General features: G+C 45.1%; 50 protein-coding genes, 1 tRNA gene and 1 pseudogene (1 of these 52 running past the window's edge). 26 read left to right on the plus strand and 26 right to left on the minus strand.

The genetic code is table 11. The features are described from left to right. Positions 1-43: 43 nt before the first annotated feature. A complete protein-coding gene (locus PMG25_RS01725) occupies positions 44-1,255 on the minus strand; it encodes an MFS transporter (RefSeq protein WP_283765188.1) in 1,212 nt (403 codons plus the stop codon). Positions 1,256-1,266: 11 nt separating this feature from the next. Further along, a complete protein-coding gene (locus PMG25_RS01730) occupies positions 1,267-1,614 on the minus strand; it encodes a DUF6464 family protein (RefSeq protein WP_283765189.1) in 348 nt (115 codons plus the stop codon). 99 nt (positions 1,615-1,713) lie between these two features. Here PMG25_RS01730 and PMG25_RS01735 point away from each other — a divergent pair, with 99 nt between their 5' ends. Continuing rightward, entirely contained in the window at positions 1,714-2,268 is a 555-nt protein-coding gene (locus PMG25_RS01735) for an NUDIX hydrolase (RefSeq protein WP_283765190.1), read from the plus strand. A gap of 53 nt (positions 2,269-2,321) precedes the next feature. On the opposite strand, the gene PMG25_RS01740 is transcribed toward PMG25_RS01735, so the two are convergent. From PMG25_RS01740 to psbV, 7 genes are all read right to left on the minus strand, one after another. Then, the gene (locus tag PMG25_RS01740) at positions 2,322-2,984 is read right to left on the minus strand and encodes a class I SAM-dependent methyltransferase (protein ID WP_283765191.1); all 663 of its coding nucleotides are present in this window, start codon (positions 2,982-2,984) and stop codon (positions 2,322-2,324) included. Between the two features lie 39 nt (positions 2,985-3,023). Then, entirely contained in the window at positions 3,024-5,720 is a 2,697-nt protein-coding gene (locus PMG25_RS01745; protein WP_283765192.1) for a hybrid sensor histidine kinase/response regulator, read from the minus strand. Between the two features lie 202 nt (positions 5,721-5,922). After that, positions 5,923-6,612, minus strand: a complete 690-nt coding sequence (locus PMG25_RS01750; RefSeq protein WP_347178716.1) for a zinc metallopeptidase — start codon at positions 6,610-6,612, stop codon at positions 5,923-5,925. Positions 6,613-6,787: 175 nt separating this feature from the next. Beyond that, positions 6,788-7,180, minus strand: a complete 393-nt coding sequence (locus tag PMG25_RS01755) for a response regulator (protein ID WP_283765194.1) — start codon at positions 7,178-7,180, stop codon at positions 6,788-6,790. 283 nt (positions 7,181-7,463) lie between these two features. After that, entirely contained in the window at positions 7,464-8,351 is an 888-nt protein-coding gene (rsmH, locus tag PMG25_RS01760) for a 16S rRNA (cytosine(1402)-N(4))-methyltransferase RsmH (protein ID WP_283765195.1), read from the minus strand. 109 nt (positions 8,352-8,460) lie between these two features. Further along, a complete protein-coding gene (gene psbV2 / locus PMG25_RS01765; protein ID WP_283765196.1) occupies positions 8,461-9,009 on the minus strand; it encodes a photosystem II cytochrome PsbV2 in 549 nt (182 codons plus the stop codon). A 105-nt stretch (positions 9,010-9,114) separates the two neighbouring features. Then, positions 9,115-9,606 carry a photosystem II cytochrome c-550 gene (gene psbV / locus PMG25_RS01770; RefSeq protein ID WP_283765197.1) on the minus strand — a complete coding sequence of 164 codons (492 nt, stop codon included), beginning with the start codon at positions 9,604-9,606 and terminating at the stop codon, positions 9,115-9,117. A 238-nt stretch (positions 9,607-9,844) separates the two neighbouring features. On the opposite strand from psbV, the gene PMG25_RS01775 reads away from it, so the two are divergent. Together PMG25_RS01775 and asnS are read left to right on the plus strand one after the other, a co-directional pair. After that, positions 9,845-10,408, plus strand: coding sequence for a 5-formyltetrahydrofolate cyclo-ligase (locus PMG25_RS01775; protein WP_283765198.1), 564 nt, complete (start codon positions 9,845-9,847; stop codon positions 10,406-10,408). Positions 10,409-10,421: 13 nt separating this feature from the next. Beyond that, positions 10,422-11,810: an asparagine--tRNA ligase gene (gene asnS, locus PMG25_RS01780; RefSeq protein ID WP_283765199.1), complete on the plus strand. Its 1,389-nt coding sequence runs from the start codon at positions 10,422-10,424 to the stop codon at positions 11,808-11,810. 23 nt (positions 11,811-11,833) lie between these two features. Here the strand turns inward: asnS and mutS are convergent, their stop codons facing one another. The 5 genes from mutS to psbD all read right to left on the minus strand — a co-directional run bounded on the left by mutS (position 11,834) and on the right by psbD (position 20,408). After that, positions 11,834-14,320, minus strand: coding sequence for a DNA mismatch repair protein MutS (mutS, locus tag PMG25_RS01785; RefSeq protein WP_430540945.1), 2,487 nt, complete (start codon positions 14,318-14,320; stop codon positions 11,834-11,836). Positions 14,321-14,739: 419 nt separating this feature from the next. After that, a complete protein-coding gene (locus PMG25_RS01790; RefSeq protein ID WP_283765201.1) occupies positions 14,740-16,431 on the minus strand; it encodes an iron uptake porin in 1,692 nt (563 codons plus the stop codon). 266 nt (positions 16,432-16,697) lie between these two features. Then, on the minus strand, positions 16,698-18,551 hold the full coding sequence (locus tag PMG25_RS01795) for an iron uptake porin (RefSeq protein WP_283765202.1): 1,854 nt from the start codon (positions 18,549-18,551) through the stop codon (positions 16,698-16,700). Positions 18,552-18,608: 57 nt separating this feature from the next. After that, positions 18,609-18,887 (minus strand): 4a-hydroxytetrahydrobiopterin dehydratase, encoded by a 279-nt coding sequence (locus tag PMG25_RS01800; RefSeq protein WP_283765203.1) that lies wholly within the window; start codon positions 18,885-18,887, stop codon positions 18,609-18,611. A gap of 462 nt (positions 18,888-19,349) precedes the next feature. Next, the gene (gene psbD, locus PMG25_RS01805; protein WP_283765204.1) at positions 19,350-20,408 is read right to left on the minus strand and encodes a photosystem II D2 protein (photosystem q(a) protein); all 1,059 of its coding nucleotides are present in this window, start codon (positions 20,406-20,408) and stop codon (positions 19,350-19,352) included. Between the two features lie 249 nt (positions 20,409-20,657). Between psbD and PMG25_RS01810 the strand changes: the two genes are divergently transcribed. From PMG25_RS01810 to PMG25_RS01825, 4 genes are all read left to right on the plus strand, one after another. Then, on the plus strand, positions 20,658-20,927 hold the full coding sequence (locus PMG25_RS01810; RefSeq protein ID WP_283765205.1) for a UPF0367 protein family: 270 nt from the start codon (positions 20,658-20,660) through the stop codon (positions 20,925-20,927). A gap of 109 nt (positions 20,928-21,036) precedes the next feature. Next, positions 21,037-21,726: an energy-coupling factor ABC transporter ATP-binding protein gene (locus tag PMG25_RS01815; protein ID WP_283765206.1), complete on the plus strand. Its 690-nt coding sequence runs from the start codon at positions 21,037-21,039 to the stop codon at positions 21,724-21,726. A gap of 100 nt (positions 21,727-21,826) precedes the next feature. Beyond that, positions 21,827-22,423 (plus strand): L,D-transpeptidase, encoded by a 597-nt coding sequence (locus PMG25_RS01820; RefSeq protein WP_283765207.1) that lies wholly within the window; start codon positions 21,827-21,829, stop codon positions 22,421-22,423. A 312-nt stretch (positions 22,424-22,735) separates the two neighbouring features. After that, positions 22,736-23,368: a Uma2 family endonuclease gene (locus PMG25_RS01825; RefSeq protein ID WP_283765208.1), complete on the plus strand. Its 633-nt coding sequence runs from the start codon at positions 22,736-22,738 to the stop codon at positions 23,366-23,368. Between the two features lie 62 nt (positions 23,369-23,430). On the opposite strand, the gene PMG25_RS01830 is transcribed toward PMG25_RS01825, so the two are convergent. After that, positions 23,431-23,886: a hypothetical protein gene (locus tag PMG25_RS01830; RefSeq protein ID WP_283765209.1), complete on the minus strand. Its 456-nt coding sequence runs from the start codon at positions 23,884-23,886 to the stop codon at positions 23,431-23,433. A 260-nt stretch (positions 23,887-24,146) separates the two neighbouring features. On the opposite strand from PMG25_RS01830, the gene PMG25_RS01835 reads away from it, so the two are divergent. The 10 genes from PMG25_RS01835 to PMG25_RS01880 all read left to right on the plus strand — a co-directional run bounded on the left by PMG25_RS01835 (position 24,147) and on the right by PMG25_RS01880 (position 35,562). After that, the gene (locus PMG25_RS01835) at positions 24,147-24,698 is read left to right on the plus strand and encodes an NYN domain-containing protein (protein WP_283765210.1); all 552 of its coding nucleotides are present in this window, start codon (positions 24,147-24,149) and stop codon (positions 24,696-24,698) included. Between the two features lie 102 nt (positions 24,699-24,800). Then, a tRNA-Asn gene (locus PMG25_RS01840) sits at positions 24,801-24,872 on the plus strand. 28 nt (positions 24,873-24,900) lie between these two features. Next, positions 24,901-26,115, plus strand: coding sequence for an aminotransferase class V-fold PLP-dependent enzyme (locus tag PMG25_RS01845; protein ID WP_283765211.1), 1,215 nt, complete (start codon positions 24,901-24,903; stop codon positions 26,113-26,115). 505 nt (positions 26,116-26,620) lie between these two features. Further along, positions 26,621-27,097: a universal stress protein gene (locus PMG25_RS01850; RefSeq protein ID WP_283765212.1), complete on the plus strand. Its 477-nt coding sequence runs from the start codon at positions 26,621-26,623 to the stop codon at positions 27,095-27,097. A gap of 104 nt (positions 27,098-27,201) precedes the next feature. After that, positions 27,202-27,885, plus strand: a complete 684-nt coding sequence (gene psb32 / locus PMG25_RS01855) for a photosystem II repair protein Psb32 (protein WP_283765213.1) — start codon at positions 27,202-27,204, stop codon at positions 27,883-27,885. Between the two features lie 279 nt (positions 27,886-28,164). Next, positions 28,165-29,265, plus strand: coding sequence for a glycosyltransferase family protein (locus PMG25_RS01860; protein WP_283765214.1), 1,101 nt, complete (start codon positions 28,165-28,167; stop codon positions 29,263-29,265). A 21-nt stretch (positions 29,266-29,286) separates the two neighbouring features. Further along, entirely contained in the window at positions 29,287-30,198 is a 912-nt protein-coding gene (locus tag PMG25_RS01865; protein ID WP_283765215.1) for a sulfotransferase family protein, read from the plus strand. 4 nt (positions 30,199-30,202) lie between these two features. Next, positions 30,203-31,690: an MBOAT family O-acyltransferase gene (locus tag PMG25_RS01870; protein WP_283765216.1), complete on the plus strand. Its 1,488-nt coding sequence runs from the start codon at positions 30,203-30,205 to the stop codon at positions 31,688-31,690. A 7-nt stretch (positions 31,691-31,697) separates the two neighbouring features. Next, positions 31,698-32,807, plus strand: coding sequence for a hypothetical protein (locus tag PMG25_RS01875; RefSeq protein WP_283765217.1), 1,110 nt, complete (start codon positions 31,698-31,700; stop codon positions 32,805-32,807). 82 nt (positions 32,808-32,889) lie between these two features. Continuing rightward, positions 32,890-35,562: a non-ribosomal peptide synthetase gene (locus PMG25_RS01880; protein WP_283765218.1), complete on the plus strand. Its 2,673-nt coding sequence runs from the start codon at positions 32,890-32,892 to the stop codon at positions 35,560-35,562. 14 nt (positions 35,563-35,576) lie between these two features. On the opposite strand, the gene PMG25_RS01885 is transcribed toward PMG25_RS01880, so the two are convergent. Further along, positions 35,577-36,506 carry a sulfotransferase family protein gene (locus PMG25_RS01885; RefSeq protein WP_283765219.1) on the minus strand — a complete coding sequence of 310 codons (930 nt, stop codon included), beginning with the start codon at positions 36,504-36,506 and terminating at the stop codon, positions 35,577-35,579. Between the two features lie 316 nt (positions 36,507-36,822). Then, positions 36,823-37,740: a sulfotransferase family protein gene (locus PMG25_RS01890; RefSeq protein ID WP_283765220.1), complete on the minus strand. Its 918-nt coding sequence runs from the start codon at positions 37,738-37,740 to the stop codon at positions 36,823-36,825. Positions 37,741-37,939: 199 nt separating this feature from the next. Between PMG25_RS01890 and PMG25_RS01895 the strand changes: the two genes are divergently transcribed. The 4 genes from PMG25_RS01895 (at position 37,940) to PMG25_RS01910 (ending at position 42,053) form a co-directional block, all read left to right on the plus strand. Then, positions 37,940-38,968, plus strand: a complete 1,029-nt coding sequence (locus PMG25_RS01895) for a hypothetical protein (protein WP_283765221.1) — start codon at positions 37,940-37,942, stop codon at positions 38,966-38,968. A 154-nt stretch (positions 38,969-39,122) separates the two neighbouring features. Then, the gene (locus PMG25_RS01900) at positions 39,123-40,136 is read left to right on the plus strand and encodes an Npun_R2821/Npun_R2822 family protein (protein WP_283765222.1); all 1,014 of its coding nucleotides are present in this window, start codon (positions 39,123-39,125) and stop codon (positions 40,134-40,136) included. A gap of 2 nt (positions 40,137-40,138) precedes the next feature. After that, positions 40,139-41,053, plus strand: coding sequence for an Npun_R2821/Npun_R2822 family protein (locus tag PMG25_RS01905; protein ID WP_283765223.1), 915 nt, complete (start codon positions 40,139-40,141; stop codon positions 41,051-41,053). Between the two features lie 49 nt (positions 41,054-41,102). Then, positions 41,103-42,053 carry an NAD-dependent epimerase/dehydratase family protein gene (locus PMG25_RS01910; protein WP_283765224.1) on the plus strand — a complete coding sequence of 317 codons (951 nt, stop codon included), beginning with the start codon at positions 41,103-41,105 and terminating at the stop codon, positions 42,051-42,053. Between the two features lie 78 nt (positions 42,054-42,131). Here the strand turns inward: PMG25_RS01910 and PMG25_RS01915 are convergent, their stop codons facing one another. Beyond that, positions 42,132-43,346 carry a glycosyltransferase family 4 protein gene (locus PMG25_RS01915; RefSeq protein WP_347178715.1) on the minus strand — a complete coding sequence of 405 codons (1,215 nt, stop codon included), beginning with the start codon at positions 43,344-43,346 and terminating at the stop codon, positions 42,132-42,134. Between the two features lie 58 nt (positions 43,347-43,404). Between PMG25_RS01915 and PMG25_RS01920 the strand changes: the two genes are divergently transcribed. Beyond that, complete coding sequence (locus PMG25_RS01920; RefSeq protein ID WP_283765226.1) at positions 43,405-44,226, plus strand: class I SAM-dependent methyltransferase; 822 nt, start codon at positions 43,405-43,407, stop codon at positions 44,224-44,226. A gap of 696 nt (positions 44,227-44,922) precedes the next feature. Here the strand turns inward: PMG25_RS01920 and lptC are convergent. From lptC to metG, 3 genes are all read right to left on the minus strand, one after another. Beyond that, positions 44,923-46,128, minus strand: coding sequence for an LPS export ABC transporter periplasmic protein LptC (gene lptC / locus PMG25_RS01925; protein WP_283765227.1), 1,206 nt, complete (start codon positions 46,126-46,128; stop codon positions 44,923-44,925). Next, positions 46,128-46,730: a LabA-like NYN domain-containing protein gene (locus PMG25_RS01930; RefSeq protein WP_390890051.1), complete on the minus strand. Its 603-nt coding sequence runs from the start codon at positions 46,728-46,730 to the stop codon at positions 46,128-46,130. The genes lptC and PMG25_RS01930 overlap by 1 nt, the downstream gene beginning before the upstream one ends. Positions 46,731-46,824: 94 nt before the next feature. After that, the gene (metG, locus tag PMG25_RS01935; protein ID WP_283765229.1) at positions 46,825-48,423 is read right to left on the minus strand and encodes a methionine--tRNA ligase; all 1,599 of its coding nucleotides are present in this window, start codon (positions 48,421-48,423) and stop codon (positions 46,825-46,827) included. A 271-nt stretch (positions 48,424-48,694) separates the two neighbouring features. Here metG and PMG25_RS01940 point away from each other — a divergent pair, with 271 nt between their 5' ends. After that, positions 48,695-49,492: an alpha/beta fold hydrolase gene (locus PMG25_RS01940; RefSeq protein WP_283765230.1), complete on the plus strand. Its 798-nt coding sequence runs from the start codon at positions 48,695-48,697 to the stop codon at positions 49,490-49,492. A gap of 59 nt (positions 49,493-49,551) precedes the next feature. Here PMG25_RS01940 and PMG25_RS01945 read toward each other — a convergent pair whose 3' ends face one another. Further along, the gene (locus PMG25_RS01945) at positions 49,552-51,294 is read right to left on the minus strand and encodes a GAF domain-containing hybrid sensor histidine kinase/response regulator (RefSeq protein WP_283765231.1); all 1,743 of its coding nucleotides are present in this window, start codon (positions 51,292-51,294) and stop codon (positions 49,552-49,554) included. 288 nt (positions 51,295-51,582) lie between these two features. Beyond that, entirely contained in the window at positions 51,583-51,813 is a 231-nt protein-coding gene (locus tag PMG25_RS01950; protein WP_283764595.1) for a type II toxin-antitoxin system CcdA family antitoxin, read from the minus strand. 413 nt (positions 51,814-52,226) lie between these two features. Between PMG25_RS01950 and lepA the strand changes: the two genes are divergently transcribed. Both lepA and PMG25_RS01960 read left to right on the plus strand, forming a co-directional pair. Next, complete coding sequence (gene lepA, locus PMG25_RS01955) at positions 52,227-54,038, plus strand: translation elongation factor 4 (RefSeq protein WP_283765232.1); 1,812 nt, start codon at positions 52,227-52,229, stop codon at positions 54,036-54,038. A gap of 258 nt (positions 54,039-54,296) precedes the next feature. Next, a complete protein-coding gene (locus tag PMG25_RS01960) occupies positions 54,297-55,025 on the plus strand; it encodes a Uma2 family endonuclease (protein WP_283765233.1) in 729 nt (242 codons plus the stop codon). Between the two features lie 281 nt (positions 55,026-55,306). Here PMG25_RS01960 and PMG25_RS01965 read toward each other — a convergent pair whose 3' ends face one another. Next, positions 55,307-55,465 carry a hypothetical protein gene (locus tag PMG25_RS01965; protein WP_283765234.1) on the minus strand — a complete coding sequence of 53 codons (159 nt, stop codon included), beginning with the start codon at positions 55,463-55,465 and terminating at the stop codon, positions 55,307-55,309. Positions 55,466-55,687: 222 nt separating this feature from the next. Between PMG25_RS01965 and PMG25_RS24370 the strand changes: the two are divergent. Then, a pseudogene (locus tag PMG25_RS24370) lies at positions 55,688-56,230 on the plus strand (REP-associated tyrosine transposase). A 169-nt stretch (positions 56,231-56,399) separates the two neighbouring features. Here PMG25_RS24370 and PMG25_RS01980 read toward each other — a convergent pair. Together PMG25_RS01980 and PMG25_RS01985 are read right to left on the minus strand one after the other, a co-directional pair. After that, the gene (locus PMG25_RS01980) at positions 56,400-56,849 is read right to left on the minus strand and encodes a hypothetical protein (RefSeq protein ID WP_283765237.1); all 450 of its coding nucleotides are present in this window, start codon (positions 56,847-56,849) and stop codon (positions 56,400-56,402) included. Positions 56,850-57,565: 716 nt separating this feature from the next. Beyond that, positions 57,566-57,671: the 3' portion of a hypothetical protein gene (locus tag PMG25_RS01985; protein WP_283765238.1), read on the minus strand. The gene runs 2,054 nt beyond the window's last position; only the last 106 of its 2,160 coding nucleotides appear in the window; the start codon falls outside the window, past its right edge — the gene reads right to left on this strand; its stop codon occupies positions 57,566-57,568.

Genomic DNA, 57,671 nt, shown 5'->3' on the forward strand with positions numbered 1-57,671 from the left:
CCCATTCCCCATTCCCCATTCCCCATTCCCCATTCCCCATTCCCTATTCCCCATTTTCAACCGATCGCAAAATCCAGATGCCAACGAGGGTGCTGAAGGCGATCGCTAACCAAAACCCATCGATGATGATTCTAGACTGGTCTAACACCCATCCTCCCAAGGGAGGGCCGATTAGATAGCCAATGGCCCAACATTGGGCATTAATGGCTAAATAGGTTCCCCGTAGGTCTTCTGGAGCTAGATCGACCACTAGAGCGGATGCGGAAGGGGTATAGAGAGCTGTGGCAATGGCAACCCCGGCTAAGGCACTCATGGCCCAAAATAATGCCCCTTGAGAGACTCCACCGGTGATCCAGATGAGGAGAAAACTGGGACTCCAAACGGATAAGGAGATCATTAACCCTTGGGGACGACTCCAACGGTTGAGTTGGCGAGCGATGGGTAACTGACAGAGGGCTAAAAAGGCAATTTGCCCGGTAAATAGGCCGCTAATAATGGCGGGTGAAAAGCCACCAGAGGCTAAAAAGTTGCTGAAATAGAGGGGTAGGGTGCTTTGCAGTTGGGAAATATAGATCGTAAAGAGAAGATTAACGACTACAAACTTTTGTAACTGGCGATCGCCTAACGCCACTCCCCAATTAGAACCCTTTTGCGATCGTGGCTTGCTGTTTTGGGGGCGGGTTTCCTCAATGGCAGCATAAATCAGGGCAAAAAACCCCAAAAATGATAACCCATCCATCACAAACAGCCAGCGAAAATTTAAGCCCATTTGCAGTAACAAACCGCCCAACAAAACCCCGCATCCCAAACCTAAACTATCGGCTAGTCGAGTCAGGGCAAAGGCTTCATTGCGCTGTTCTAACGTCGTGACATCGGCCACAACGGTCTCCGTTGCTGGCCAATAGAGTCCACTACCCAAACCCATCAACAGATTGCCCAAAACCAGGGTAGGAAAATCGACAATCAGGGCCAAAACAACATCCGCAAAGGCCGAAATTAGAGCTGAGAGTAACAGGGTGCGGCGGCGACCCCATTGGGGAGAATCAGTAAAATTTCCCCCTAGAAACCGTCCCAGGATGCCAGAAAAGGCACTACTACCCAATCCTAAACCCACCTGAGTGGCGGAGAGTCCCACTTGATTGACAAAGAAAATCGGGGCATAAAACAGGGTAAACCCGATGCCAATTTGGGATAAGAGGCGACCGGCGGCTAAAATCCAAACCGGTTGGGGGAGTTGGGGAAGTGCAGATCGCAATCTACCCCGCTTCAAGATTTAGAGCCTCGAAACCCGGTATCCTCTTGGGTGGGTTGATAGTGGGGACACTCTTGGCAAGGGCCGTTAGGATTAATGGCACATCGGAGATAGGGCGATCGGGCGTTATATTGGCAAGTGATATCACCAATAATGGTATCTATCCCGGTTCCCGGAGCTAAGGATGACGGCCTATGCTGCAATAAGCGCTCCCTAGGAGAGTTCAAAGGGCGATCGCGATAGGCTTGTAAAATGCGCTCATGTCGCTGTTGACACTGGAGTTCAACTTTACGCATCATCCACAAGGATAAGGTTGGTGGAATCATGCCCACAAAGAAGACTAAAATTAGATCTAGGTTCACGGTCAGAGAGCTGCTCGGTGGTGTGAACAATAATAACTTACAGCCTAGATCAAAGTCGCTAAGTAGGAAACATCCCCTCATCCCCCACTCCCCCATCCCATGACCTCCCCCAAACCCTGGAAACTCTTAGAATCTCGCCTAGCTTTCGATCATTATTGGTGTCAGGTGCGCCAAGATACCGTCCAATTGCCCAACCAAACCATTATTGATGATTATTTTGTCAGTATCCGTCCAGAAGTGGCCATGATTGTTCCCATTACCCCAGAAGGAAGTATTTTATTTGTCCGTCAATATCGCCATGGGGTACAAAAAATATTACTCGAATTACCGGCTGGCCATTTCCATCCCCCAGAAGAATCAGCAGAAATGGCTGCTAGGCGCGAGTTAGAAGAAGAAACGGGTTATCAGAGTCAAGAATGGACATTTTTAAGCGTTTTTTATGATAATCCCCCTAAAGACACCAATGGTATTCATGTGTTTTTAGCCCAAAATATTGATCGAGTTTGCGAGCAAAACTTGGATGTAACAGAAGAAATAGAATTAGTCTTCATTCCCATTTCTCAAGTCATGGATGCTATTTTTCGCGGCGATCTCTGTGTTTCTGGCACGGTTGCCGCTTTGGTTTTGGCACTTAAAGTATTGGAGATGGGTTAATACAGTTAATACAGTATAGCAGAGGATAGCAGAGGACATTACTGTAAGCTGGATTAGCGTTTCCAGGCTAAGGTTAAGCCGTCGCCAATAGGGACTAAAGTTAACTCAATACGCTCATCTGTTTTGAGCGTTTGATTAAAGTCTCGAATGGCTTGGGTGCGGGGATCGTTCACTTGCGGATCGGCGACTTGTCCGAACCATAAGACGTTATCAATGGCAATGATTCCTCCGGGACGCACTAAGGTTAAGGCTTTTTCGTAGTAATTCAAATAATTGCGTTTATCGGCATCAATAAAGGTAAAATCAAAGGTATTTTCTTCTCCGTTAGCAATGAGTTGATCGAGGGTGTCTAAAGCGGGAGCAAGGCGTAAGTCGATGCGATCGCCTACCTCCGCCTTTTGCCAATAGCGACGGGCTATATCCGTCACCTGGGCATCCAGATCACAAGCGACGATTCGACCGTCTGGAGGCAGGGCTAAAGCTACCACGAGGCTACTATAGCCCGTAAATACGCCAATCTCTAGGGTTTTTTTCGCCCCCATTAACCGCACCAGAAAGGCCATAAACTGACCTTGTTCCGGGGAAATTTGCATCCCTCCCCTAGGATTTTGAGCGGTTTCTGCTCGCAGTTGGGTGAGAATTTCCGGCTCTCTCAGGGATACCTGTTGTAGATAATTGTAGAGTTCAGGGGTTAGATTTAGGGTTTGTAGGGACATCAGAATCAATTAAAAAGGGGGATGGGTCGTTGTTTAGCCTCATACCTGATGATGACTATTGAGCAATTTTAGAATACCACGCTCATCAAACTCAGCCGCTAACTGCAAGAGGCGATCGCTAAACGCTTCATATTGGCTTTCCTCCTGTTTGAGCCGATGGGCAGTCTCTTCTATTGCGTCAATATCACCGATGCGTAGGGCTTTGTAGAGGGGTTGTAAATCTTCTGGCTTTGGCACAACCATGGGCGAGGGGTTAGAGTTCGCCGCTTTGGCCTGTTCTTCATAAATCCATTGTAAATTGAGATAGCGCCTCAAGGCATTAAACAACTTTTCCATATCTAAGGGCTTATCGAGAAATTCATCACATCCGGCGGCGATCGCCAAATTTTGATCGCCCAAAGAAACACTTGCACTCACTGCCAATACAGGCAGATCTTTTGAATAGGACTCACGAATCCTTCTAGCGAACTCATAACCATCCATCTCCGGCATCATAATATCTGTCATTACTAAATCTGGAGCAAGGTCTGCCAACTTTTCTAATCCTTCCCGTCCATTGTTTGCTTCCAAGATCGCAAATCCTAATGGAGTTAAAATTTCATACAGTACCGTCCGATTCAGGGGCAGATCGTCCACCACCAAAATCTTTTTCCGCTCCCCTTGATAGCCGATAATTTTACCCTGTTCTGAAACCGCAGCCCGGCTCACCCATTCCTCGGAAATCTCTAGATCGGCCTCAAAGCTAAACTGACTCCCCTGGCCCAATTCACTGTTTACTTCAAGGGTACTGCCCATCAGGGTAACAATTTGCCGACAAATGGCTAATCCTAAACCCGTTCCTTCTGACTGCTTCGAGTGTGACCCCACTTGTTCAAAGGGTAAAAAAATCTTCTCCAACTGTTCGGGAGTCATCCCTACTCCAGTGTCTGCAATGCTGAAGCGGATTTTAACCCGATTAGACTCTGAATCATAGGCACAGCCATCGACCATAAACGTAACCACACCGCGATCAGTAAATTTGATTGCATTACCTAATAAATTAAATAATACCTGTCGCAAGCGTTTTTCATCCGCTTTTACACCCACCGGTAAGCGATCGTCAATCACGACTTTCAGATCGATACCTTTGCTTTCGGCTCGCACCCTAGCCATTTCTGCCACAGCCATCAAAAAAGACGGAAAATGAAAATCCGTCTCCACTAAGTTCATTTTCTTAGCTTCTATTTTAGCCAGATCTAAAATATCATTAATCAACGTCAACAAGTGAGACCCTGCCTGTTGAATAATTGTGACTCCTTTGCGATAGTGATTAAGATCCTCTGCCCGATCCATAATTTGGGCATAACCGAGAATACCATTTAGGGGTGTCCGCAATTCATGGCTCATATTGGCTAAAAATTCACTTTTAGCTTGATTGGCACTATCGGCCACTTTTTTCGCTTCTGCAAGTTCGGCTGTGCGCTCTTCGACTCGTTCTTCTAAATCGGTAAAATGAACTTTGAGTTGATTAGCCATCCGATTAAAGGCATCAGCTAAGGTTTTAAGTTCCGTAATCTTACCCTTTTTGACTTGCTGATCTAAATCGCCCTTAGACATCGCTTCTGAAGAGTTGACCAGGGCTAAAATGGGTTGACTAATCCAACGGGAGGTATACATTCCCAATACTGTCGCAATTCCTAATGCTGCTAAACAGAGCCAAATGGTTCTGACTGTGTTGGCATTGATTTCTGCCATAAAATCCGACTCTGGAATAATTACCAAAATCAACCAGTCTAAGCCCTGCTGATTGACTAAAGGAGTGACTTGTAAAAAATGTTTTTCTCGATCGATAAAAAACTCCAATTGTTGGGTTTGATTGATTTGACTCAGTTGTGAGAACTGCTGGGTTAAAAATTCACTGGCTTCACGAATGGGTAAGATTGAGCTTTGATTGGCTTCTAAGCGATTAAACTCTTGGGTCGTTGGATTTTGAAGATAGGGAGATTCCTGGGTTGAAGAACCAATTATATAGCCCGATCTTTCCATAATCAAAATTTGGCCGGATTTGCCTACTTCAATGGAGCCTAAAAACTGGTTAATCACATCTAAGGGGATATCCACACCAGCAACCCCGATGAGTTCACCTTGGGGATTGAAAATAGGTTGGGCTGCTGTAATTCCTAAAATATTATCGGCGTAGGTATAGACCTCACTCCAGGTGGGACGATTTTCTTGAACGGCTTTTTGATACCAGGGGCGCTCTGTTGCATCAAAAAAATCGTAAATGGTCAGTAATTCTGTGATGTTTCCTTGGGCATCTGCTCCATAACTCATTAATTGTCCAGCTTGCAAATTTTCGTTGAATTCCCAGAGAAATACATCTTTGAGATCGTACCGACCAGCTCCGACAAATCCCCCGGATTCATTGCCTATGGAAATGTAAATGGGATGCTCTTGACCAAAGGCATAACTTTGATTGAGAAATTGGCGATTTAAGGCTTGAATATTGTTAAAATTGAGCCAACCTTGTTGAATGGCATGGGCATTAGCGGTATTGATTTGATGGGGAATGGCTAAATAGTTGTTCAAATAGCTCTGGACGCGCCCAGTGATTTCGGTTCTGAGCTGAGAAGCTACGTTATTGACTGCTTTTTTACCATTCATCAAGGACAAATAACCGGTTAATCCAACTGCGGTGAAAATCTGGATCACGAAGGGAATGACCAGAACTAGACGAAGAGGAAGTGATGGTGACACTTTAGAATCACTCCTATTAGAATCGCTCATAAGTTGGTCTCCAGTTTTTAGTCGCAGTTCAATACCTGGTATGTACCTAACTATGCTAACTCTATGGGATGAATTGTGAATGTTATCTAGATTACTCTGAATTGGATTTCTGTTTCTGGATTCAGGTGGAGCCTCAGAGAGTCGATCTGGGTCAACTCTCTGATCTTGTGAATTAGCGATCGCGGCTAATCAGTAGTAATTGTGCGAGTTGCAACACTGCATATAGGGCGGTGGCTACATACGTCCAAGCCGCCGCTTGTAGAACTGCTTTCGCGCCTCGATTTTCTTCGCCTTGCAGAATGCCGAGCTTGTCGATTAACTTCAGGGCCCGACTAGAGGCATCAAATTCTACAGGTAGGGTAACCACATGAAAGGCGATCGCCCCTACAAATAAGGCAATGCCTAAATTCATCACCAGGCTAGAAATCGCGCCTAAACCACTGATAAACAACCCTACAATCACCAACATGGGGCCAAACTGAGAGCCTAAATTGGCTACCGGTACTAAATTCGCCCTCAGATTCATGAAACTATAACCGTGCTTATCTTGCAGCACATGGCCGCATTCATGGGCCGCCACTGCCGCAGCCGCTAAAGAAGAAGAATTATAGATGCCTTCAGAAAGACGAACCGCTTTAGCATTGGGGTCATAATGGTCAGTTAATTCTCCAGAAACCGGTTCAATCCTAATATCTGTAATCCCCATTTGAGAGAGAATAGTGCGGGCCACTTCTGCACCTGTCATCCCCATACTCGAAGGAATTTGGGCGTAACGCTGATAGGTGCTACGGATTTGGCTTTGGGCCCAAAACATTAAGAGAATTCCTGGGATCAGGATGAGATAAGAACTATAGTAAGACATACAATGGCAATCTCCAAAACGCTCCAAGCTATAGCGCACCGCGCCGATCATGGGGTATTGCATCTAGTATAATCTTGGCGTTTTATCAGTTGCCGATGGAGGAGATACGGTTTTCTCGAATGTGAACCGTATCTTTTATCTAAGCTCTATCGCTAAACGATCGCCCTTCTGTGCCCTAGGCAAAGCAACAAAATTGGCGTAGTTTAGCCGACTCTACCACTGACATGAGAATATCTGTGGCTACAGGTTTAACTAAGTATCCATCCACCCCTAGATGTTGTTCTCGATCTAACCAACTGGGAGCATTACAATCTGTGAGTGCAATAATCGTTACACCACATTTTTTAGCCTGCTCTCGCAATTGATGGACAAAATCCGCCGACCATTGATGACAATTGCCTGATAAAATCACTAAACACGGAAGGGTCTGACCCGATAGAGTCACGGCCTGTTCTGGTGACTTGGCGATCGCTACTTGACAGGGCACATGGTTAAGCAGCGATTGCAAGAGCTTCAGATCGTCTAACTCTTGCCCTAAGAGTAAAACATTATTTGTTAAAGTTTCCATATTTCCGTTAAACCAAGTGACTGATGGCTCAAGAGCTACAAATGGTTCACGCTCTCTTGAGATAGATCGGTTATTAATCTTCTAGTTCTATCATTTCAGACGATATGGCTCGATCCCCAATAATTTCCAGTTTTTTTCGGTTTTACAGACTTAAAGCTTAAATTATAAACATTTATAAGATACCGATAAGAGAATAACTCACAAAAATTCTAAGTTTTATAAAGAATTGGATCGAGAGTTGAAACAGTTGAATTGATTTGATCGGGGCACAGGAAACAAGAGCTTACCCATTACCCATTACCTGTGCGTCCCGCTCTATGCGTTTTGCCAATCTTAATTTTGCCGATCGCGCACGAGAATTGTTTTTGATTTCTTCTGGTTGAGGAATAATCGGTTTTTTCGTCAGAGCGGTAAGCTGTACGGAGTCCTTAAAGTAATGCTTAACGCAACGGTCTTCTAAGGAATGGAAACTAATCACCCCGATAATTCCCCCCGGTTTCAACCAGTTTGAAGCCCGCTCCAGGAACTGGGGCAAAACCGTTAACTCTCCATTCACTGCAATCCGTAGGGCTTGAAACACCCGTGTAGCCGGATGAATCCGCCCATGACGAGCGCGAGGGGGATAACAGGAGGCGATCGCCTGTGCCAACTCCGTCGTAGTATTAAAGGGACGCTTGGCTACAATAGAGCGGGCAATGCGTCGGGATAAACGCTCCTCCCCATACTGATAAAAGATATCCGCCAACTCCTTCTCATCCCCATGATTAATCAAATCCGCAGCCGTCAGGGATTGTTCTTGATTCATCCGCATATCCAAAGGCGCACTGTGGCGAAAACTAAACCCCCGTTCGGGGATGTCAAATTGGGCAGAACTGACCCCTAAATCGGCAATAATGCCATCAAACTGTTGAGCTTCACCGGGATAATCCACAAAATTACCATGCCAGAAGGTTAGGCGATCGCCATACTCCGATAGAGCCAGTTTAGCCGCTTCCAGTGCTTGCCTATCCTGGTCAATCCCCGTTACCCAGATATCCGGACTTTGGGCAAACAACAGCAAGCTATGGCCTCCCCCTCCCACCGTCGCGTCGAGATACTTGCCCCCTGGACGCACATCCAGACCTTCAATTAACTCCGACCCTAAAACGGGAATATGTACAAACTCTGTCACGTTATATCAATTAAAAATTAAAAATTAAAAATTGGGGGAACAGGGAACAGGGAACAGGCAATAGGCAATTTCTCCGTGTCTCCCACTCCTCCATTCCCCATTCCCTATTCTAAAACTCTCCAGCTCCCCAGCCGTCAACTTCTTGAGCTGCACGAATCACAAAGGCGGATAAATTCTCCAACTCTTCTGAAGACATCCACTCTGGACTCACTTCACGACAGGAATATTTTTGATATCCCTCTTGTTGTTTTAAGGGGGCGCGTAGAAATCCGACCATATTACTAATGTTATCCAGGGGAGGGCTGGCATTATGCAGAGACTCCAGAGACAAGGACTCATATTCACTCAGCAGGGTTGTGCCCCCCAAATGGCAATTTTCACAATTTTTATTAAACAGGATTTTGCCTTCCGATAACTGATCTGGAGTTACCGTTTGCGTATTACCTGCGGTATCCAAGGGAATCTCTACCGGTTCTAAAGCCTTCAGGAACCGGATCACATAGCGATCGGAGGCTAACGCTGAGGGTGTGGCTAGAGTCCAGAGTAGAGTGATGGTTAAGGCGATCGCCAGCACCGAACGTAACCAACTCTTCCCTTGTCTGCTGCTGTGAACCTGAGAGAAGCTTAAACCCAATTTGAATCGAGGGAAATTAATCATGAACTTTAAATCAATAAACATTAAGAGCAGCAGTAGCCAAGACTGCTGCTAACTCGGAAAAAGAGCAACTCCTACCCCCAAGAGTAGGAGCGCCATCCTGGAGAATTAACGAGTATTTTTACCCGCTCCCCACTGATTCGGACGCACATTCATTTCCACCAGAATATAGGAGCCGATCGCTTCTAAATCCTCATCACTGAGGTTTCTCATTTCTGGGAAAATATCCGCACTCCGGGTACTCGGATGGAGTTCATAAATTTCAATCTCTCCATCATAGGTAGTGGGATTCTGCATATAATCGACTAAAGCCGCTAGATTATCACGGGGGGGTTCTGCCCCAGCCATAGCCTCAACACCCAAGCCCACATTCGGGTTGGTTTTGGTCATCCCTGTTCCATGGCACTGGGAGCAGGTATCCACAAACAATCTCTTCCCTAATACATACTCTTCTTGAGTAATGGTGGTCGTTTCACCCGATTCATTAATGGGAATGGTGCGGTTCTGTTCGGAAATATTGGCAGCCGTCGCACTCCCGACAACAACGTTCAGGGCTAGAAATACAGTGGCTAATATCAGCACAATGTATCGTTTCAGCATGGTTCTCCCTCAAAGACTATGACATTTTGTTATTGGAATTTTCAACATCTTGGCCGACCCCAGTCCAATTGTCGGTACAATACCCACTGGACTTGAGATCGTGACCTTCTATGTTGATCTTCATTATGAATATCATGCCACTGTGGGGTCTTTAGACCAACTCTCAGATGAGATTTTCATGGAAGTTCAACCAAAATGGGGTTAAGCATAGTCCCAGTTTTTTGTCAAGATTAGTCCCATGGATAAACGCCAACTTCGTAAACAGTTACTCCAGGCTCGCGAGTCCCTATCGGTAGAAGAGTTGAAAGCGAAAAGCGATCGCCTGTGCCAAAATCTCAAAGAGGCTCCCCTATTTCAGCAAGCCCAAACCATTCTCGCCTATTGGAGTCATCGCCAAGAACCCGATCTGAGAAGTTTGTGGGCAGAACGAGAGGTTTGGGGCTTGCCTCGAACCGTGGGTAAATCTCTCTCCTGGCATCGGTGGAAGCCTTCAGAACCCCTGCAAACCGGAAAATATGGCATTTTTGAACCTGATGCAGATTCACCCGTATTACAGCCCCAGGATGTGGATTTAATTTTGGTTCCGGCGGTCGGATGCGATCGCCAAGGATATCGTTTAGGCTATGGGGGTGGATATTATGACCGGTTGCTCAGTACGGCAGAGTGGCGGGATATTCCAACAATTGGTATTATCTTTGACTTTGCTTGGGTGGAGCAACTGCCCGTAGAGGATTGGGATATTCCGTTAACGGCTATTTGTAGCGATCGCCAGGTTAGGCTGATAAATAAATTGAGAGTTTAAGGGAAACAAGTTTATGACCCCAAAACGCATTGCGGAAATTCTGCGCCAAGGAAACCCAGACGATCGCCTGACGATCCAAGGATGGGTACGCACAAAACGGGAACTGAAAGCGTTTTCGTTTATGGAAGTCAATGATGGTTCCTGTTTGGCCAATTTGCAAGTGGTTCTAGACCCAGAAATGGCCGACTATGAGCAAGTGCTAAAATCCTTGACTACCGGTGCATCGGTGGAAGTAGAGGGAGTTTTGGTCGCTTCTCCAGCGAAGGGACAACGGGTGGAGTTAAAAGCAGAAAAAGTAGTGGTGTATGGGGAAGCGGATGAGAATTATCCCTTGCAGAAAAAGCGCCATTCCTTTGAGTTTTTAAGAACCATTGCCCATTGGCGATCGCGCACCAATACATTAGGGGCGGTTTTCCGCGTCCGTAATGCCTGTTCAGCAGCCGTTCATGAGTTCTTTCAACAACGGGGCTTTTTGTGGGTTCACACCCCCATTATCACCGGTAATGATTGTGAAGGAGCCGGTGAGTTATTAGCGGTGACGAGCTTGGATCTGCAAAATGTACCCCGTACAAAAGAGCAAGGGGTGGACTATTCCCAAGACTTTTTTGGCAAACCCGCTTATCTCACCGTCAGTGGACAACTCGAAGCGGAAGTCATGGCTATGGCCTTTGGGAATGTGTATACCTTTGGCCCCACATTTCGAGCGGAAAACTCGAATACCTCCCGCCATTTGGCTGAGTTTTGGATGATTGAACCGGAAATGGCCTTTTGCGATTTAGAGGGCAATATGGATTTAGCCGAGCAGTTTTTGCAGTTTGTGTTTAAATCTGTGTTGGAGAAGTGTCCGGAGGATATGGAGTTTTTCAACAAGCGGATTAATGACACAGTATTGGCGACAGCAGATAATATTATTAACAACCAGTTTGAGCGGGTCACGTATACAGAGGCGATCGCCCTTTTGCAAAAAGCCCCCGATAAATTTGAGTTTCCCGTAGAGTGGGGATTAGACCTGCAATCCGAGCATGAGCGCTATTTGGCCGAGAAACTCTTCAAAAAGCCCGTAATTGTCACCGATTATCCCATTGAAATTAAAGCCTTCTATATGCGCGTCGGAGAGGATGGGAAAACCGTCCGCGCCATGGATGTCCTCGCGCCCAATATTGGCGAGATTATTGGCGGTTCCCAACGGGAAGAGCGCTTAGATATACTAGAAAATCGGATGCGATCGCACGGCATTAACCCAGAGGAGTTATGGTGGTATTTAGATTTGCGGCGCTTTGGAACCGTTCCCCATGCCGGTTTTGGGTTAGGCTTTGAACGGTTAGTACAATTCATGACCGGAATGGGCAATATTCGCGATGTGATTCCCTTCCCCCGCGCTCCCCTAAGTTTAGACTTTTAATACCCGATCTTTGTCTCTCATCATCATTTAGAAATGCCTTGACGTAAGCCAAGGGCAATTTTACTATGTTGTTCGATCTGATTCATCACTTGTTTTGCTCGTTCAATCACCACCTTGGGTAAACCGGCTAATCGTCCGGCTTCAATGCCATAGGATTTATCTGCACCACCGGGTTGAACTTGGTGCAAAAAGATGATTTTATCGGGCATTTCTTTGACGGTGACTTGGTAGTTGGCCACGTTTTCTAAGATTGAGGCTAATTCATTCAGTTCATGGTAATGGGTGGCAAAAATTGTCCGTGCTTGGATGTCTGTGGCTAAATATTCAGCTACAGCCCAAGCAATGGATAAACCGTCAAAGGTGGCGGTTCCGCGACCAATTTCATCTAATAAAACTAAGGAGCGAGAAGTGCCATGATTGAGGATATTGGCGGTTTCATTCATTTCTACCATAAAGGTTGATTGACCGGTGGCTAAATCATCGACTGCACCGACACGGGTAAAGATACGATCGCAAACTCCCAATGTAGCCGATGTTGCTGGCACAAAACTACCCATTTGCGCCATCAGTTGAATTAGCCCCACTTGACGGAGATAGCAGCTTTTACCACTAGCATTCGGCCCCGTCAAAATCACTAAATCCGTGGATTCATTTTTATCTTTTTGAGCTAAAGTTGTGGAGTTCGGCACAAAAAATGCCCGCCCTAAAGTTTGCTCAACCACCGGATGTCGCCCATCCCGGATGATAATTTCTCGGCCTTCGGTTAACGTGGGGCGACAGTATCCTTCAATAACCGCAACTTCTGCTAATCCACATAAGGCATCGATCGCCGCAACTGCACGGGAAACACTGCGAATTAACTCCGTTTGTTCCCCCACTTCCGTTCGCAGTTGCACAAATAATTCATATTCTAATTGGTTCAAATCTTCTCGCGCCGTTAGAATTCTGGCTTCTCGTTCCTTTAGTTCTTGGGTAATATAGCGCTCTTCATTAACCAATGTTTGCTTACGAGTATAATCTTCTGGAGCTTGATCGGACTTAGAGCGAGAAATACTAATATAATATCCAAAGGTTTTGTTATATCCTACTTTCAGATTAGAAATACCCGTTCTTTCCCGTTCGCGAGTTTCTAAAGACGCTAACCAGTCTTGATCCTCTTGCGCTTCCGATCGCATATCATCTAAGTCCCCATTCACCCCCGCTTGAATCAAACCCCCTTCTTTCAACTGCTGTGGGGGATTTTCCACTAAATAGGCTTTAATTTTATGGGCTAATTGTTCTAATTCCGGTGGCACAGTTTGCAGCGCCCTCAGAAACGGCGATCGCCCCTGACTGGCGAATTGGGCAAGTTGCGGTAACTGGGCTAAAGAGTCAGCTAAAGACACCAGATCCTTCCCATTCGCGCTTCCCGATCCCGCTTTCCCTGTCAGCCGCTCTAAATCAGCAATTTGCCGTAAAATTTGACGAATAGAATCCCTTAATTCTGTGTCCTGGACTAATTCTTCAATGGTCTCTTGTCGGGCTTCAATGCCTTTGATTTTCAGCAACGGTTGCAAGATCCAGCGCCGCAGGGCCCGCCCTCCCATCGCAGTTAAGGTGCGATCGATCGCATAAAGTAAGGAACCATTAAAGGTGCGATCGCGTACCGTTTCCGTAATTTCCAAGTTGCGGCGACTTTGATGGTCTAAAATCAGGAAATCCTGGGTCGAATAACTCCGTAATAATTGCAGGGTGACGGCGTTTTGCTTCTGGGTTTCCTCCACATATTCCAGGAGTCCACCCGCAGCACGAACCCCTAACGGAATGCGATCGCATCCCATCCCCTCCAAAGATCTGACCTTAAACTTATGCAACAGGCGCTCCGTTGCCTCTTGCAGGCTAAAGGCAACTTGCGATCGCCAAGAATAGCAAAAACAATCCGGCAACCCCTCCGGCAGTTGCTCAGACTTTTCCCCAGGGCGCAACATTTTTCCCAGATCCGGAGCATCCGTCGGCATCAGAATCTCCGAAGGTTGCAAGCGCATTAACTCCTGATGTAAAGGCTCCAAACCACTCGCTTGAGCCGTAAAAAACTCCCCCGTAGAAATATCCGCATAGGCCAATCCCCAATGGTCTTTAACCAGCACAACGGCAGCTAAAAAATTATTCTGACGAGCGCTTAACATCGACTCATCCGTGAGAGTTCCAGGGGTCAGAATCTTGGTAATCTCCCTAGTTACCATCCGTTTTTCTGCCTGCGCCACTGCCGCATCTTCCGTTTGATCGCAGACCACCACCGGATAGCCTTTTTCCACCAACTGGGGAGAATACCGTTCCAGAGCATGATGGGGAACCCCCGTCATTGGCACGCGGCCAATTTCTTTACCCCCATCCCGACTCGTCAGTGCCAATTCTAACTGCACCGAAAGAGTAACCGCATCCTGAAAAAAGCATTCAAAAAAATCCCCCACTCGGTAGAGCAATACGGCATGGGGATATTGTTCCTTCACCTGCACATAATGCTGAAGCATGGGCGTGAGCTTCTTATAATCCAACTCTCGATAATCAGCATTAGGAATATTGAAGTCTTCCGAACCAGTAGCAGAATAACTCACAGGCGCTGGTCATGGGTAATGGGCAATGAAATATTATAACAGAAGCAAGATTAGGGAAAAATGAGTTAAATTCTTACTCATTATATCAAGTCCGATTGTTCATGTCCGCGAAGCGGAAATACCATGATTAAAAATTTAGGGAGCGAGACGCTCCCACTCCAGTAATATCAAGGGATTAGAGGAGTGCGGGCATCTTGCCCGCTTCTTCACCCTTTATCCGGACTTGATATTACTCATTACTCATTACTCATTACTCATTACTCATTACTTAAAAAAGAAGGGGGCGCACTTACAGCACACCCCCTTCTGTATTTTCTAGAGATTAACCGAGAACTCTAGAACTTGAAGGTTGTCCGAATGGTTCCCACATAAACGCTATCGTTGCGGCTATCTCCTTCTGGATTAAATACAGCCAAGAAACCAGGGGTAATAGAGATATTATCCGTTAAACGCAGACGATAGAACGCTTCTAAATGGATGGGGGTATCAGGAGCGCTTCCGGTTCCTCCAGTTACGTGAGGAGGCATACCCACCATCAGTCCACCTAGGTTGCCTTCTGCACCCAGATCGGGGAAGGTGAATCCAACTAACCAGTTCCAGATATCGGAGCTATCTAGGCGATCGCGGCCTTGACGATCCAAGTCTTGAGCGCTCATGTAGTTGCCCCAGCCATTGAGGACAAAGCGATCGCTAATTCGCCATTCTGCTGCGAGTTGGTAAGAATCAGCCGCGATCGCCTCACCCGCTTTACGGAAGGGATCAGAAGCCAATACCCCAATTCCCCGATTGAGGGGGCCAGATAACTCATTTGCACCTCGACCTGCACCGGAAATGTATTCACGAGCGTAAGTAAAACCGATACCAAACCGGTCTCCTTCATAGCTCAACTGACCCATCGCACTAAAAGTACCGTTGAATAGGCCATTTCCACTCGTTGGGTTTTCCGCGTCACCCGCTAAGTAGGAATAACCCAGGCTGATTTTGGGAGTAAAGTAGTACATGCCCGTGATCCCAGCATCACCACCATTATAGATCGGGCTGAGAGCCGAAAAACGCCCAAGAGTTCCACTTCCAGAGCTGTTAATACTGAAGGTGGGAATCAAGTCATCATGAGCTTGCCCAATCACCCCAATCTGCATCCGTCCTCTAGGAGAGCCATCCTCAAAATAGCCACCATAGGGGAAGCGGTAGGTCAAGATGGAAACATTTAAGTTCCCACCTGTGTTCGTTTCATAGGCTAAACGGGCTGCGCTCGTTCCCAGGGCCCCACGAGTTCCTTGAATATTCCCCGCTTCCAGTCGGGTTCTCAAGCTATCTTCACCCGTGAAGCTCGTATCGAAGTTCAGACGAACCCGACCCGATAAGGTCATGTTATCATCCACACTTGCTCGGTTACCCCCTGGGGTAGTTGAGCCAGGAATCCGACGACGACCGGGGCCCCATCCTCTCAGAGGCTTCTCGTCTCCCCAAGCATTGGTCAGAGCAAAGATGGCTTCCGCATTTAATTTAGTGGTTGTCGAGAATTGGTGTTCTTCCAAGAAGTCTACCCGTGCTTCCAGGCTATCTACCCGTCCCCGTAGGGTGGCCAACTCTGCCGCAAATTCTTCTTGCAACCGTTGCAGCACCGCCAAGTCTTCACGGGTCACCAGGTTAGCCGTAGCCGCAGCAATCAACTCATTGATGCGGTCTAAACAAGCATTCACACCCGCCGCAAACTCATACCGAGTCATCGCCCGGTTACCGCGATAGGTTCCATCCGGATAACCCGCGATACAACCGTAGCGCTCTACCAAGGATTGCAAAGCTTGGAACGCCCAATCTGTAGGACGCACATCGCGCAATTGGGAAACCGAAGTGACTTGTCCGATTGATCCCCGGCTACGGGTTCCTTTAGAATATTCTTGGATTTGGTCTATGTTACGGGTTTCGGTGGATTGGGCCAGAGCCGAACCACCCGATACCAACAAAGCAGCCCCCAACAGAGCAGGGGTTAGACTAATGGATTTCCATAGAAGTTTTGACTTCATTGATTTTTCTCCTCACACCTTAAGAATCTTCAACTTCCCATCTGGGATTTTATCACCTAAATGCTGGAATGTCAGGATACTCATGTTTAGGTTTTACGAACTGCGCCTTGTCCTCTATCTTGCACCATGATTCAATTTCTGGCAGGACTTTGACGAGGCGCTTTCGATTGTAACTTGATTTTCCCTTTCCAGCCCTATTGCTCTAACCGAGTTTAAGGTTCAGGCAATACCTGAAAACCTTAAACCTCCTGCTAGAGACCCCGACTTTAGAACGAGAACGTTGTTCTCAGGGTTCCAATCACTGCCGTATCCTCATTCAAAGCATCTTGGAACGGACTAATCAAGACGGTTAGCCCCGGCGTGATCGAAATGTTATCGGAAACCCGGATTTTGTAGAAGCTTTCAATATTGACAGGAGTCGCATTATTAACTCCACCCATCAAGCTTACCCCAGCCAATGTAGGAGGTACACCAACGGAGAGTCCGCCCACATTACCCGCTCTAAATAAGTCCGGGAAGGCCATATTCAAGCCATACGTCCAAATTTCTCCGCCACCCCGTTGTCCTTCACTTAACAGTTTGGCATCGGTATAGCCGATAAACGCATTAGCCACAAACCTCGGACTGAGCCGCCAAGAAAAGGCTCCACCATAGGAATTAGTAGAGGTGCGTCCTAAATCGCTGACCAATCGAGTTTGAGGGGTACTTACCAAGTCAAACCCGTAGCCATTGTCAAAGATGGGGCTGTATTGGTCATGATACCCATGGGCATAGGTAAAGGCAAAGGAAAAGTTATTAGAAGGGGTAAAGGTTAACTGAGTTAACATCCCGTAGTCTCCATTAAAGAGACCATTGCCATTTCTGGGGTTTTGAGCATTTTCAGCTAAATATCCCAAACTGAAGTTCACCGAACCTAAATTGAGGAACTTAAAGTCACCCACATTGAAGTCCATACCAATCCCTGCACCACCGCCAATCCGGTAGAGGGGATTCCGTTGAGAGAAGGTGTTGAGAGACCCACTACCCCCATCGTAGTCTTCAAAGTAGGGGTTGAGGGTGGGCACAAAGTCATCAAAGGTTCCCCCAATGGCAGAAACCACAAAATTCAAACGATTGTTGTAGCTCCAGTAGTATTGCAGTTTGTCTACATAGAGGTTGTCGTTGCCTGAATTGTTGACTTGGAAGGTTTGGAATCCTTGACCGGATTCTTGTTGGAAGTTAAATCGGTCAACAGAGGCAGCTTGCATCCGAGTGAGCAAAAGGTCTTTGCCGGTGAAACTGGTGTTCAGGTTCAGCCGCACGCGACCCATTAGAGCGGTCTCGTTGGTACTGGGATAGTTCGCTTCTCCTCCAGCTAAGTTAGGATTAAAACTGCTAGACATCCCTAAGAAGGCTCTGCGACGGCCCACGTTAAACCGGGAATGATTGAGGTCAAGGTCTGCGCCCCAGGCATCGGTGACGGCAAAGATGGCTTCGCCCACCAGCTTGGTGGTGGTGGAGAATTGATTGGCTTCTAGCTCGGTGGTGCGGGCTTCGAGGGCATCCACACGACCGCGAAGGGTGGCTAATTCAGCAGCAAATTCTTCTTGTAGCCGTTGCAGTACCGCTAAATCTTCGCGAGTTACGGCGTTGGCAGTTGCCGCAGCAATCAGTTCATTAATACGGTCTAAACAAGCATTTACCCCAGCCGCAAACTCATAGCGAGTCATGGCCCGGTTGCCGCGATAGGTTCCGTCGGGATAACCGGCAATACAGCCGTAGCGCTCTACCAAGGATTGTAGAGCTTGGAAGGCCCAGTCTGTGGGGCGTACATCCCGCAGTTGGGAAACGGAGGTAACTTGCTCGATGTCTTCTTCGACTTCTTCTCCATCGCTACTGTATTCAATCACTTGATCTAGAGTAGACCGCTCTTGAGCAATGAGAGAGGGTTGGACATTGAGATCGAAGGATTCTGGCACTCCAAGGGAGAGAGAATCATTATTTATATTTAAGTTTAGGGATGGACTGTTGGCTACGGACGGGTTGCTGGGGCTTTCAGCCGCATGAACCAAAGAACCAGAGATCACCGTAGTCAGGACTGCTGGACTAACCAACAGGGTCTTCCACAGAAATTTCGACATTTTACTTGCTCCTCACACCTTTAAGCTTTTAACTTTAGAAGCTTATTTTAGTTTACCTTATTCTATCTGGGAGATCACTTGTGCCAAAGCGAAATCCTTTTCTGTTAAACCACCTGCATCGTGGGTTGTCAAGGTGATGCTGACTCGATTGTAGGAAATGGATAGGTCAGGATGATGGTTGGCGCTTTCTGCCGGTTCTACTAACTTATTGATAAAGGCGATCGCCTCCACAAAGTTTTTGAACTTGCGATCGCACTGTAGACTTTCCCCCACTAGTTCCCATCCTGATAGGGTTTTGGCCTTTTCCTGGATTTCTGATTGAGTCAGTTTAGTCATGGGTTTTCGATTCTCCTCTACTTCAAAAACTATCCGCTCTCACTGGATAAATGTTCAATTTCTTTCAGAACGATAGAATTTTGAACAGTTGAGAGCGAGAGCGGTGTAGCGGGTCTTCAGTTTGAAACCTGACTGCCGGGAGGAACCCCAGCTAGTCATTCTGACGATAGGTTTTCTAACGTGAGACTAGCATTTAGAGAACAGCCCCGGCCCACAGCCGGCATACTCCAACCTGAAGACCCATGCGTTTACTACTATCTGACATCGGCATCACCTCCTAAAAATTCAACATTAAACTCTTAAACGAGTAAAAGAGCCTCTAGCTCTGAGTGCCTTGCACCTGTGAATCACCTTAGCACAGAGTTCCAGAATCGGGTGAGGATTGGTCAGAATTACAGTAAATCAAGTAAAAAAGTAGGGTGGGCATTGCCCACCCTACCCGTAAATTCTCAATTCTGAGAATTACAGAGCATTACCGCGAGGAAGAACCTCTTCGGGGAAGGTAAAGAACTGATGGGGTTGGTCAGCCGGAGCCATCCAAGCCCGAATGCCTTCGTTCAACAAGATATTCTTGGTGTAGAAGGTTTCAAATTCTGGGTCTTCTGCTGCTCTGAGTTCTTGAGATACGAAGTCATAAGCTCGCAGGTTCAGACCTAAGCCCACAATGCCCACGGCACTCATCCATAGACCGGTTACCGGTACAAAGAGCATGAAGAAGTGCAACCAACGTTTGTTGGAGAAGGCGATACCGAAGATTTGGCTCCAGAACCGGTTGGCGGTGACCATGGAGTAGGTTTCTTCGGCTTGGGTGGGTTCAAAAGCCCGGAAGGTGTTGGCTTTGTCTCCATCCTGGAACAGGGTGTTTTCGACGGTGGCTCCGTGGATGGCACAGAGTAAGGCTCCGCCGAGAATGCCGGCTACTCCCATCATGTGGAAGGGGTTGAGCGTCCAGTTGTGGAATCCTTGTAGGAAGAGGATGAACCGGAAGATGGCTGCGACTCCAAAACTGGGGGCGAAGAACCAGCTCGATTGTCCCAAGGGGTACATGAGGAATACGCTGACGAATACGGCGATGGGGCCGCTGAAGGCGATCGCATTATAAGGGCGAATGCCGACCAAACGGGCGATCTCGAATTGCCGCAGCATGAACCCAATCAGGGCAAAGGCTCCATGGAGGGCTACGAAGGGCCAGAGTCCGCCGAGCTGACACCAGCGAGCGAAGTTTCCTTGAGCTTCTGGGCCCCAGAGGAACAGCAGGGAGTGTCCCATGCTGTCTGCGGGACTCGATACGGCTACGGTGAGGAAGTTAGCGCCTTCGAGGTAGGAAGAAGCCAGTCCGTGGGTGTACCAGGAGGTAACAAAGGTGGTTCCGGTGAGCCAACCGCCGATGGAGAGGTAGGCGCAGGGGAACAGTAGAAGTCCTGACCATCCGATGAAGACGAAGCGATCGCGCTTTAGCCAGTCATCGAGGACATCAAACCATCCTCTTTCGCTGGGAGCGCGTCCGACTGCGATTGTCATAAAGCAATGTTCTCCAAAATTTTCATAATGATTGCGATCGCGCCCTAGCTGACGTTTGAGCCAACCGCTCTAAGCAGAAAACGGCGACTTTGGCCAGTCTAGTTTACGATTCTTTACTTAATTATAAGGATTATAAGGGAAATGATCAATTTTTCAATGTTGACCTCCACTTGACCGCCGGTAAAAGATGGGAAAATCTGGAGAATCTGACATACTAAACTTAAATAAATCAAATTCTTGCTTCACCCTATGTACGTGATTGATGTTGTCTTAAGGAATAACCCCATTCCTCTCTCTGTCGAGCGCAAATCTGAAGAAGACGCTCAAGGTCTCTATACCCAGATTCTAGAAGCCATGCGCTCCTCAGAATCTGAAGTGATTGAACTGAAGTGCGATCGCCAAACCGAAAAAACCGTCGCCGTTCTCAGTGGCGAGATCACCGCCGTCCAAAAAGCTGAGAAAACCGGAACTACAGCCGCTTCGGGTAGACCCCCTGGATTCTTCGCCGTCACCCAATAGACTTCTTGCAGAAGTCAGGCAAAAGGCAAAAGGCAAAAGGCAATAGTCATGCAAATCATGATTACTGCATTGCTATTCATTTTCTCGCCACTCATGCAAGAGATACCTAATGACTGGAGACATTTCTAGCCCTCCTGGAATTCAAGTTCAGAAGCTATCCTTTGATTGGCCGTCTGGCCAATCCGTCCTCAAAGACTGTTCCTTAGAAGTCCCTCAAGGAGAATTCTGGATGCTTCTGGGAACCAACGGCAGTGGTAAATCTACCCTCCTGCGAAGTCTGGCGGGACTGCTTCACCCCCAGTCCGGTCAGATCCATCTGGAATCGCCCGTCGGATTTGTGTTTCAAAATCCAGATCATCAACTGGTGATGCCCACCGTCGGAGCCGACATTGCCTTTGGTCTCGTGGAAGAAAAACTGCCTCTCCAGGAAGTTCAAAACCGGGTTGATGAAGCCCTAGAAGCCGTCAACCTGCTTCATCTCAAACGACGGCCCATCTATGCCCTCAGTGGCGGACAAAAACAGAGAATCGCCATTGCTGGGGCGATCGCCCGCCACTGTAAAGTTCTCCTCCTCGATGAACCCAGCGCCCTCCTAGACCGAGAAGCCCAACTCGAACTCGTCATCCAAGTCAAAAACCTGGTCATCCAACGCGGTATAACCGCCCTCTGGGTCACCCATCGACTCGACGAACTCGATCACTGTCATGGTGCATTTTTGCTCGACCAAGGGCAAGTGGTTGACCAAGGCAACCCCGAACGGTTAAAAAATCGTTTGATGGCTACCCATTTGAACTCTTAACACTAGGGTGAAATTTTCCCAGCTTCCGATTACAATTTCGGTACATCAAGCTCCTAAATGTCCCATCGATCAACCTTACAGCATCAAGTGAGGCAACCCTATGAAAAACAGACGGTCAAAAATCCACCCTTTAACGGCGATCGGCTTGGGCATTCTCTCGCCCCTACTCATGCAACCGACTCAGGCCCTAGAAGGAGAAGTTCCCCTAAACACCGAATCTTCTCCCCTGCTCGGTAACCTCCCCTTGATCCAAGACCCTCCCCAAGTCCCCGCTCTAGGAGAAGCGGCCAGATATCTACCGGGTCAAACCCCAGTACATTTAGTGTTGAGACTCGGAGAACGGCGCGTTTATGTTTACAAAGGTGATGAAGAACTGGCCAGCTATCCCGTAGCGGTCGGTAAAGAGGGATGGGAAACCCCCACAGGAGACTTTGAAGTATTCAACATGGAAGTCGATCCCATCTTTTTAAGCTTATGGACAGGCAACAAAATTGGCCCCGGCCCCGATAACCCCCTCGGCCCCCGTTGGGTTGGCTTTTGGACAGATGGCAAAACCCAAGTCGGTTTTCATGGAACCAATAATCCAGATTCCATTGGTCATGCCGTTTCCCATGGCTGTGTCCGCATGTTTAACAAGGATGTGATTGCCCTTTACGAGAAAGTGGAAGTGGGAACCAGAGTGATTGTGGAACCGTAAATCTAAAATGCGGGAATAAAGGAGTGCCTAGCGTAGCGTGTCCGCAGGACAAACATCTTGCTCGCTGTTGTTATATCAAATCCGGTTAAACACTTGTCATTGCGACCGTAGGGAAGCAATCGCCAAGATTCGGAGATTGTGCGATTGCTTCATTCCACTACCTTCCATTCGCGCTTCGCGCAAGCTTCGCTTTCATGTCCGCGAAGCGGAAACGCAATGACAAATCATAGCTGATTATTCGGACTTGATATGATCTAGGGAGCGAGACGCTCCCACTCCCTACAACCTAAACTACAACATGAGCTGAGAAAGATGACTCTTGCCACTGACTCACCCATAAAACAAAGGCAGCTTACTTTTGATCAGTTTCTAGCTTGCTATGGCAGTGATAAGGGCTATGAACTGATTGATGGAGAGATTTTTGACTTGGAACCCACCGGTCAGCATGAAGAAGTGGCCGCCTTTATAAATACAAAAGCCTGCGTTGAAATTGACCGACTAGGCTTACCTTGGTTTGTCCTTCAGCGTGGTCTATTGCGTCCTTCTAATGCTGGGATGAGTGCATTTCGCCCGGATATCGCTGTGATTGACTGCACAGAACTCTCTAAAGAGCCACTTTGGGCAAACCAGTCGATTTTGACCCAGGGCAGTTCGATTAAATTCATTGCTGAAGTCGTGAGCGGGAATTGGCAAAATGATTATGCTCGTAAACTTGAAGACTATGCCGCTCTAGGGATTCGAGAATATTGGATTGTGGATTATGCGGGGCTGGGGGGTATCCGCTATATCGGCAACCCGAAACAACCCACCCTCTCGATCTGTACTCTAGTTGATAGAGAGTATGACATTGAGCTTTTCAGAGGCGATCAAACCCTCACTTCCATAACGTTTCCCGATCTAAACTTGACAGCCGATTGTAGAAACCAGAGAAAAAGCGAGACGTAAACCGTCTCGCTTTTTGTTCTTGAGGTTGAAAAATCTTCCTTGCTATCCACACCAGAAAGAAATTACCAGGTTTGAGGTAATAACGGAGCCGGGGGTGGCGGGGGTGGGGGTGGAGGATTGAGAGGGGGAAGACTCGGCGCGGGTTGCGGGGGAGGTAAGGAAGGAATATTAAAGGCTCTCGCGGGCGGTGGGGCTTCCCGATACAGAGAAACTCGGTTACAGAAAACGGGAGTAACCACCACATCAGCACCTAAAATGTTGCCGATGAATCCCCGCTCTCTGCGGTCAAGATAGACGGTACGCACTTCACCGTCGGCTAGTTCTAGGGTGACCATATCGCCGACGATACTCCGAACCATGCCGCGAACAGTTTGTTCTGCGCCGTCAGGACTTTGGGCCAGTTTTTGGGCGGCTTCACAAACGGGACGACCCTCTGCTTGAGCTTCTTGGGCCAAAACCGTTTTTCCTGGTATTAGGAGGATGAGTGACGCACCAATGAAGGCTGCTATTTTGTTCATCCGTTTCACTCCTTCACGGTTACTAAATAGGGTTAACTCTCAGAAAAGATTCTTAGGGAACTAACTGAGGGTTGAAGTTGTCTGAGTTGATATCTGATTCTGGAGGGAGTTCTAAATTCAATGTTAAATCTCTGAAACCCTTTTTCCAGAAAGGATTGAGGGTTTGTCGATCGAGATTGAAACAGGACTTTTCCAGTATCATGCCACTATACTATCTTAAGATGCCAAAATCCGGAACTGAAAATTGACGATCCAGACCCATGTCCCGACCCCGAACTGCTGCTATTTTGTTTGTTGATGGTTATAACATTATTGGTGCTTGGAGCGATTTGCAAGCAACCCGCGATCGCCAAGGCCTAGAGGTTGCTCGCGAGCAACTGATCGAAATTTTGACGAACTATAGTGCTTTCCGGGGCTATGATACCCGGATTGTGTTTGATGCTCATTTGCAGCACACTCCGAGTCATCGGGAGGGGGTTACGGATATGCTGTCTGTGTATTACACAAATTTTGGGCAAACGGCGGATTCTTATATTGAGATTGCCTGCGCTAAATTTAGTCGCTCGATTGAAAAATATCAAAGGCGCTTGATGGTGGCTACTTCCGATCGCGCTCAACAAATGACGGTGGTAGGCTATGGAGCAGAATGGATGTCAGCGAGTCGGTTGGCTCAGGAGGTGAGCAATAGTAAAACGGTTCTCCATGAGAAACGAAAAACGAAGAAAAAAGTTTCTCGTTCTTCTCTCTTCCATGGGCTGGATGCCTCAGCTCAAGAGCGGTTAACGGCTTTGCGTATGGGTTTACCCTATTAGGCGGCGATCGGGTTCTTGATGCCATAGCGATCGCTCCAAAAAAGATTTTTGAGAAAAGGCTTGACAAATGCCTAGGTTTAGGGGTACATTAAGAAACTGTGATCCTCAGTAGCTCAGTGGTAGAGCGGTCGGCTGTTAACCGATTGGTCGCTGGTTCGAATCCGGCCTGGGGAGTTTAAATCATCAACCCTATTTTTAATCCATGAATGCAGCAAGCAGTCAGGACGTTTCTCCCTGGAAACAATTGTGGGCACTCGATCCCAACCGCATTTACTTGAACCATGGAGCGTTTGGTGCTTGTCCGCGTTCTGTATTAGAGCGTCAAACCCAGTTAAGGGAACAATTGGAGCAAAACCCTACGGGTTTCATCATGCATGAGCTGGAAGGGTTGCTTGACCAAGCGCGGGAGCGGTTAGGGCAATTTGTAGGAGCAAAGCCTTCAGACTTGGCTTTAATTCCGAATGCGACGACTGGAGTGAACACAGTTTTACGTTCCCTTCCCTTAGCTCCTGGGGATGAGCTGCTAACAACGAATCATGAATATAATGCTTGTCGCAATGCTCTAGAATTTGTGGCCCATCGGAGTGGGGCTAACGTGAGGGTCATTTCAGTTCCCTTTCCGCCAGAAAATGAGCAAGAGATTGCCGATCGCATCTTAGCAGCCGTTACGCCTCAAACTCGCTTGGTGCTGGTCGATCATATTGCCAGTATGACCGGTTTGATTTTCCCGATTCAAGCCTTGGGGAAAGCGCTGAAAACCCAAGGTATAGAATTACTGGTGGATGGGGCCCATGCTCCGGGCCAAATTCCCCTCAAACTGGAGGAATTAGAGGTTACCTACTACAGTGGAAACTGTCATAAATGGCTCTTTACCCCCAAAGGTGCGGGATTTTTGTATGTTAAACCTGAGCGACAAGATCGGATTCGTCCCCTGAGTATTAGCCATGGCGCTAACTCATCCCGTGGCGATCGCTCCCGATTTCATCTAGAATTTGACTGGACAGGAACCCAAGATTTCACGCCTTATCTCTGCATTCCAAGGGCGATCGATTTTATCCAAACCGAATTTCCAGGGGGATGGCTGGCACTGATGCAGCATAATCATCAAATGATTATCAATGCCAAAACCCTCCTGTCGGAAGCCCTAGGAATATCCTGTAATACCCCAGAATCTCTGATCGGTTCTATGCTATCTCTTCCTCTTCCTGATGGTTTAGCTCTCCCCCTCTATAACCATCTTTCCCAAAACTGCCATATCGAAGTGGCTATTATGGCGTTTCCCCGAGCCAACCATCGGTTGCTGAGAGTGTGCGCCCAAGTCTATAATTGCCAAGCTGATTACCAGAATTTGGCGATCGCCCTCCAATCGACTCTCAATCATCCCCAATTCACCCAACTGGGTGATGCTAATGGGTGATGTAATTCTTTTCTAGGCTCCAGTAACCTGGGTTTGGCACTCCCACTCGAATGGATGGGTAACCATCATGAAAAGAAATCAACCTCAGCTTATCTCTCTTCTGCCAACAGCCTCCCTGAGCTTAATGGTAGTGGTTACCCTATCAACTGTATTGCGGATAGGGATAACCCATTTATCCTCCCAGAGTGCATTCCCACCGACGAGTGAGACAACTGTTGAAAAAACTGCCCTATCCAATCGCCAATCCCTTCGTTAAATCGACTTTAGGGTGAAATCAATCCCTGTATCCCTACATTAATTTTGGAGGTTATGCTCAATGGGAGTTCCTCAAGTTTTACGCTGGACTATAATTTACCTACTGCAAACTGCTGTAACTCTTACCCTTGGAGCCTTGTTTGTGCAATGGATCACTCGCTTACCCTAGAGATAGACTAGACCAAAGGCAGTACAATAAAGCCTAGATAGTTTGTCCTCAGTTTCTCCAGTATTGCCCCTATTAATCCTTATGGTGTCGCGAATTCTTGTTGCTCTCGATCGCAGTCCAATCAGTCATACCATTTTTGAAACGGCTTTAGTTCTGGCTCAGACTTACTCTGCTCAATTAAGGTTACTGCATGTGCTATCGAGTCAATCTGCTGATAGTCCCCCCGATCCTCGAATGATGAGTTTAGGGATTGAAGCGCAGTTGAGTACAGATTGGGTGAAGTCTTATCACGATCAATGGCAGAAGTTTGAGCAAGAGAGTCTAGAGTTACTTAAAACCTTTGCAGATCGGAGTCTGAAGGCTGGTCTTGAAGCGGAACTGACTCAAACTTATGGTAATCCAGGACGGATGATCTGCGATCTGGCCCAGTCTTGGAATGCAGATTTAGTGGTGATGGGACGACGGGAACACTCGAATCTGACAGAATGGTTTGTAGGCAGTGTGAGTAATTATGTGATTCATCATGTGTGTTGTTCTGTGTATTTGGTACATCCCTGAGAGCAAAGGGGGGTGAGGAAGGCATAGACGCGGGGATGGACTACCGATTACCCATAACAGGATAAGTTAAGTATAGATAGAATTTTAATGAGGGAAAATTGAGGATGAAAAAAACAGTTCGAGGATTATTAATCAGTATTTTAACTCTGTTGTTGTGGTGGATGAATCCCCAACCGGCCCAAGCAACGGGGGTTTATCAAATGCCTGTGGTTAAATCGGGAGAAGCGACTTGGATACTGGATCAAGGGGATGTGATTAGTCGGTTAAATGAGGGAAAACTTAGCGATCAGTTCAGTCAGTTGGCACAAGAGACGGGGAATGAAGTCCGGTTGGTGACGATTCGCCGTTTGGATTATGGGGAAACGATTGATAGCTTTACTAATGATTTGTTTGAAAAGTGGTTTCCGACTCTAGAGGAGCAGAGGAATCAAGTGTTATTGGTTTTAGATGTGGTGACCAATAATTCGGCGATTCGCACGGGAGAGGGAACGAAGAGCTGGTTGTCCGATGAGATGGCGGAAAGTGTATCGAGTGAAACAATACAAGTGCCGTTGCGTAATGGCGATCGCTACAATCGAGCGTTTTTAGGAGCTGGCGATCGCTTAACCGCTATTTTATCCGGTAATCCCGATCCCGGCCCTCCCGTGGTTGAAGACACTATTCAAGCAGAAAGTAACTTTGCTTCCGCAGAAGAAACCAAAAACTCCAACGCTACCGTTTGGGTGATTGTCTTGCTGATTTTGGCCACTGTGATCCCCATGGTCACTTATTTCTGGCTGTATCAATAGGAAATTAAAAGAACAGTAAGTCCTGGTTAGGGGCGATCGCCCTCACCTAAACGACTTAAGGGTGAACAGACGTTCACCCTATACCTCCATTGCCCATAACCCTTGATGAAAGGAAAAGTGACATATCTTGACGATCTAAGGAATTCTATGCATGATTAATATCAAGTCCGGGTAATCAATTAAAGCATAAGGTAGGGCGGGCAGGGTCTGCTTCTATAATTTCTAGAATAATTAAACCGAAGAGAAAATATAATTACAGCCCTTATGGAGATGATTCGGATGAAAACATTGATTGAACGATTAAAGTCTAAAATAAAACAAACAAAACATTGGTTTAACCGAAGAACTTGGCCCAAAAATTCCATTGTCTATTATACTGGCTCAACTCCTTCTCTTTGGACACCAGAAACCTTAAAAATCGGATTAGGGGGTTCAGAAACAGCCATTATACAGTTAACCAGAGCCTGGGTGAACTTAGGTTACCAAGTTACTGTTTATAATAACTGTGGAACCCAAGCAGGAATTTATGATGGAGTCGAGTATCGACACTATTCTGAATTCAATCAATACGATCGATTTGATATATTAATTATTTGGCGCTATCCTTGGCGACTCTATTCCCAAACTAAAGCCAATAAAATTTGGCTGGATTTGCATGAAGTCATGCAGCCTCATCAAGTTAGCAAATCTAAATTGAAGAATTTTGACCGCGTTTTTGTAAAATCAGCTTACCACAGGAGCTTACTACCGGAAATAGAGGAAAACAAAATAACAATTATTCCGAATGGGATTGATCCATACTACTTTCACTATAGTCAAGCCCCTAAAGATCCCTACAAATTAATTTATGCATCCAATTATATTAGAGGACTTGAAAGAATGCTCCAATATGGTTGGCCAATCATAAAACAAGTAGTGCCCCAAGCACATTTACACATCTATTATGGTTGGTCAGGCAATGATTTGAGTAAACCAGAAATTCAAGCCTGGAAAGAAAAGATGATGGAATTGATGAATCAATCCGGTGTCACTGACCATGGTAGAATCGGAGTGGAAAAGTTAATCCAAGAAAAATCTACAGCATCTATTCATTACTATGGCTGTACTTTTCAAGAAATAGATTGTATTTCAGTCCGAGAATCGGCTGCTGTAGGCTGCGTTCCTGTCACCACTGACTGCTACGCTTTTAGTGAAAAAAAATACTGCATAAAAGCACCTGGTAATCCTTACGAGAAAACGACTCAAGAAGCGGTAGCGATGAAGATTATAGAGTTATTAAACGATCGGGATAGATTAGAAGAAATACGTCAAGAATTTCAGCAACTCGCACAAGAAGAAACTTGGGAGAATAGTGCTAAACTTTGGTTAAACTACCATTGATTGATATGAGGATTTACCGTTATGACGATGCCTAATTTTTTGCTCATTGGTGCTGCCAAAGCAGGGACAACATCTCTGTATTATTATTTGAAGCAACATCCGGAAATTTACGTTCCATCCGGATATAGCAAAGAACCCGATTTTTTTGCCCTAGAAGGTGAACCCTTAGAATATCCGGGGCCCGAAGGTACATTTAAGATGAACGATCGCGTTACCGATCTCGACACTTACCGATCGCTTTTTGACCCCGTGACCACCCAAAAGGCGATCGGGGAAGCCTCAACTGTATACATTTATAGTGAAAAAGCACCAGAACGGATACAACACTATATCCCAGACGTGAAACTGATCGCCATTCTTCGCGATCCAGTAGAACGAGCATTCTCCCACTATTTATACTGGGCATCCCAGGGATTTGAACCCCATACAAACTTTGACTTTAATCAAGCCATTCAAGCAGAAGAGACGCGCATTTCTCAAGGTTGGAGTCACAATTGGCATTATATCAGACGAGGATTTTACTATACCCAACTCAATCGCTACTTTGACCGCTTTGATGCGAGTCAAATCAGAATCTATCTCTATGAAGATCTCATCAAAGATAAGTTAGCCGTAGCCCAAAATATATTTGAATTTTTAGGGGTCGATCGAACCTTTACGCCAAATTTCACCAAAACTCATAATAAAACAGAAGTTCCTAAAAATCGAACTGTCAATACACTCCTCAATCGACCCAATCCCATTAAAGCAGTCTTAAAACCCCTCTTACCTACTGGACTACGCAAGCGTATCGCTACTAATCTCAAGCAGCGTAACCAAGGAAAACCCAAACTCCCTGACCAAACTAGGAAGCAACTTATTAACATTTATCGACAAGATATTCTGCAACTGCAAGACTTAATTAACCGAGATCTTTCCAATTGGCTAGAGTAATCCTATGCTATTTAATTCCCACGTCTTTATTCTCTTATTTTTACCCCTTACCTTAATTATTTTTTTTGGTCTAGCTAAATTTCGACTCACTTTAGCAGCGATGATTTGGCTAGTGGCTACCTCCCTCTTTTTCTATGCCTACTGGAATGTAGCCTATTTACCCCTACTGGTAATTTCCATTCTCACTAACTTTTTCATCGGTAGAACTCTATCAAGAACAGAGCATGGAAGTCAACAGGCTAAACTCTTATTAATCAGTGGTGTCTGTATCAACTTAGGATTTATCGGATACTACAAATATGCAGGATTTTTAGCTCAATCGATGAATGGCATCTTGAATACCGATCTGATAGTGCCCAATATTGTCCTGCCCCTAGCCATTTCTTTTTATACCTTCACCCAAATTGCTTATCTCGTTGATGCCTATCGTGGGGAAACCAAAAAATATGGCGTTCTTGAATACAGTTTATTCGTGTCTTTTTTCCCTCAACTCATCGCTGGCCCGATTCTCCGCCATGATGAACTGATCCCGCAATTCTGGCAGAAGCGTAAATTTATTTTCTCCGATCGCAACTTTGCCAGAGGACTAACCCTGTTCACGTTGGGTTTGAGTAAAAAAATGCTCATTGCAGACCGTCTTTCCCCTTGGGTGGCAGACGTATTCGATCATGCAAGCCAGGTGAGTTTTGTAGAAGCCTGGGTGGGAGCATTATGTTATACACTACAACTCTATTTTGACTTTTCCGGCTACTCAGATATGGCGATCGGCTTGGGATGGATGTTTAATATTGAATTGCCGATTAACTTTGATTCTCCCTACAAAGCAACCTCCATTGCTGATTTTTGGCGCAGGTGGCATATTACCCTCTCAAACTTTCTCCGGGATTATCTGTATATTCCACTAGGAGGAAACCGTAAAGGAGAACTAAGGCGAAATTTGAATTTAATGATTACTATGTTCTTAGGAGGACTTTGGCATGGTGCAGGTTGGACATTTGTGGTCTGGGGAGGACTTCACGGTTTATACCTCGTTATAGACCGGCAATGGCAACGACTGCGTATTAAATTACCTTGGTTTCTTGCATGGTTCATTACCTTTTTTGCTGTGGTGATGAGTTGGATCTTATTTCGATCGACGAGCTTTCAAGATGCTGCCTTCATGATTCAATCAGTTACTGGAATGAAAGGTATTGTTTTACCCGGTAAGTTTGAGTCACTTTTATCTTGGCTCACTCCTTTGGGTGTAGAATTCAAGGGACAAGAAGTGCTATCTGCTCTACCCTATCTTCCAGGAACCGATGCTACAACTTTAGGCATCAATTTTGTAACCATTATCGCCTTACTTGCAGTGGTAATTTGGTGTCCAAATACCCAAGAAATAATGGAAAAGTTTCAACCTAAATGGTGGTGGGCAGTTGGAGCAGGTACGATGGTTTTTGTCTGTTTACTTTCATTGAATCAAGTCAGCGAGTTCTTATATTTTCAATTCTGAGGTGAATATGAAGCCTTATCGTAGTTTTAGTCTTATCTTGTTGTCAGTAGCAGCCAGCGGATCATGCCTAGTTGCCCTATTTAATGCAATTATCGATCCTTTCGGGATCATGAATATCCTGGTGATTAGAGGAATCAATCAGTCTAAGCCTGCAACTGTAGATAACACAAGATTATATAAGGCAGTAGACCTAACTCGTCAAGATGCTAAAACTATATTTTTAGGGGCATCTCGCGTAGAAACAGCCTTTGATGTAGAGCATCCAGCATTACAAACATATCAACCTGTTTATAATTTAGCTATGCAAGGAATGACGTTTTATGAGCAAAGACGTTATTTGGAATATGCTATTCAAACACAAGAAAATATTCAAGTCGTTATTCTAGGCATAGATTTATGGCTTCTAGAAGATCCCTATTTAAGGAAAACCGGTTTTAAAGAAGATAGGTTGCAACAACAAGGTTTGCCGTTATCAGAATCTCTAGAAATTAATTTTTCTTGGGATACGTTTAGTAAAAGTCTTGAATCTATTAAAGCTAATTTAGACAAACCAGATTACGAATACTATAACTCTAAAGGCGTTCGCGATACTGACTATGTGAAATATAGGAATGTGAAGTTTACTTCTTGGCTTCCAGGAATAATTAATAATCCAAAGGATAAAATATTTCCATTTGCTTTAGAAAATCTCAGTATTATTGTTGATTTATGTCGAGAAAATAACCTGAATTTGATAGCCTTTATTACACCACCTCACGTTACTCAATTTGAAGCTATGTATATGTCAGGTAGTGAAGCAGTTATAGAACAAGGGAAGCGAGAGATTGTTAATATACTCCCAGTTTGGGACTTTTCTGGCTATAACAGTATAACTACGGAATTCATCACCGATCAAATGACTAAATACAGGGATAGTTCTCATTTTACAATGCACGTTGGAGACTTGATTCTCAATCGGATTTTACAGTATAATCAAGAAATAGTGCCGGAAGATTTTGGTATTATGATTGCTCAAGAGAATATTGAAGAGCATTTGGAAGACATTCGTAAACAAAGAAATATCTGGAGGAAGGACAATCCAGATGTCGTGACAATGTTAGAAGGACTAAAGCGATAGCAAAATACGACTCATTTCAATTTAAAGAAGAGAAAACCGTGGCTATAAGCTATTATATATCTATCTATGGAGTAAAATTACTATGAAACTATTTCAAAGTTTATGGGAAGAGCAAGTCCAGCAAAGCCCCAATGCGATCGCCCTCGAATGTAATGATGTGCAGTTAACATATGAGCAACTCAATTACCAAGTGAATCAACTGGCACATTATTTACAAAGCTTAGGGGTAAAACCAGAAGTCCGTGTCGGCATCTGTGCCGAACGCTCTTTGGAGTTAATTATAGGCATTTTAGGGATTTGGAAAGCAGGAGGAGCTTATATTCCACTCGATCCGAAATATCCTAAAGAACGCTCGGAATTTATTCTTCAGGAAACAAAAATTTCTTGGTTACTTACCCAAGAACATTTACGAGAGGAGTTTCCTAGTTATTTGGGAAAAATAATAAATTTAGATACAGATTGTTCTCTTTTGAGATCCTATCCACAGGATGATCCCTTAAGAACTGTTCAACCCGATAACCTGGCTTACATTATCTACACATCAGGATCAACCGGTAAACCCAAGGGAGTACAAATTACTCAGGAAAATGTTAGCTATTACCTGAAGGGACTAACAGATGTTTTCCCTATTACAGAACAAGACTACTACTTACATACTGCTTCCTTCTCGTTTTCTTCGTCTTTACGTCAACTCCTATTTCCCTTATGTAAAGGAGCAAAAGTTATTGTTGCCACTGATGAATACATTAAAAATCCACTCCAGTTGTTTCAATTCATCATAGATAAAAAGGTAACTGTATTTGATACAGTTGCGTCAGTTTGGCGCTACGGGATTCAATCTTTAGACACTCTTCCTCTCGAAAAGCAAAATTTGCTCCACTCTAGTCAGTTGCGGTTTCTTGTCTTTTCAGGTGGTCTTTTACCTTGTCCTCTCCTGAAAAAAGTTCGCCGTCAATTTCCGATAAACAAACAACCACAAGTTTTTAATCTTTATGGTCAGACAGAAACTCTAGGAGTTTGTGCCAATTGTGTCCCTGAAGACTTTGAACGAGATTCTGGTTATGTACCGGTTGTGGGGAAACTTTACGATCACAATTGTATTCACGTGGTGGATGAAAACCTTAATCTTCTACCTATGGGTGAAATTGGGGAATTGGCGATTTCTGGAAAAAATCTGGCACGAGGCTATCTCAACCGCCCCCAAGATAATGAGGCCAAATTTATTTCTAATCCTTTCTCAGAAGATCCCTTTAATCGGCTTTTTCGCTCTGGGGATGTGGCTCGTATTTTAGAAAGCGGTGGTTTAGAAATTCTTGGGCGAGTAGATTTTCAAGTTAAAATCCGTGGAATGCGAGTCGAAACTGGTGAGATTGAAGCTGTTCTAGAAAATCATCCCCAGATTAAACAATCTGTTGTTTCTGCCCATGAAACTCTTCAAGGAGAAACTCAACTGGTTGCCTATTTAATCCCCAAATCTGGCCTTACCATGGCTGTTCACTCTTCTTTAAAGGAAGAATTACGACATGAGATTCAAGGCAAGCTCCCTGACTATATGATACCTGCCCATTTCATGTTCTTAGATGCTCTACCTCTAACACCAAATGGTAAATTAGATCGTCGTGCTTTGCCAGAACCAAGCCGCGATAACTTAGAATTAACTCAGCAGTTTATCCCTCCTAGCAACGAAATTGAAGGCCAATTGGTAGAAATTTGGGAAAAATGGTTGGAGCAAAAGCCTATTGGGATTTGCGATCATTTCTTTGAAATTGGCGGACATTCCCTATTAGCTGCCCAAATTTTCTCTGAAATTGAACAAACCTTGGGGGTGAAGCTTCCTCTGGCTTTACTGATGAAAGCACCAACGATCAAAGAAATAGCAGAAATATTGCAAAGCGATCGCTTCACTGATGCCTGGTCATCGTTAGTTCCAATTCAGCCCAATGGCGATAATCCTCCCTTCTTTGTTAGTCATGGGATAGGAGGAAATGTTCTTAATTATAGCAACTTAGCAATTGAATTAGGTTTGCATCAACCGTTATATGGTTTACAAGCACAAGGTCTTGATGGCAAAACCCAACCTTTAACTACTATTGAAGCTATAGCTGCTCGTAATATTCAAACAATGCAAGCATTTCAAGCTCAAGGTCCTTACTTGATTGGAGGTTACTCTTTTGGTGGTCTAGTAGCTTTTGAAATGGCACAACAACTCAGACAACAAGGCCAGGAAATTGCTCTGCTTGTCATTCTTGATAGCCATAGTCCCTATGCTCTTGAACGTATTCACACCACACCTCTTTCACCCTATGAACGACTGGCTCGGCATTGGAGAAGATTTTCTCAACAAGGTTTTGAGTATCTTGTTGAACGTTGGCAAGATCGTATGAAGGGTATGGCTTCATCTTCTAAGGCTTTCGACCAACTTCCTTCTGAAGACTGGTTGCCTAAAGATGATGGCACAAATATTGTGATTCAAACCAGTCATTTTATTCGGAAAGTCAATAGAGCTGCAAAAAGCCGCTATACTCCTACCATCTATGATGGCAAAATTACACTATTTCGCTCCAGGTTAGGACGACCCATACCAGAAGGATGGAAACTTGATCCACTACTAGGTTGGAGAAAAATGACTTCTGTTGGTGTAGAAGTTTATGATGTACCAGGCAACCATGGCTCTTTTATGGATTACCCTAATGTACTTGAGCTGGCCCAAAAGTTGAACCAGTGCCTCCAGAACGCAAGATCAGACTTGAATTAAAACTTAGTCATTACTTATATGTCTAAGTTCCATTCATAAGGTTTATTAAGTTCTCCAGCAATCTGATTAAACACTTGTAAATTTTCTGGTGATAACTCTTGCTTCCATCGCATGTCTAACTTGATTTTAAATTCTGGGTCTTGATAGTATTGACCATGACTTTCCAGATTTTTTTGTTTTTTCCCCTTGTATTTTGCAATTAAAGCATTCGCTCCTCGACTGCCAACAACATGATGATGATCGTGCTTCCAGTATTCGATCATATCCGGGACAAACTCAATATCTAACCAATGACATATCTGTTGTAACACTTTGTGAGGATTTGTGGCCATTTCTTCATAGCGAATTGCTAACTTTCTATCCTCTGAAAAATTATTGTAAAATTCACTTTGCTCTTTAAAAAGATTAACCCATTGATGACTGAGGTTTTCTATGGAGTCTTTCTTAAACCGGAGATAGGAGTTAATAACTGCTCGACCATCTCGTACATTATACAAGAGGTAAGCATCAATTTTATTTTGCCTAAATTCCCTAGCCTTCAATTTATTGGAGATCCAACTCACTTCCTTGCTAGAATCAGTCAGAATAGATTGTTTAGTTTTAGAAAAAAGTATAGTATAGGGATTAAGAATTTCGTCATTCCCTAACCATTCTCGAACTAGGCGTTCAAGTTTTAAAGGAATATATCGATGCAATCTGTGATTGCTCATTCCTGCTGCAAATTGCTTTAATTCTGCCTTTGTAAAATTATCTAGCCAAAAGGTACTATCTTCAGGATACCAAAAGTCTCTTCCTTTTTGTACCATCTGAGGAAGCTTGCTGATTTCACCTAATGAAAACGCATCTGGGTGACTGCCAATCATCAATTCAACTAAGGTTGATCCTGAGCGACCCATACTTATTACAAAAACAACTTTATTTCTTCTATCTATTTTTTTGATCATAAATGACAATTTTATATTATTTTGTACTATATATTTTCCTCCTTTAGGTTATCATGTTTATTTATAATTGTCAATAATTAAGGGTGATCACTTAATCCATAGATTCACTCTGTTAAGCGATGATAAACTTTATTTTTGATATCACAAAAATATTGATGATTGCTTCATTCCTCACTTAATATGAGAGGGTACAAGAGTTATTCAAAAATATCTCTAAACAAAGATATCTGGGGAAAAAGAAAGCAAACTTTCATCAGTAGACCTTACCCTTATATCTATAAGGTTCATGATTTAATTACTTTCTCATCCTCTTTGCTCAATTGTACTCATAGGGTTGGTTAACTGCTCCAGCAATACGGTTGAATATGTCTAAGTTCTCTGGTGATAGCTCTTTTTTCCAGCGTAAATCTAATTTAATTGATAAATCTCGTTTTTCGTAATACTCTCCATGAACTTCACGCACTTTATCTAGTATTTCTTTCCCTTGGTAGCGTCTAATTAAAGAGTAAGTTCCATCGTTGCCAGAAATGTCATGGTGATCGTATTTCCAGTACTCTAGCATATCCTCTATAAATTCTATGCCAATCCATTGGCAAATGGTTTGAATGGTTTGGTGTGGTTGACTGGCCAAGTCTTCATAGGCAATTTCTATTTTTTTATCTTCTTTAAATGAATGAAAATAAGCCTGCCTTCCCTTCGTCTTTTGTACCCAACCCTCAGTAAAGTCTACAACGTCCATATCTTGGAATCTGCGTAGGAAAGAATTAAGGACTGCTCTTCCATCTCTAACTAAATGTAATAAATAGGCTTCAACTTCCCCAGATCTAAATTCTCTAGCCTTAAGCTTCTTTTCCACAAAGGGGTAAAATTTAGTGGCATCGATTATTACTTCTTCATTAAGTTTAGAAAACATTAAGCTATAGGGATTAAAGACTTGGTCGTTGCCTAAGAATTCTCGAACTCTTTTTTCTATTTTTAAAGGAATATAGGGTGTTGCACGAGTGTCCCCTAAGCCAATAGAGAGTTGCTTTATACCTTCTTTGCCAAAGGTTTCTTCCCAAAAATCTGAATTACGGTTAATACAGTCTAGGAAAGCTCCGTTTCTGTAGCGGTTAGGCAGATTTCCAAATTCTCCAGCAGAAAAGCACTGAGGATGACTCCCCAGAATGACGGAAAGAAGGCTAGAACCAGAGTGTCCTGCTGAGATGATAAACAAAACTTTTTTGGTATTCATTAAACTTAAGTTTAGAGAAAATTATGATTATAGATTTTTTTGATGCAAGTTGTTGCTTGACATAAATCAAACAAACAAATAGTAACATAACATTTATATCTTTATTTGTCAATAATTTTGATTTTGTATATGGAGTGATCCTAATAATTGTATAATTGATCTAATTTATTAGGGATCAGACGAGCTGGAGTTAACTTTGATGATCGAGAACCTACCTAAAATATACTTTTATATTCCTCGCAGAGATTGGCCAAAAATCATTCCTGATAGAGCAGAAGAGCTGCGTCCAGCAAATGTTCTAGGGAGTTGGATTTTACAAACTTATTTGCGTTTGTACGAAAGTGGATTTTCTTGCCAGTTGGTTTCAGAAATGCCAAAGGAGGGGATCGTAGTTGCTTATCGGTACTCTTTGCCTTATGAAGCAAAACCTCCTGCCGATCTCCTTTGGGTGTGTGTGAAGGGAGATCAAAATTCTCATCCTTACGCACCAATTCATGTGGTTCAGAATGCTTGTGAAGTTGATTCTCCTCCTTTACAGATTCAATCAGTGGATGAAGATAGATACTTGTTACCGAGTAAACGATTTTACTTGCCTCATTGGCCTCAAGCTGGGGTTATTCCGAGAAGTCCGAAAAGAGGCGATCGCTTTGAGAATGTCGCTTACTTTGGTATTACTTATAATTTAGCACCGGAACTTTCTCAACCCGAATGGAAGGAACAGCTCAAGCAAATGGGGTTAAACTGGAGACGGGAGAAAGAGCGCGATCGCTGGAATGACTATAGCGAAGTAGACGCTATTCTTGCTGTTCGCTCATTTAACGATAGCACAGATTATCCTTGGAAACCAGCATCAAAACTCTTTAATGCTTGGAATGCAGGAGTTCCAGCGATTTTAGGACGTGAGTCTGCCTTTCAGGGGGAAAGAAAAAGTGAACTCGACTATATCGAAGTCAATAGTTATGAAGAAACCGTTAATGCCGTTAAACGTCTGCGAGATGATACACAATTTCGCCAAGTGATGATGAACAATTGTCAACAACGGGCACAAGAAATAACCCCAGAGAATATTACTAAGCGATGGCAAGATTTTTTACTTAATACTTGCGTTCCTGCCTATGAAGAATGGCGAAGTTTATCCAATTGGCAACGTCAAAAATTTTTCATGGGTCGCTATCTAGCCCTTAAATGGAATAGCTTAGAACGACGAATTCTATCTTTGAACAGATAAAAAAATACAGGCGATCAAAGTCTAGTTTTCTTTATCTTTTTTTTAAGACTTGTCGTCAGCGCTAGAATCCTTGCCAAAGGTAGAATCTATCAGTCATAATGGAAGCATACCTATTTTTGCCTGATGTCTGTATTTACCTACAGATAATAAGCTTATGACTAATGGAATCTATACCCTTGCCAATGATGTCGTCTACGATCAAGTGGTGGCTCTTTTAAACAGTATCGAAGTTAATCTGAGTCCAGAGTTTCCCGTTTGGATTATTCCCTACGATAACCGCTTAGACAAAATTAAGGATTTAGTTAAAAGTCGAAACAATGTCGAGCTTCTTTCTGATGAAGCTATTCTTTCTCGATGGGAAGATTTTGCGTATGAAATTTGGAAGAGACATCCTTCAGCCTTAGCAAATTGGCAATCAAGAGGAATTGAAGGAGTCAATCGTTTAGGGATGCATCGGAGATTTTGTGCTTTTGATGAAGACAGTCCTTTAGAGAAATTTATTTATTGTGATGGTGATGTTCTGGTTCTCAATCAGTTAGATTTTGTTTTCGATCGCATCAAGGATCAAGAGTTCGTGGTCTATGATTTCCAATACAAAGATCTTACCCATGTTTACAATATTCACTCTGAAAAAGTTGGGAAGATTTTTCCACAAGAGCGTTTAAGTTCAGAAATTTTTTGTGCAGGTTTTTATGGATCTAAACGGGGATTATTTCCACAAGAAACGCGAGAGTGGTTACTTCAGCAATTGGAATCAGGTGAAGCAGAAATCTTATATCCCAATGGGCCAGATCAGTCTATTCTTAACTATATGACTATGCGTTCCGATCGCCCAGCCTATAATTTTTCCCTGCAACTCCCCAAAGAACAGACAACTGGATGTTCTGTAACCTCTCCCCACTTTGAGCAACGGGGTCATTTGCTCTATGATAAAGGGGTACAGCTCACTTACCTGCACTATATCGGTATATCTTCTAAGGTATTTACTAGGCTCTGTGCGGGAGAAAATATAGACTTTCCCTATCGAGACATATTCTTACACTACCGCTATCTACACGACCCTGAAAATCGACCTCAATTTGTGGGTAAACCTAAACCTTATAATGCACCCCCTACGTTTATAGATAAAGTGTTGCGTAAATTAGGAATGAAGACCTCTAGGAAATAATCATGAACCAAGGAATTTACATTGTAGCGAACAATAAAGTTAAAGAGAATGCGATCGCCCTCTTAAACAGTATTCGCATGTACGATCCTGGCATTACAGTTTACATGATACCCTTCAATGAGGAATATCAAGAAACCGCCCAAATCCTGGGAGAGGAGCATAACGTTCAGATTTTTCCTGATTTAGCTCTTGTAGAAGAATTTACTAGCAAAATTAGCGAGATATTCGATCGGGACTTTTTGGCATTACCCAACAAAATGCGAAAGCTCGTTGCGTGGTTCGGCCCCCTAGACGACTTTCTCTATATCGATACGGATATCATCGTCTTTGAAAAGATGTCCGATATCCTCTCTTACTTATCAGACTATGGGTTTATCTGTTGCGATTATCATCACTCTGGACGCGGATTACAAGATATTTTTTCGCCCTTAGTCAAAGAACAAAATCTCTTTACAGAAGCAGAATTAAAAGATGTGTTCAATAGTGGCTTTTGGGCCTCGAAAAAAACGGCCATTTCCCAGGAGCAGATGTATAGTCTTCTGCAAGAATGTAGTCAACATCGAGAATACTTTGATTTTTCCTCCCAAGTCACTGACCAACCCATTCTCAACTACCTAGTTCTCAAATCAATTCCCAAACGATTAAATTTGGTCAAATTACCAGAAGGAGTGCCAGGCAGTTGGGCGGGATCGAGTCATTTTGAAGAAAAAGACCATATTTTATATGATAAAGGCAAGCGATTAATGTATCTCCATTGGGCTGGAAGCGCTATGGGACAGGGTGGCCCTTATAGAGAGTTATGGAGATATTACCGCTATCTCGGCGATCCCAATCCTCCGGCTGACCCTCCAGCACCTAAACCGGAACCGCAATGGAAACAAAAGCTGAGAAAAATTAAGAAAGCCATCCTCGGTTAATTCATCTCTTATAATTGTGCAGGAATGAGAGCTAAAAATTATCTTTGTAATGACTAAAGTAATTGTAACTGGTGTGGCTGGTTTTATTGGTTCTACCTTAGCCGAAACCTTACTCAATCAAGGTCAAGAAGTGATTGGTGTCGATCAATTTAATGATTATTATGACCCCACCCTGAAACGTCGGAATGTTAGCAGTTTTGAAAATCATCCTCAGTTTCAACTGATAGAAGGAGATATTCAAGCCTTAGACTGGAATTCCCTGCTGACGGATGTGGAGGTGGTTTATCACCAAGCAGCGCAAGCGGGAGTGCGTGCGAGTTGGGGGGAAGGGTTTCGCTCCTATACGGAACGGAATATTAATGCTACTCAAATTATGCTGGAAGCGGCGAAACAGTTCACGACGTTAAAACGGTTTGTCTATGCTTCCACCTCTTCTATATATGGGAATGCCGAAACCTTTCCCACTTCAGAGATGATTCCTCCCCAACCGGTTTCTCCCTATGGCATTACCAAGTTGGCGGCGGAACGGTTATGTGTGTTATATCACCAAAATTTCCAGGTTCCGTTTACGGCTCTCCGCTATTTTACGGTGTATGGCCCCCGTCAACGTCCGGATATGGCGTTTCATAAATTTTACAAGGCGGTATTGGAAGATCGGGCCATTGACATCTATGGAGATGGTCAGCAGACGAGGGATTTTACTTTTATTCAAGATGCTGTAGCTGCCAATATTGCGGCGGCAACGGCTCCTGACGCAGTTGGGGAAATTTTTAATATTGGTGGCGGCAGTCGAGTGGTACTGACGGATGTGTTGGATACAATGGAAAAGATTGTGGGTCAACCGATCCGTAGAAATCACATCGATCGCGCCATGGGAGATGCTCGCCATACCAGTGCTGATGTTTCTAAAGCCAAGAAACTGATTGGATATCAGCCCCAAGTCTCCCTAGAGGAGGGCTTAACGAAGGAGTGGGAATGGGTTCAGGAACTCTATCGTTAAGAAAGGCCAGGGGAGGGGTTGAGGACATTGATCGTTTTTCTGCTAATTTTTGGGGTTTCAACTCCATTGGTTCAGTTCTTATTCCCCTGACCCTGAGTGAGCGTTTGCTAAAGTTGCTTCATATTTTTTGCCCATTTGTTCCCAAGTGAACTGATCTTCAATCAGTTTGCGCCCGTTTTGAGAGAGTTCGGTTCTGAGTTGGGGGTTCTCAAATAGTCGGGAAATGGCTTCAATGTACTCTTTTACCGTATTGGCTCGCAAGGCAACCCCATCGGCATCGAGTCCTTCTAAACCGCGATCGCTCCCCACAACCGGAATACCTGCCGCCATCGCTTCCAGGGTCTTATTTTTAATGCCAAAACCCGTTTGTAAAGACACCACACACACGGTAGTTTGATGGAGCGCTTCCACCATGGAAGGGACTCTTCCCGTCACTTCTACACCCGGTTGGTTAGCTAAGGCTTTAATTTCAGGGGTGGGACGATTGCCGATAATGCGATACTTGACTTCAGGATAGCGCTGACGCAGTTGGGGGAAGACTTTTTTGGCAAAGAAGATCGCCGCATCCATATTGTGAGTTAAGTCCATGGAACCCACAAAGGCTAAGGTATAGCCCCCAGGATCTTGGGTTCGACAGGGAAATAAGTCTAGATCGACTCCATTGGGAATGACTTCAATTTTGTTAGCAGGGGCAAAAATTTGCAGTTGTTTTTGATCGTCAACGGTGGTGACGACCAGTTTATCGGTAATTTGAGAGTATTGTTGTTCGTAGCGATAGAGAACGGGTAAATAAAGGCGATCGCGCCATGGATTTTCGGAAGCTCCCATCTCAATGGCATTTCTGGTTCCCCAATACATGGAACTATGAACATTAACCACCATACCCACTCGATTTTTTAGCTCTGGACGTAAATAAACGGCGTTGGCACTATGTTCGCAGGTAATGGCATCATACTTGCCCTGCTCGACTCCTTCGAGAACCAGGGTTTCAATATCCTTGAGGTAACGGTGAATCACATTTTGGGGTTTTCCTTCCCAGAATGAAGAGAATAGGCGCTTTCCTTTGGCGATCGCCCCTTTGCGCTCATCGGCGACAATGGGAAAAATCTTCAGATCGCTGACGTGATCCTGTAAGCCGGTAATATCTTCATCGGTAACATCGGGCGATCGCTGGGCAACTACAGTTACTTGATGGTCTTTTTGTAGATATTTAAGCAGATTAAACGTTCTCACTTCTGTCCCCGACCGACTAGGGGGGTAAGGAAAAGTGGAGGAAAGCATAAGAATTTTCATATAATTACGTGGAAGACTCTACTGATACGTTCTACCATAACCTAGGAGAAATTCAGCCATGAAGCAGATCACAATTCCCCCAGAATCCCCGGCAAGTTGGCAAGAAGTATTTTACTATGACCAGATAGAAATTTATGGCGATCGCCGGGTTCTGGGTCATACCTATGCTTACCAGAATCGCCGTCAGGTGGTGATTGATTTGGTGCAAAAAGTAGCCCAACCGGGGGCTAAGGTTTTAGATGTGGCGGCTTCTCAGGGAAATTATAGTCTATGGCTGGCGGAATTGGGCTACCAAGTGACTTGGAATGACCTGCGATCGGAATTAGTCGATTACGTGAAAATGAAGTATGAAAAGGGAGATATTGAGTATGCTCCCGGTAATTTATTTGATTTAGGGTTTGATTCTTGCTTTGATGTGGTCTTGATTACGGAGATTATTGAGCATGTGGCCCATCCCGATCAATTTCTGCAAAAAATTTCCCAATTGGTAAAACCGGGAGGGTATATTGTCATGACCACCCCCAATGGGGAATATATTCGCCATAATTTACCCAAGTTTTCCGATTGTCCCGATCCCTCTTTGTACGAAGAACAACAATTTAGCCCCAATTCGGATGGTCATATTTTTCTGATGCATACGGATGAAATTCCGCCCCTCGTGAATCAAGCGGGCTTAGAAATAGAAGAAATTCGCTTGTTTACGAATTCCTTAACCAATGGTCATATTAAACTAGAGTATCTGTTAAAGGTGTTACCCAAAGGGGTGGTAGATGGCATGGAAAAATTGACCGGCTCTTTGCCTTTTTCTCTGCAACGGAAACTGCATAAAGGGATGGCTGTTTTGATCCGGCGATCGCCTGAACCGGAATCTAAGGGATAATTTCGGTAACCACTTGGGTGCGATCGCTGATTTGATACAACTTAAAGGTTGGAGAAAGGCTGTCAGTCGGCGATCGCTATTCTATTTGAACCACAGAGGTACGGAGAAAGACAGAGGGGGTATAATTACGGGTTGTCTGGAGGGCGCTGGGGAGGTTTGGGTTATGGGTGAGAAACGTAAGCTCAATAACGGTAAATATACGGTTGAGAGAGTATTAGGATCGGGGCGTTTTTCCCAAACTCTGTTGGCCTATCATACGGCAGGCGATCGTAAAGATGAACGTTTGGTGATTAAAACACAGTTGAGAATCAGGGTTAAGTTGCCCTCATCCCCCAGCCCCCTTCGGCTTCGCTCAGGGCAAGCCTTCTCCCGTGGGAGAAGGGGGAGAAATAAGTCTCTCTCCCGTGCTAATCCTGTAGAGGTTTCGTTGAAGTACAATTTGGTATGTAGGGGCGAACGGCCGTTTCGCTTTGCGACATGAAACGCCCCTACAGATAGTCAACACACCAGAAAATCTTGAGAACAATGAACAATTAACAATTTATTCCTCCATGCTCAACCCAGAAACCGGGTTTCTTTGCCCCCAAGATCGCTCATTATCCATCCATTTCGTAGGGGCGGGTTTAACCAATATTTAGGACACAAACCAATCAATTTCCTGAACCCGCCCCCACCCACGGATAATCTCACTGTAAGCTAAGGGATAATCTCTGTGACGACGCGGGTACGATCGCCACTACTCACAGTAATATTTTGATCTCGTAACTGGCCAAAGGCCCTGGCTCCTTGCAAAAATAAGGGGGGATTCACTTGCCGATAGGTCACATTCCCCGTGGCTTCTACCTCTTCAGTTCCAAAAGACCAAGTAACATTTTCTGCCGAGAGATCCGATTGATTCCGTCCCCCAGTTACGCGAACATTTTCGGTTAAATGGGCCACTTGATTGGCTAAATCGACGGAGCCGCGATCGCCCACTAAGGTCAGTTGTTCATCCAGATGCTCTAAGGTGAGGGTTTGATTGGCTCCCACAGACTGGGATTTCAAATCCCAGGTCATGGAATCACTTTTAGCTTCTAAAGCAGGGTTGGCTGCGGTTAAGGTCACTTGATTCATCAAGGTGACGGATTCATTCTCTAAGTCCACCATGCTCCCCCCCGCTAAGGCAGTGTGACTGGGGGGACGTGCTGGTGGTTCAGTTAAGCTTTGTTCCTCTTCTTGGTAGTGTTTCACTTCCAGGGGAACCGATCCCAGCACTTGCTGATCTTTCATCAACCACATCAAATGTTCAGTGTTCATTCGTAACTGGGGAGTATGGGCGATCGCCTCTACATTACCGATCAATTCCATTTGCCGCAACCGGCTATAGACTTTGGCTTGATCGGCTTTGGCTTCGACCTGGGGATGGGAACCCGTTAGTGTATTATGAACCACTAGCACATCTGCATGGGGTCGCCATTCCAGTTCATTGCCTTCTAACACCACCTCATCTTCAACGGCGATCGCCTTAATTTCGTCTTTAAGTAAAATTAAATTGCCATCTTGGTGAACTTCTCCCCGTTTTGCCTCGACTCGATAGACCAATTTTCCATCTTGATACAATTCCCCTGATGGTTCTTCTACAATGGCAATTTGTCGATCTTCACTATAGGTTGCCGATTTTGCATGAACTTTCCATAACAACTGACCTTGAGTATCACCCTGTTCTAGGGTGATATCCTTAAAGACCAATTGAACCTCATCGGAGGATTCAGCATCCGATGCTGCTTCCACCAGTTGATTAGAAGGATTCGATCCCGCACAAGCAGATAAAGCGATCGCCAACATTAAGGAGAGAGCGCTACGCAAAAAGCAAGAGCGTTCCGGACTCAGGCTTTCAGACTTCAACCCTGTACTCCATACCATTATCGTTTTTCCTGTCGTTCATCCATCAGACTTAAACTCGATAAGGGCCGATAGGAATAGGTGTTTTGCCGGGGGGTTTTCTGGATATCTTCCTTAATGCTTTCGAGATCGATATAGCGATCGGCTACATTAATCAAACTATCGCTGGTCATCGATCGCAAACTCACCACCTCTACCCGTACCCCCCGATAGCTCACAGAATCGACAGCATAAGCGAGATCCCCATCCCCACTCACCAATACAGCCGTATCGTAACACCCCACTAACGCCATCATATCCACGGCAATTTCCACATCCAAATTGGCCTTTTTCGAGCCATCCGGCAGTTGCACCAAATCCTTAGCAATCACGCGATAGCCATTGCGACGCATCCATAACAAAAAGCCCTGCTGCTTCTCATTGGTGCGATCGACTCCCGTATAGAAAAATGACCGCAACAGGCGAGAACCATTGGTTAAGCGGCACAATAATTTCGTGTAATCAATCTCCATCCCCAATTGCAGAGCTGCATAAAACAGATTAGAACCATCAATAAAAATGGCCACAGTTCCCCGATTGGACAGCACTTGTTCTGGAGTGCAGAGACTTTGATTTTGTTCCATCGATTCATACATCATTGTTATACCTCAGTTATTAAAATCTTATGGTTTTATGGTGGTTTGGAAAGGGAAAGTAAAGCTTGTCATTATATCAAACTCAAGCTTCAATTAACTCTAGACGTTGAAAAACAGGCTTGGGTTTGCCTAATGCTTGTTGAGCGGGTAAGATTCCCCATTGCACATGAGTGCCAAAAGGAATTTGGTTCTTTAAATCCGCATTTTCGTTAAAGTCAACACTAAAACCCAATTGATTATAGATGGCAGTGCTAATGCCCGGAATAATCGGTGAGAAGAGATAGGCCGCTAAACGAACCGATTCTAGAACTGAGTAAAGAACTTCTGCAACGGCTTCCTGTTGCCCTTGTTTATACAATGTCCAGGGCGCTTGCTCGTCAATATATTTATTACTGGTTTGGACTAGGCTGAGAATGGCTTCACAGGCTTGGGAATAGGAAAGAGCATTATAACCGAGATCCACTTTTGACTTCAAGGATGTTCCCAAGATTTTCAGAGGGTTATCATCAGGAATTCGATCGCCGGCGATCGCCGGAACTTTGCCGGCACAATACTTTTTCGCCATTCCTAGGGTACGATTAAGTAAATTTCCTAAATCATTAGCGAGATCTGCATTAAGAACATTAATAAATCGGGTTTCATTAAAATCCCCATCCTTACCAAACTCGATTTCCTTGAGAAAATAGTAGCGGACTGCATCAGCCCCATAGCGATCCACTAACTCATAGGGATTCAACGTATTACCGACACTTTTCCCCATTTTCATCCCGTCTTTTGTCAAAAATCCATGGCCAAACACTCGTCGGGGTAAGGGTAGACCCGCAGACATGAGCATGGCTGGCCAGTAGACGGTATGGAAGCGGAGAATATCTTTACCAATCAGATGAGTTTGAATCGGCCACCACCGGGCTATAGCCTGCTCTAAACTGGGGGAATCTTCGGGATCGAGTAAGGCGGTGATATAGCCGAGTAGAGCATCGAACCACACATACAGGGTATGGTCGGGATCGGTGGGAACTGGAAATCCCCAATCTAGGTTAACTCGCGAGATGGAAAAATCTTGCAGTCCACGGGACACAAAACTTAATACTTCATTACGACGGCTTTCCGGTTGAATGAAGTCAGGATTCTCACTATAGAAGGCTTCTAACGAGTCTTGATATTTGGACAACCGGAAGAAATAGTTATTTTCGTCTCGCCATTCTGTGACTTTGTTCGTATGGATCGGACAGCGATGGTCGTCGAGCAGGTCTCGCTCTTCTTTAAATTCTTCACAGGAAACGCAGTACCATCCTTTTTGCACCCCCTGATAAATGTCTCCGTTATCCCAAACTCGTTGGAAGAATTCTTGCACAATTTGATGATGTTTCGCTGCTGTTGTCCGACTAAAGCGATCGTACTGGATGTTGAGCTTCTGCCAGAGGGTTTCAAACCCCTGGACAATTTCATCGCAATGGGCTTGGGGGTCTTTCCCCCGCTCTTGGGCAGTCCGTTGGATTTTCAAACCATGCTCATCTGTTCCCGTAATCATCAAGACTTCTTCGCCTCGCAGTCTCCAGTAGCGGGCTAAAACATCTGCGGCAATGGTCGTGTAGGCGCTGCCAATATGGGGTAAGTCATTGACGTAGTATAGAGGGGTTGTAATGGTAAAGGTTTTTTTTGCGGGATAGTCAGAGTTCATAGAAGATTAAGGTTAGTTTTTTTAAATGACCTACTTTGTGAAATCTACCCGTCAGGTTGTCTTATGCAGTTTACTAGAGATTTTACTCAACGGATCGATAAAGGGAATTGATTCTGATTGTAGCCTTAGTTGATTAACTTTGTCTGGATTGCCAATTGATTCTAGGTGAGACAACAGAACAAACTGGATCGATCCATGAAGATATTATCTATAATCTATGATCAGGATTAGTTAATTTTGAATACCCAAGACGATACTTCTATTTTCTCCTATGTCTGACCGGTTGCCCCATTTTCTCCAGTTGAGCGCTATGCGTACCGAGGCAGATTTATGGGTTTTCTTGCCGGGTATGGATGGTTGGGGATCGCTGTTTGGTCGTCAGGTACAAGAGTTGCAGAGGGATTTTGAGGTCTGTGCCTTGAGAATTCCGGCTGAGGATCGTTTGGATTGGGAGGGGTTGAGCGATCGCCTCATCGATTTAATTACAGCTCAATTGCTCTCTAGGGTCAACCGGCAGGTCTATTTGTGTGGGGAGTCGTTTGGGGGCTGTTTGGCCCTGAAAACGGCTCTCAGAGCACCGGATTTAATTTCTCGCTTAATTTTGGTCAATCCTGCTTCTTCGTTTCACCGTCGTCCTTGGATGATGTTGGGGGAATCGATTGTGCCTTGGGTTCCCGATCGCCTCTATAATTTAGGGAGTGTGGCGGTTTATTTGTTACTAGCCGCTTTGCCTCGAATTGCTCCCCAAGATCGCCAAGCTCTCTGGTCTGCCCTTTGTGCTGTGCCGGCGGAGACTTCCGCTTGGCGGTTGTCTTTACTGCGACAGTTTACCCTCACGCCCCAAGATGTCCAAAAAATTACGCCGCCTACGCTTATTTTAGCCAGTGGTAGCGATCGCTTGTTACCTTCAATGTCTGAAGCTCGCCATTTGCAACACGACCTTCCTAACTCTCAAGTGGTCTATTTACCCCATAGCGGTCATGCCTGCTTATTAGAAGAGTCGATCAGCCTGTTTAATATTCTTACCGATCAAAAATGGATTAAAGTACCCACGGTCTTGAGTCCTTAATCAGAATTGGCGATCGCCGCTATGACCGTTGAGATCTCTGTAATAGGACGGTGAGCAAGTCAATCTTTCACAATCACCGGCAATTGTCCCAAAGGAGCCGTAAAAGTCACCGTTGAGCCAAGTCCTTCTCCCATACTAAAGAAATTAACCTCACCCCCCATCGCCTCAATTAATCTCTGAGAAATGGCTAATCCTAACCCGGTTCCTCCGTACTGACGAGTACGAGAGCCATCAATTTGAGAAAAGGATTGAAACAGTTTTTCTTGCTTATCCAGAGCGACACCGATCCCCGTATCAGCCACACTCACCTTCACAAACCCTGGATACTCCCGATGGTCAACTTCAAATTTCTTGGCAATCACTTCGGCGGTGATGGTAATTCCCCCTTCATGGGTAAATTTAATGGCATTACCCACCAGATTTAACATCACTTGCAATAGACGCTGATAATTGCCCGTAATCATTACTTCGTCTCTCGTGGAAGTACGGCTAACTTCGTAACTTAATCCTTTTGTTTCTGCTTGGGGTCGGGTAAAGTTTTCTAAGTTGGTCAACAATTCATCGAGATTCACCGGACTTAGCTCGATCTGCATTTTGCCGGCTTCTATTTTGGCCAGATCCAGCACATCGTTAATCAGGGTTAACAGATGTAGAGCAGATTTATGAGCTTCTTCAACCCATTCGAGTTGCTCTTCTGGGTCGTCGGCCATACCATCGAGGATCAGCTTCAGAAAGCCAATCATGCCGTTGAGGGGGGTTCTGAGTTCGTGGGAGGTATTGGCTAAAAATTCACTTTTGAGTCGTGAAGCTTCTTCTGCTTGTTCTCTGGCTAATTCCAGTTCTTGGTATAGGGTAGCATGGGCGATCGCCGTTCCCACCTGATCGGCTAACTCCCGAACCAACTCAATTTCTTCAGGTGACCATAAATAGGGTTCATCCTCATCCGATCTCACGGGAGGCGATAAGAGCAGTAAACCATTGGGTTGATCCTGATAGCAGGTGGCTACCGCTAACCGGGACTCTGGAACTCCTTGGCGATCGGGTTCTACCCAAGCTAAGGGTTCTAGACTCGATAAGGCTGTGATTAAGGGCGACTCTTTCTCTAAGGGGAACAAGCTGCCCACTTGTGACCTCCCTCCGTCATGACTATAGTCAGCCACCACTTTCAGGTGTTCGGTTTCTAGGCATTGTTGGGCGATCGCACAGCGTTCTAAGTTTAAGGCAATCCCTAATCCTTCTACCGTTTGATTCCAAATGGTTTCTAGATCTAGAGTTCGTCTAATTTTGTGTGTAATTCGAGTCAGAAGGGTTTGATAATGATCCCGTCTTCGTCCCCCTTGTTGGGTGGGTACTTCTGGACTACTGGCAAAGGATTGAGAGCCAACCGCACTCGATAGGAGTCGTCCGAGAACCAACACCTGATTGGCCTTTAAAGGTGAGGTTAGCACTGGAGTTAGAACTAGATCGAAGAGTAAGTAGTTTTCTCCATAGCGAAATGGATAACTCAACCGTGCTGGTAATTTATTTTCCAACACTTGACGCACCCGATCTAAGTAAGGATCGATGGGAATCGGGTAGAGGGTGTTTTCCATCAGTTCTCCCACCAGGCTCTCAGGAACTAAACCATAGCGTTCCCCTTGAGTCCAGTTAAAAGCCAGGTACTCACCCGAAGTATTATGAATAAAGCTTAATTCAGCCCCTAACTCTGATAGAATCGGTGTGGATGAGTTTGCCTTCTCTGAATCGTTAGAAGCGCTCGTTTCCTTCAAGGCCGGAATGTATGCATGGGAAGAAGCATTCATGAGTTGGTATAGCGTGAATTTCTAGAGACGTTTGACCTCTAACCTAGAGTAACTCAGATTTTGCTGACTTAGGAATAATCGATTGCCCGTAGCAGAGGCCTGTCCATCATTGATTCCTAATTTGGGCAAGTGAGATCTCAACCGAGTCTGAATCCTGACGATCTCTCAGATGCTCTTGAGAAGGCTTACTTCTGTCAACACTGGAGAATAGAACATATGAAACCCCCATTGGGACTTCTCTAGTTCAGAGATCCCAGTGGGTGAGTTAAATCCAGGAAGATTATGGGATTAATCGTTCCATTCCCCTCTTGGAGGTAGGGGAGGACTTTTAATCAGAGTGCGGGTGAGTTCATCATCCCGTTGGGATGAACCTCTGAGCCATTGACGAATTGCTGTTTCAATAATGCGAGAGGGATCGTTGGTAAGGTGCTGAATTTGTTCGAGTAATTCAGCATCGAGAGTAATGGAGATTTCTACTTTATCAAGTTGGCGTTCGGAAGAAAGGGTGGGATCGTTCATCAGTTTAGATTAAAGCCTCGATATACATCAGATTTTGGTTGTTACCCTAATGTTTTTGGGTCTTTTTTTCAACTGGATTGAGAGAAAAAAGACCCGATTTACCTCAAAACTAGAGGGATATTTTTTCCGTCTCCTCAAGAGGCGGGGGGACTCTCTTGAGCCAATTGGGTTTTTTAGCTTACCAGACGAGAGGATCGGCCTGTTTAAAGCGCGTAGGGTTTATCTTAGTCTAACATGCTGCGATCGTCTGATGGGTGGGTCATTGAAGGGGAATCTCCCTAAACTCCCGTACTAGGTTAAACTATATTAACAATCCGAGCCAATCGACAGAGTGCTTGTTGACTCAAGCGTGTCTGAACCGGAGCGACCCTTTTGACTGTAAGTTTCACGCAATTAGGTTCAAATTAAACTTTATGACCGGCGCTAAAGTCTCTCATATTCGTAATTTCTCTATTATTGCCCATATCGATCATGGGAAGTCTACCTTGGCCGATCGCCTCCTCCAGTTTACGGGAACGGTTGCCGATCGCGATATGAAGGCCCAGTTCCTCGATACTATGGATCTTGAACGGGAGCGGGGCATTACCATTAAGCTCCAGGCTGCGCGGATGAATTATCAGGCGAACAATGGGGAAACCTATGTTCTTAATTTAATTGATACTCCGGGGCATGTGGATTTTTCTTATGAAGTATCGCGATCGCTGATTGCCTGTGAGGGAGCGTTGTTGGTGGTGGATGCCTCTCAGGGCGTGGAAGCCCAGACCTTAGCCAATGTCTATTTAGCCCTGGAACACGACTTAGAGATTATCCCGGTGCTGAATAAAATTGACTTGCCGGGAGCGGAACCGGATCGGGTGAAGGCAGAAATTGAAGAGGTGATTGGTTTAGATTGTAGTGGAGCGATTTTAGCGTCGGCGAAGGAAGGAATTGGCGTTCCGGAAATCCTAGAAGCCATTGTTCAGGGAATTCCTGCCCCTGAAGATACCACGGGGAAGCGGCTACGGGCGCTGATTTTCGACAGTTATTATGATAGCTATCGGGGCGTGATCGTCTATTTTCGGGTGGTCGATGGTAAAGTCGCTAAAGGCGATCGCATCCGCTTGATGGCAACCGGCAAAGAATACGACATCGACGAATTAGGCGTTCTCTCCCCCACCCAAGTGCAAGTAGAAGAACTGCACGCCGGAGAAGTGGGCTATTTAGCCGCCTCCATTAAAGCCGTAGAAGATGCGCGGGTGGGCGATACCATTACCCTAAAAGCCGAACCTGCCGAGAAACCTTTACCGGGATACAAAGAAGCTAACCCTATGGTCTTTTGCGGCATGTTTCCCACCGATGCCAACCAATTTCCCGAATTGCGAGAAGCCCTGGAAAGGCTCAAACTCAATGATGCCGCGCTCTCCTATGAACCTGAAACCTCTAGCGCCATGGGCTTCGGCTTTCGCTGTGGGTTCTTAGGATTATTACATATGGAAATTGTCCAAGAACGGTTAGAGCGGGAATATGATCTTGATTTGATTATTACCGCGCCTTCCGTAGTATATCGGGTCGTCCTCAACTCTGAAGAAGTCCTCACCATCGATAATCCCAGCACTTTACCCCCAGCCAACGAACGGCAGAGCATTGAAGAACCTTACGTCAAAGTCGATATTATTACACCAGAAACCTATGTGGGCACATTGATGGAATTGTGCCAAACTCGGCGGGGGGTATTCAAGGATATGAAATATTTAACCCAAAGTCGTACCACCTTAATTTATGAACTGCCCTTAGCAGAAGTGGTGACTGACTTTTTCGATCAGATGAAGACGCGATCGCGCGGTTATGCCAGTATGGAGTATCAGTTTATTGGCTATCGCACCAACGATCTAGTCCGCTTAGACATCATGATCAACAACGATCCCGTTGATGCTCTCGCCATGATTGTCCATCGAGATAAAGCCTATTATGTGGGGCGAGGATTAACCGAAAAACTTAAAGAATTAATTCCTCGCCATCAGTTTAAGGTTCCCATCCAAGCCGCCATTGGTTCGCGAGTCATTGCCAGCGAACATATCCCCGCCTTGCGTAAGGATGTATTAGCCAAATGCTACGGCGGTGATATTTCCCGGAAGAAAAAACTGCTGCAAAAACAAGCCAAGGGGAAAAAGCGGATGAAGTCCATTGGTACAGTAGACGTGCCTCAGTCCGCGTTTATGGCCGTGTTGAAGTTGGATAATGGGTAATCAATTTTGTAGATACTGTCTTGGATGTCAAGGAGCGGGTTAAACCCACCCATAACGACACCCATCGATACCTGTCCTAAACCCGCCCTCCCCCACCGGGCGATCGGGATAGGGCGGGTTTACGTCATTGATGGTGGGTATCCTAACAACATCGTCGTGGGGTGATCGTCAGTTCAATCAAAAATCAAAAATTGATCGCCCCATCCCCCCATCCCAACCTGATAAAATAATCAACGACCATTCCCAGCATCCCCAACCATGTTAGTCACCTCCTCCTACGCCATTACCTGGGAAAAACTACCGGAGGACTTCAAACTCCCCGACGATCCTGTGGACAATATTTATCAACCCGCCCTCGCTGCTGCTCTCACCGAGAGCTTAGACCAAGCGGGAGAATTAGCCGAAACTTCCCTCACTCCCACCAACTACGGCATCTGTGCCACCGTCAATGGCAAAATGGTCGTTAAAGCCCCCGATTGGGCCTATATTCCCCAGATCCGAGTTGACCGTGAAGAAGTGAGCCGCAGCTATACCCCCAACCTACAGGGAGACATGCCCACTATTGTCCTGGAATTTTTATCCGAGACCGAGGGTGGGGAATATTCCATTAAGGAAACCTATCCTCCGGGCAAATATTTCTACTACGAGCAGATCTTGCGCGTGCCCAATTACGGCATTTTTGACCCCAAAACTGGAGTCTTAGAAGTCTACCGATTAAACGATCAGCAGCGCTACGAACTAGAAACCCCTAATCCAGAAGGACGATTTTGGATACCGGAAATGAATCTCTATTTGGGAGTCTGGCAAGGGTGTCGGGAAAACCTAGAGAGCTACTGGTTGCGCTGGTGGGATGACGAGGGCAATCTGTTGCTGTGGGGGACGGAAAAGGTGAAGCAAGAACGACAACGAGCCGAAGCGGAACGGCAACGGGCCGATCGCCTAGCCGCCCAACTCCGAGCCGCAGGCATTGAAGTCAATGAACAATGAATCCTTATGAATTCTAGAACAGTAATCCAGCAACAGATTATCGAAGCGATCGCCTTAAGGCTTCTAGGGTTTTTCTTAATCTCCGGTTTCTTAATTCCTTGACAGACCAGGGAGAATTGGCTATAAAATGGTGTGTCTCAACCTTAATTCAATTGACTATAATATGTCATTGCGAATGGAGCGTTTCGCTTCGCGACATGAAAGCGAAGCTTGCGTGAAACGCGAAACGCGAATGCTTCCCTGCGATCGCAATGACAACATCTTAACCGGACTTGATATCACTAACCCAACTTAGTATCTTCTGCTTGCCTGTTATAGCGGTAGACAACATCATTCACAAACAGACGAGTGATTTCTTTCTCAGCCTTGTCGAATATAGTCACATCGGGCACACCATCAGTTACACTTTGTTGTTGACGATTGTCTATTTCTGTTCGCATGGGGCTACCGATATTAATTGCTCCATAAGAAGCTATATATTTGTCATACCATGTCGAACAGACCAACTATAGTAGGTTGGGTTGAACGAAGTGAAACCCAACAGACTCCCCAATATTGAATTAAGTTGGGTTTCGTTCTGACACCCAACCTACGAAAGTGGCGATCGCCCTGACCAGAACTGCTATAATTGAGCTTAACCTCATGGCGATCGCCAATATTTTATGCAATATTGGAGAGCTAACACACCAGGAGCCACTTATTTCTTTACCTTAGTTACCCATCATCGCCATCCAATTTTCTGGAAATCTGAAAATATTGATGTACTCAGAGAAGCTTTTCGATATGTAATCAAACGCCATCCCTTCAAGATTGATGGGATTGTAATTTTACCCGATCATCTCCATACCCTTTGGACGTTACCCGATAATGATGCTAACTTTTCCACTCGTTGGCGCTTAATTAAAAGTTATTTTAGCCGTAACTGTCCTCTGTCCAATCCAGATAAAATCACTGCATCTAGGAAACAGAAGGGAGAGAGAGCCATATGGCAACGTCGCTTTTAGGAGCATCAAGTACAGGATAATGAAGATTTTGTCAATCACCTGGAATATATTCATTATAATCCAGTACATCATCAATTAGTAAGCGCCCCGAAAGATTGGCAATATTCCAGTTTTCACCGGTATGTTGAAGCAGAAGTTTACGATCGGATGTGGGGGACTTCGGACGAGTTAGTATTTGGCGATCGTATTGGCAATGAATAACCCAAATGAACCACCCGTAGGTTGGGTTGAACGAAGTGAAACCCAACAGACTCTCCAATATTGTAATTAAGTTGGGTTTCGGTTCCTCAACCCAACCTACAGCTACTATGATGGAAACCAGAGAAGACTGCAATCTGGACTATGAAAATTGAGCCAATGAGCGATCGCACTACTCTAACAAATAACTCATGTCGCCTATTGTAACCCCCAATGTCTTAGCTTGTTTTTGACATTCGCGAATTCTTCCTTCATGTTTTGCAATACTTTGTTCATGCTCTTTTGTATCTTTCCAATCTGCCATCCTCGATTTTGTCTGGTTATATTCCAAAGCAGGAATAAGTTGCTCGTACCTCTCTACTATTCTATTAAGTGAGTTTCTGGTTGTATTAATCAGCAAGCAAAATTGTTGACTACTCTCTTCAACTAACCTTCTTGCTTCAGGTTTCATTTTTTTTATCTCATCGTTGTGCGCTCTTCCGGGTTTTACATCATCAGATAATCCTAACCATGTGTTTTGTAGTACCCCGTCGCTTATAAACTTGTTTACTACTGCTGTAAATCGACTTTGCATTAATTTCGCTCGTTTTAATCGTTGTCTAGGTCCCCAACTCACATCCATCCATTCTCCATCTTTTTGAATAATCCCTTCTTGGGTTTGCCGTTGTACTGTGGGATGCTGCTGGGCATCATTGGAGACAGGGGTATTGATCTGTTCGACAACATCACGGGCGACGGTGTTGGCTTGTTGCTCGTAGGAATCGCTGGGTTGTCCAATTTCTAATTTAGCTTGTAGGGTGGCTGAGGGTTGCAGTCGTTACAGAGGGCTTGGCTTGCCACTACCGCCAGGTTTCCACTCTGGAAGTTCCTTTTCCATGTTCCTCTGTGCCTTGGGTTGAATTACGGGGGGTGCGGAAAACTGAGGAGAGGCGTTTCCCGAGGTTTCTTTCCGACAAGACACATGGGTTTTGATGTAGCGGCGGCGAGGAGACATGGGGAGGCAAAGGGGAGATAGGTTTATTTTCTTAGTATAGTATAGCAGGCCTAAATGAGTTATGTAACGATTGCCCCTCATCCCCCTACCCCCTTCTCCCACAGGCGCTGTCCTGAGCGAAGCCGAAGGGAGAAGGGGGAAAGTCCCTCTCCCGTGGGAGAGGGATATAGGGAGAGGGCATTTCCAATTGCACAATTCATTTAGACTAGCTATATATTAGGATCAGGAGGCCAAAAAGGATGAAAATTGAACAGAGAAGCGATCGCCAATCTTTACATCAACAACCAAGAGTTTTAATCTTCAATAATATCGATTGTCTTCCTGTCCACCCTACCTGCCGAGTGCTATTCTATTTCACTTTCAGTTTCTGGTTGATGCCGAATAGCGTTTGCTCGATCCTTATTTTTACCTTCTAGTTTATGCCGAATAGCGTTTGCTCGATCCTTATTG

The organism is Roseofilum capinflatum BLCC-M114, from assembly GCF_030068505.1.
In the GTDB taxonomy this organism is placed as follows: Bacteria; Cyanobacteriota; Cyanobacteriia; order Cyanobacteriales; family Desertifilaceae; genus Roseofilum; species Roseofilum capinflatum.

Bases quoted from the DNA above. Each gene is read 5' to 3' on its own strand.
- PMG25_RS01735 (WP_283765190.1), top strand. From the start codon at position 1,714: ATGACCTCCCCCAAACCCTGGAAACTCTTAGAATCTCGCCTAGCTTTC.
- PMG25_RS01740 (WP_283765191.1), bottom strand. From the start codon at position 2,984: ATGTCCCTACAAACCCTAAATCTAACCCCTGAACTCTACAATTATCTA.
- PMG25_RS01750 (WP_347178716.1), bottom strand. From the start codon at position 6,612: ATGTCTTACTATAGTTCTTATCTCATCCTGATCCCAGGAATTCTCTTA.
- PMG25_RS01755 (WP_283765194.1), bottom strand. From the start codon at position 7,180: ATGGAAACTTTAACAAATAATGTTTTACTCTTAGGGCAAGAGTTAGAC.
- psbV2 (WP_283765196.1), bottom strand. From the start codon at position 9,009: ATGATTAATTTCCCTCGATTCAAATTGGGTTTAAGCTTCTCTCAGGTT.
- psbV (WP_283765197.1), bottom strand. From the start codon at position 9,606: ATGCTGAAACGATACATTGTGCTGATATTAGCCACTGTATTTCTAGCC.
- PMG25_RS01775 (WP_283765198.1), top strand. From the start codon at position 9,845: ATGGATAAACGCCAACTTCGTAAACAGTTACTCCAGGCTCGCGAGTCC.
- asnS (WP_283765199.1), top strand. From the start codon at position 10,422: ATGACCCCAAAACGCATTGCGGAAATTCTGCGCCAAGGAAACCCAGAC.
- mutS (WP_430540945.1), bottom strand. From the start codon at position 14,320: ATGCTTCAGCATTATGTGCAGGTGAAGGAACAATATCCCCATGCCGTA.
- PMG25_RS01790 (WP_283765201.1), bottom strand. From the start codon at position 16,431: ATGAAGTCAAAACTTCTATGGAAATCCATTAGTCTAACCCCTGCTCTG.
- PMG25_RS01795 (WP_283765202.1), bottom strand. From the start codon at position 18,551: ATGTCGAAATTTCTGTGGAAGACCCTGTTGGTTAGTCCAGCAGTCCTG.
- PMG25_RS01800 (WP_283765203.1), bottom strand. From the start codon at position 18,887: ATGACTAAACTGACTCAATCAGAAATCCAGGAAAAGGCCAAAACCCTA.
- psbD (WP_283765204.1), bottom strand. From the start codon at position 20,408: ATGACAATCGCAGTCGGACGCGCTCCCAGCGAAAGAGGATGGTTTGAT.
- PMG25_RS01810 (WP_283765205.1), top strand. From the start codon at position 20,658: ATGTACGTGATTGATGTTGTCTTAAGGAATAACCCCATTCCTCTCTCT.
- PMG25_RS01815 (WP_283765206.1), top strand. From the start codon at position 21,037: ATGACTGGAGACATTTCTAGCCCTCCTGGAATTCAAGTTCAGAAGCTA.
- PMG25_RS01820 (WP_283765207.1), top strand. From the start codon at position 21,827: ATGAAAAACAGACGGTCAAAAATCCACCCTTTAACGGCGATCGGCTTG.
- PMG25_RS01825 (WP_283765208.1), top strand. From the start codon at position 22,736: ATGACTCTTGCCACTGACTCACCCATAAAACAAAGGCAGCTTACTTTT.
- PMG25_RS01830 (WP_283765209.1), bottom strand. From the start codon at position 23,886: ATGAACAAAATAGCAGCCTTCATTGGTGCGTCACTCATCCTCCTAATA.
- PMG25_RS01835 (WP_283765210.1), top strand. From the start codon at position 24,147: ATGTCCCGACCCCGAACTGCTGCTATTTTGTTTGTTGATGGTTATAAC.
- PMG25_RS01845 (WP_283765211.1), top strand. From the start codon at position 24,901: ATGAATGCAGCAAGCAGTCAGGACGTTTCTCCCTGGAAACAATTGTGG.
- PMG25_RS01850 (WP_283765212.1), top strand. From the start codon at position 26,621: ATGGTGTCGCGAATTCTTGTTGCTCTCGATCGCAGTCCAATCAGTCAT.
- psb32 (WP_283765213.1), top strand. From the start codon at position 27,202: ATGAAAAAAACAGTTCGAGGATTATTAATCAGTATTTTAACTCTGTTG.
- PMG25_RS01860 (WP_283765214.1), top strand. From the start codon at position 28,165: ATGAAAACATTGATTGAACGATTAAAGTCTAAAATAAAACAAACAAAA.
- PMG25_RS01865 (WP_283765215.1), top strand. From the start codon at position 29,287: ATGACGATGCCTAATTTTTTGCTCATTGGTGCTGCCAAAGCAGGGACA.
- PMG25_RS01870 (WP_283765216.1), top strand. From the start codon at position 30,203: ATGCTATTTAATTCCCACGTCTTTATTCTCTTATTTTTACCCCTTACC.
- PMG25_RS01875 (WP_283765217.1), top strand. From the start codon at position 31,698: ATGAAGCCTTATCGTAGTTTTAGTCTTATCTTGTTGTCAGTAGCAGCC.
- PMG25_RS01880 (WP_283765218.1), top strand. From the start codon at position 32,890: ATGAAACTATTTCAAAGTTTATGGGAAGAGCAAGTCCAGCAAAGCCCC.
- PMG25_RS01885 (WP_283765219.1), bottom strand. From the start codon at position 36,506: ATGATCAAAAAAATAGATAGAAGAAATAAAGTTGTTTTTGTAATAAGT.
- PMG25_RS01890 (WP_283765220.1), bottom strand. From the start codon at position 37,740: ATGAATACCAAAAAAGTTTTGTTTATCATCTCAGCAGGACACTCTGGT.
- PMG25_RS01895 (WP_283765221.1), top strand. From the start codon at position 37,940: ATGATCGAGAACCTACCTAAAATATACTTTTATATTCCTCGCAGAGAT.
- PMG25_RS01900 (WP_283765222.1), top strand. From the start codon at position 39,123: ATGACTAATGGAATCTATACCCTTGCCAATGATGTCGTCTACGATCAA.
- PMG25_RS01905 (WP_283765223.1), top strand. From the start codon at position 40,139: ATGAACCAAGGAATTTACATTGTAGCGAACAATAAAGTTAAAGAGAAT.
- PMG25_RS01910 (WP_283765224.1), top strand. From the start codon at position 41,103: ATGACTAAAGTAATTGTAACTGGTGTGGCTGGTTTTATTGGTTCTACC.
- PMG25_RS01915 (WP_347178715.1), bottom strand. From the start codon at position 43,346: ATGAAAATTCTTATGCTTTCCTCCACTTTTCCTTACCCCCCTAGTCGG.
- PMG25_RS01920 (WP_283765226.1), top strand. From the start codon at position 43,405: ATGAAGCAGATCACAATTCCCCCAGAATCCCCGGCAAGTTGGCAAGAA.
- lptC (WP_283765227.1), bottom strand. From the start codon at position 46,128: ATGGTATGGAGTACAGGGTTGAAGTCTGAAAGCCTGAGTCCGGAACGC.
- PMG25_RS01930 (WP_390890051.1), bottom strand. From the start codon at position 46,730: ATGGAACAAAATCAAAGTCTCTGCACTCCAGAACAAGTGCTGTCCAAT.
- metG (WP_283765229.1), bottom strand. From the start codon at position 48,423: ATGAACTCTGACTATCCCGCAAAAAAAACCTTTACCATTACAACCCCT.
- PMG25_RS01940 (WP_283765230.1), top strand. From the start codon at position 48,695: ATGTCTGACCGGTTGCCCCATTTTCTCCAGTTGAGCGCTATGCGTACC.
- PMG25_RS01945 (WP_283765231.1), bottom strand. From the start codon at position 51,294: ATGAATGCTTCTTCCCATGCATACATTCCGGCCTTGAAGGAAACGAGC.
- PMG25_RS01950 (WP_283764595.1), bottom strand. From the start codon at position 51,813: ATGAACGATCCCACCCTTTCTTCCGAACGCCAACTTGATAAAGTAGAA.
- lepA (WP_283765232.1), top strand. From the start codon at position 52,227: ATGACCGGCGCTAAAGTCTCTCATATTCGTAATTTCTCTATTATTGCC.
- PMG25_RS01960 (WP_283765233.1), top strand. From the start codon at position 54,297: ATGTTAGTCACCTCCTCCTACGCCATTACCTGGGAAAAACTACCGGAG.
- PMG25_RS01965 (WP_283765234.1), bottom strand. From the start codon at position 55,465: ATGCGAACAGAAATAGACAATCGTCAACAACAAAGTGTAACTGATGGT.
- PMG25_RS01980 (WP_283765237.1), bottom strand. From the start codon at position 56,849: ATGGATGTGAGTTGGGGACCTAGACAACGATTAAAACGAGCGAAATTA.